The following is a 57,671-nucleotide window of genomic DNA, read 5'->3' on the forward strand; positions in this document are numbered from 1 at the left end:
AAACGAGAGGTCATCGGACACGAAGAGATCTTCCTCCAACTCCACGACCACCTCCCACCAGAGATGATCTACGAAAGAGAACTCCTCATCTGTAGACTGTAACCAGGATGGTTACAGACTGACCTGCTCTCACGCCTCCGAAGGCGCGATCGCGCGGGTCGACTCACGCCGCACAAGCCGCGGCTCGACCAGCTCCTCGTGCGTCAGCTCTTCGCGGCCTTCGATATGCCCCAGCAGGTGCGCGGCGGCCATCGCGCCCAGCTCTTCGAGCGGCTGCATGAACGTGGTGAGCGTCGGGCTGATGTAGCCCGCGCTGGCGATGTCGTCGAAGCCGATCACCGAGATATCCTCCGGCGTGCGCAGACCCTCGTCGCGGATCGCGCGCATGGCGCCGATGGCCGTCACGTCGTTGAAGGTGATCAGGCCGGTGAAGCGCACGCCTTTGCCCAGCAGCTCCTTCGCGCACAGATAGCCCTCCTGCGGCGCCGAGATCTCGGTCGGCGAGTTGCCGGAGTGCAGCTCGCCGATGATGCGTTCGTCGAGCGTCAGCCCGCGTTCGCGCGCGGCGGTCTGGATGCCGCGCCACCGCTCGGTCGCGGCGCGGCGCCAGGGCGGTCCCTTGATGACCGCCAGGCGGCGATGGCCGAGTTCGTACAGGTGTTCGACCGCCATCGCGCCGCCGCGAAAGTTGTCGATCGCGAAGCGCGGCACGCCGTCCACCTTGGCATGGTTGCCGATGGCGATCCAGGGCCGTCCGGGCTGCGCCGGGAAGGTCGTGTTGATCGAAAGAAAGCCCTCCGCCGCGCGTTCGAGAAAGCGCCGCGGATACTCGCGGATCAGCGTCTTGTCGTCGTGATGGCTGGCCGTGAAGTAGAGATACTTCTCCTTCGTCAGCGTGGAATCGATGCCCGCCAGGATCGTCGCGGCATACAGTTCGCGGATCTCCGGCAGGATGACCGCGATCGTGTAACTCCGCTTCGAGCTGAGATATTTCGCGTAAAAATCCGGGCGGTAATCGAACTTCGCCGCCGCCTCGATGATCCGCTGGCGAGTCGCCTCCGGAATCAGGCGACCGCGTGGGGTATCATTCATCACGAGCGAGACCGTGCTCGGCGAAAGCTGCAGATACTGCGCGAGCGTCCTCTGCGTGATCGGCTGGTGCTTGATCGGCTGCACAGGCTCCTGCGTGCTGCCCTTCGTCGTTGACAAGATGCCTCCCCCCACACGCTCGCTGACAAGACTCGATGACCTACAAAGAAGCATATACGGCGCGGGGGTCTGAAGTCGCTGGACCCGACGGCGTCCGGATCGGCAGGATCGTCGCGCAGAGCACGGCGCTGGTCTTTCTCGGCTATCTCGGCACGGGGCTGGAGGCGGCGGTCGTGCCCAGCTTCGTCCACCGCGAGCTCGGCCTGAGCACCACGCTGGCCGGCGCCGCGCTCGGCGCGCAGGCCCTGGCGACGCTCGTCAACCGCGCCTTCGCCGGCCGTGTCACCGACCGCTTCGGCGCGCGCGCGACCATCGTGCGCGGACTGCTGCTGATGCTGGCCAGCGGCGTGCTCTTCACCGGCGCGGCGGTCTCGCTCGCGCATCCCCTGCTCGACTTCGCGATCCTGATGCTCAGCCGCCTGATGCTCGGCTGCGCGATCAGTTGGGTCTCGGCCGCCGGCGCGGTCTGGGGCATCGGCCGCGCGGGAGAGGCCAACGCCTCGCGCGTGCTGGTCTGGAGCGGAGTCGCCGCCAACGCCGCGCTGGCCCTCGGCGCGCCCGCCGGGCTCTGGATCGGCGCGCACTGGAGCGTCATGACGCTCGGCCCCACCATCGTCGCCCTCTACGCGGCCAGCATCGGCTACGCGCTCACGCTGGCCGAGGTCGAACGCGTCGGCGCCGAACCCCTGCGCATCTCCGCCGTGCTGCGCCGGGTCGCGCCCTTCGGTTCGATCCTCGCCCTCTGCGCCACGGGATACGGCGTCTTCTCGGCCTTCGTCACGCTCTTCTTCCAGCAGCAGGGCTGGGCCTCCGCCGCCTGGCCGCTGGGTCTCTACGGCGCGGCGTTCATCGCGACGCGCATCCTGCTCGGCCGCTGGATCGACCGCTACAGCGTCTTCCAGGTCGGACTCGCCTCGGTCGGGCTCGAACTGGCCGCGCTGGCGCTGCTGGCGGTCTCCCGCTCGGCAGGCTTCGCGCTCGCCTCCGCCTGCCTGATGGGCATGGGCTTCTCGCTCATCTTCCCCGCCCTCTGCGTGCGTACGATCCAGGCCGTGCAGCCGCGCGACCGCGCCTCGGCGATCAGCGTCTTCACCGGCTTTCTGGAGTTCGCCCTCGCGGTCGCGGCCCCGCTGACCGGTCTGCTGATCGCGCGCGAAGGCTACCGCGCGGGCTTCTGGGCGGCGTTCCTGGCCGTCTGCCTCGGCTTCGCCGGATTGCTGGCCCTCCGGCGAGAGGATTCGCTGAAAAAGGCCCAGGGCTGAAGCGAGCTTCCGCTTCGGTGGACGGCGAATAACCGTTTTGTTAAGGGCATGGCTTCAGCCATGCCGCTTCGGACCGCCACGAACCCGGCTTCAGCCGCTGGGGTACGGTCTTCGCTTGAACCAGCACAAAGCGGACCTCAGCGGCTGAAGCCGCCTTACCGCATCGGCGAGACGGCACAGTTGAAGCCGTGCCCTTGACGAACCCTTCTCCAAAGGACGAAATTTTTCCACTTGACAGCGACCCCCGGCGCGAGGCAATGTATGTTGGCTGATCTAGTCAACCGGTTGACTGAAGCGAAAATCAACTTTTCGCACCCCCGGCCACCCAGACGGCGCCAATTTCCGCACGCCCCGAAGGACATGCCATGAATCCGCTTCGCCGTTCCCTCCGCACCCCATCCGCACTTCTGGCCGGCGCCTCCGCCCTTGCCCTCACGCTGCTCAGCGGATGCGGCATCGGCACGCCGAGCACCGGCGCCGCGAGCGCATCCGCCATCCCGCAGGGCTCCAGCAACATGGGCGGCATCCTGCACGGCGGCCCGAATCCCGTCGCCGGAGCCACCATCACCCTCTACACCACGACCAGCGCCGGCTATGGCGCGACAGCCACCTCCGTCGCCACCACCACCACCGGCAGCGACGGCTCCTTCAACCTCACCCTCCCCACCTCCACCATCGCCTGTCCCACCGGCGAGTACGCGTACATCACCGCCGCCGGCGGCACGACCGGCTCCTCCGCCGTCAACAACGCCTCGCTCATGATGGCGCCCATCGGCCTCTGCGATGCGAACTACACCTCCACCGGCGCCGCCGGAGCCTACGCGAACGTCTACACGGGCTCCCCCATCTGGCTCGACGAGCTTACGACCGCCGTCTCCGCCTACGCGCTCGGCAACTTCATGACCGTGACCAACGCGGGCGTCGTCAACATCGGCGCGCCGGCCAACAACCACGGCAAAGCCTCCGCCTCCACACCCGCCGCCGCGGGTCTCGCGCACGCCTTCCAGAACGCGCTGAACATCGTCAACATCCACACCGGCCAGCCCTACGGCAACCTCGGCGGCAGCCTCAACACCACCGCTGGCATCATCCCGGCGGACGAGATCTTTCTCCTCGGCAACATCCTGCAGGCCTGCGTGAACAGCGCCGGCAACACCGCCGCCAGCACCGCCACCAGCAACGACGGCAACGCCTGCGGACAGCTCTTCAGCTTCACCGTACCGCCGCTCTCGGGCGCGGCCGTGCCGGTCAACACCATGCAGGCCATGCTCGATCTCGCGAAGTATCCCGCGCCCGCGCTGAACACCTGGAACACCGCCTGCACCGCCGCCGGCGGCGGAACCACCACCGCCACCAGCTGCCTCTTCAACCTCGCCACCGGCATCGGTTCGTATCCGAACTCGCTGACCGCGGCGCCGGTCGACTGGAGCCTCGCCATCGTCTTCCCCGCGGGCACGGGCAAGAACACCACCTCCACCGCGCCGGTCTGCACGGGCACGGGAACCTCCTCCTGCCCCGGCCTCACCTATCCCGCATACGTCGCGCTCGACTACGCCGACAACGTCTACGTGTTGAACTGGACCGGTTCGACCACCACCCAGACCAACATCGTCGGCCTCGGCTTCGACGGCACGCCCATCTTCGCCTCGCCCGCCGATACGACCGACATTCTCATCAAGACCATCGCCACCGACACCGCCGGCCACGTTATCGCCGCCAACAACGACGCGAACGCCAACACCGCCACCGACGTCGTGAAGGTCTACAGCGCGACGACCGGCGCGACGCTCGCCACGCTGACCACCTCCAACGGTCTCGGCTCGATGCCGCAGTCGATCATCGCCGATCCGCTCAACAACCTCTACATCGCCTCCAGCCTCACGGCGATCAACATTCGCAAGGCGACCTACGGAGGCACCTCGGCGGCGCCCACCTACGCGGTCGCCTCGCTCACCACCACCGCGCCGACGGGCGGCGTCCTGCAGCTTGGCTGGGACTCGAAGCTGGACCTGTACCTCGAGACCAGCACGCCGAACGCCTACCTGCTGCCGAACACCGGCACCTTCGCCGCGCCCACCTACGCGGCGAACGGCATCACCGCCTCGAGCGGCGGCGTCACCGGCTCGACCGGCAGCAACTACGGCATTGCGGTTGCAAGCACCGGCAATGCCTACACCGTCACCTCCGCCGGGCTGACGCCGATCACCAAGACAGTCGGTTCGTCGACCACGATCGCGTCGGGCTCGCCCATCCCCCTGCCGTACATCCTCACCAGCGGCGGAACCACCGGCCCCTTCGACCGCTACGCGTCGATGGACGGTCTCAACGAGGTCGTGACGCCGGACGGCGCCAACGGCACCGCTCCCTCGGGCGTGGTCATCTACGACACGGTCAACAACATCTCGCTCGGCATTCTGAGGGGTTGCTACGTCATCAGCCGGGCCTGCGGAACCACCTCCGCCGGACAGGTCCCGATGTACTCCGCCCGTTCGGCGGCGATCGACTCCGCCGGCGACGTCTGGGTAGCCTCGGGCGCAAGCGCGACGTTGACCGAGCTGATCGGCGCCGCCGCGCCCACATGGCCCGGCCTGTCGATGGCCCTCTCCGGCCGTCCCCAGTAACGCAGTCATTCTTTCTCCAGGCCGGCAGGCACGTCCTGCCGGCGCCCTTTCCCCCTCACTGTGCGCCCACCGCGCTGAAGGACTCCCCATGCTCGATCGCCGTAAATTTGTATCGTCTGCCGCACTTGCCTCAGCTTCCACGTTGCTTGCGCCCCGGCTCTTCGCCCAGGGTCAGGCCACGCCTCCGAGCTTCGTCGTTCATCCCGAGACGCTGTTCCAGATTCCCGCCGACTTCACCGGCCTCAGCTACGAGTCCTCGCAGCTCACCCACCCCAGCTTCTTCAGCGCGAAGAATACCCCGCTCGTCGGCCTCTTCCGCACCCTCGGCGAGACCGGCGTCCTGCGCATCGGCGGCAACCTCAGCGAGTTCACCACCTGGTCGAACACCGACCCCGACGTGGCGGACGACGGCGGCGTCGAAGGCCCCGACCCCGGCATCCGCGACGCGCATCGCTTCATCATCTCGCCGCGCTCGATCGAGAACCTCAACCAGTTCCTGCTCGCGACCAACTGGAAGCTGATCTACGGACTGAACCTCGCGGGCGGCACGGCGGAGGCCGCGGCGGACGAGGCCGCCTGCGTCATGCGCATCTGCGGGCCGCGCGTCGTCGCGCTCCAGTTCGGCAACGAGCCCGACCTCTTCAAGCACAACGGCGACCCCAAGGACCACTGGACCTACGCCGAGTTCATCGCCAGATGGAACGACTTCCAAAAGGCCGTTCATGCGAAGGTTCCAAACGCGCCGCTCGCCGGACCCGACACCTCGTTCAAGCCCGAGTGGGTCGGCAACTTCGCCGCCGACACCAAGGGCCGCACCTGCCTGCTGACCGCGCACTACTACGCCGAGGGCCCGCCGACCAACCCCGACATGACCCTCGACCGCCTGCTGACCGACAAGACCAAGTTCGACGCGAACATCCAGAAGGCCGCCGCGCTGGCCCAGAAGGCCGGCATGCCCTATCGCATGTCCGAGGGCAATAGCTGCTACAACGCCGGCAAGAAGGGCGTCAGCGACACCTTCGGCTCGGCGCTCTGGGCCGGCGACTTCTCCGCCAAGGTGGCGGCCGTGGGCGCGACCGGCATCAACCTGCACGGCGGCGGCAACGGCTTCTACACGCCCATCGCCGGATCGCCGAAGGACGGCTTCGTCGCCCGGCCGGACTTCTACGGCATGCTGATCGCCAGGCCGCTGCAGGGCGCGAAGATGCTCGCCGCCGACCTCGACGCACAGGGCCAGAACCTGACCGCCTACGCGGTCGAACAGCACGGCAAGGTCACCGTCCTCGCCTTCAACAAATCCGACCGGCCCGCGACGATCGAGATCGCCCTGCCCGCGACCTACACCGGCAGGGACGCCCACATCCTGCGCCTGACCGCGCCCTCCGTCGAGGCGACCGGCGGCGTAACGCTCGGCGGCGCCGCGGTCGACAAGGACGGCAAGTGGACGCCGAAGTCGAAGGAAACCATCGCACGCCAGAACGGCAAGCTGCTGCTGCCCCTGCCGGCGTATAGTGCGGCGTCAGTACATTTCGCGTAGAACCTTCGTTTGTCATTCCCGCAGGGAATCTGCTTCTGTCGTTGCACTTGTCGTTGTCCGTTCTTGTCTGTCATTCCCGCAGGGAATCTGCTTCTGCTTTTCGTTTCAAGTCTTCGCCGCATCTCAAGAGGTCTTCATGCAGTCTTACACCCAACATCGCCGCTCGTTCTCGCAAGCCCTACGCGCTCTGTCGCTGTGCGTGGCGCTCGCGTCTCCCGCAATGCTTCACGCCCAGGCGCAGAACACCGGCGCCGTGGCGGGCAGCGTCTTCGACAGCGCGCACAACCTCATCGTCGGCGCAGCCGTCACGCTGACCTCCGAGGATCGCGGCAACGTCTACAAGATCGCCAGCAGCGCGCAGGGCGAGTACACCTTCAACGACGTGCCCGTCGGCACGTACACGCTTGAGGTCACCGCGCCCGGCTTCTCGACCTTCGTCTCGCACCACGTCGTCATCGACTCCGACACGCGCCTGCGCATCGATTCGACGCTTGCGACCGGCGCCGTCGACACCCAGGTCGTGGTCAGCGCGGATCAGGCGGCGGTCGATACCCAGAGCGCGACCGTCGGCCAGGTCATCGACAACGAGCTGGTCGAGAACCTGCCCATCGACGGCAACAACGTCGTCGCGCTGGCCGCCCTGCTGCCCGGCGTCACCGACGTCAGCGCCCCCACCACCTTCACCGACGAGAACGGCGGCGCGACCTTCTCCGCCAACGGCGCGCGCGGCAACTCCAACCTCTTCCTCTTCGACGGCCTGCTCTGGAACAACCTCTATCTCAACACCGGGATCAACTACCCCAACCACGCCGCGCTCAACCAGGTGAGCGTGCAGTTGAACAACTACTCCGCGCAGTATGGGCGCAGCGCCGGCAGCATCTTCAACGTGGTCTCGAAGTCCGGCGGCAACACGACCCACGGCGAGATCTTCTTCCACTATCACGACGCCACCCTGACCGACGCCACCAACTACTTCACCCACAACGTCACCCCGCAGCAGACCGCGCAGTATGGCGGCGCGGTCAACGGCGCCATCTTCCGCGACAAGCTCTTCTACGCCGCCGAGTTCCAGGGACTGACCGGCTACAGCGGCGTCACCGCCAACGCCGAGACGCTCTCCGCCGCCGAGGAAGGTCTCAACCCCGACGGCACGCCCTACATGTGCACCAACCCCGCGCTCGCCGGCAAGCAGTGCGCCAGCTTCGCCGCCGACGCGCAACCCGGCGTCTCCTCCTCGAAGCTCATCATCAACCCCATCGGCGCATCGCCGATTCCGGCCTCCTTCGGCGTCAACATCGCCGTCGCCAAGTCGCAGATTCAGTCCACCTGGAACGCTCTCGGCAACAGCTCCACCAGCCCCTGCATCAACACGCTCACCACCCTCGGCGCGGGCTTCCTCGTCAACGCGGAGATCCCCGCCGAGTGCTTCGACCCCACCGTGCAGGCCATCATCCACAAGGGCTACATCCCCGCGCCGACCGTCTACCTCGGCGGCTCGCAGCTTCCCTACTCCAGCCCCGCCGCCACCCGGCCGCAGCGCGAGTACGGCGGCTTCCTCCGCCTCGATTACAACATCACGCCGCGCCAGACCCTCGCCGCGCGCTTCTACCGCACCGAAAACTCCGACTCCACCGCCAACGGCGGCGGCGACGCCAACGTCGGCGTGCCCACCTACGAGGTCGACTACAACCGCGCCTTCATCACCGCCGGTTCGCTCAGCCACACCTTCATCCTCACCCAGAACCTCGTCAACGTCGCCACCATCGGTTACAAGCGTTACGACTACGGCGTCGTGCCCTCGGATAACACCACGCTCGCCACGCTCGGCTCGCAGTTCCAGTACCCCGGCTACCAGTCGCTGCCGACCATCTCCGTCAGCACGCGCTTCACCCTCGGCAACTCCTCCGACGCCTTCACCCGCTCCATCGGCGAGAACGAAGAGCTGGTCGACAACCTCTCGCTCGCCAAGGGCCGCCACAACTTTCAGTTCGGCGTGGACTATCTGCGCGAGCAGTATCTGAACGTCCGGACCAACGTCGGCAGCTTCAGCTTCCTCGGCAATCCCGGCTTCACCGATGCGCAGGCCTCGGACTTCATCATGGGACTCGTCTACCAGGAGAGCTTCGGCAACACCCAGCGCATCTCCGCCAGGCAGAACGCCGTCTACGCCTACGCGCAGGATCAGTGGCGCGCGACCGCCAGGATGAACGTGACCTATGGCGTCCGCTACGAGCTGCCGCAGCCCTGGTACCAGCCCGACGGACAGGCCGCGACCTTCGTACGCGGCTACCAGTCCATCGTCATCCCCAACGCACCCGCCGGCCTCGCCTTCGTCGGCGACCCCGGCATTCCGAAGTCGCTCATCAAGCCCGACTACAGCAACATCTCGCCGCGCATCGGCATCTCCTACGACCTCTTCGGCAACGGCAAGACCGCCATCCGCGCCGGCTTCGGCACCTTCTACGACGCCATCCCCGCGACCATCGTCGGCTTGACCCAGCCCTATACCTATCGCGCCAACTACACCCTGCCCGCCGGCAGCCTCACCAATCCGCTGCTCGGCTTCCCGTCCATCCCGCAGAACTTCACCGGCAAGGGCACGGCGCAGTTCACCCAGCCCTACTCGGTCATCGCCCCCGACTCCAACTTCCGCAACTCCTACACCCTGGCGGTCAACCTCGGCTTCCAGCAGCGCATCACCAGCGGAAGCATATTGGAGATGAACTACATCGGCCGCTTCTCGCGCCACCAGCTCATCGCCGTCGACCAGAACCCCGCCATCGTCGACTGCTCGGGCGCCTACTTCCAGGCCAACCCGACGCTCTACTGCGGCTCCTTCGTCGCGCAGGGAAACCCCGCTTCGAACTACGCAGGCCGCGTGAAGTATCTCGGTTACAACTACGGCGGCGGCGGCATCGTCGATCTCGAATCCGCCGCCACCGCCAACTACAACGCGCTCCAGATCACCTACCGTCAGCGCGCCTTCAGGAACCTGACCCTGCTCGGCAACTACACCTACTCCCGCGCGATCGACGAGCAAAGCTCGCTCAGCACCTCCAGCTCCGTCTCCGAGCCGCAGAACATCGCCATCAACTACGGCGTCTCCGATCAGAACGCGACGCAGATCTTCAACATGGGCTGGCGCCTCGGCCTCGGAAAATTCCGCAACGCCAACAGCCTCGTCAAGAACGTCTTCAACGACTGGGCCTTCAACGGCATCTACAACGCACGCACCGGCCACCCGGTCAACGTCACCTTCGGCGGCGACGAGCTGGGCACCGACGAGCCCGGCCAGCGCGCCTACCTCATCCCCGGCATGAACCCCTTCCTGCCTTCGAACCGCCATCGCACCCAGAAGATCGCGCAGTGGTTCAACTCCGCGGCCTTCCAGAAGCCGGCGCCCTTCACCGCGACCAACATCGGCCGCAACTTCATCATCGGCCCGGCCTACATCAACACGCAGTTCTCGCTGACCAAGGAGCTTCGCTTCCACAAGCTCGGCGAAAGCACACGCGCCCAGTTCCGCGCCGAAGCCTTCAACGTCTTCAACACCGTCAACCTCGGCCAGCCCCGCGCCAACTACAGCGCCAGCCTCGCCCAGTCGCTCACCTTCGGCTCGATCAACTCGGTCGGCACGAACGGCAACCGCCGCATTCAGTTCGGCGTCATCATCTACTTCTAACTTCGTCGTCCTTTGCTGGGAACCACCTGAAACGCACGTCATCCTGAGCGAAGCGAAGGACCTGCGTTTTGCTTTTGCCGTTGCTTGTTCTTGCTGGAAGCACCCGCTCCACCGTTCTTCCGTAGAGGTTCTTATGCCGACCATCCCGCCCCGCCGCAGCTTCCACCAACACGCCGTCCGTATCGCCCTTGCCCTCGCGGCTCTCGCCGCACCGCTGGTCCGCGCGCAGTCCGTGCCCGTGCCCTTTGCCGGCACGCTCGCCGGCGGCGGCACGGTCTGCTCGGCCAGCCTGCCCGTCTTCGCCGTCAACGGCAACGGCGCGAAGTACGGCGACGGCTGCCCCGCCACGCAGGCCACGCTGAACGTGCCCGTCGCCGCCGCGTCCGACTCGCTCGGCAACGTCTTCATCGCCGACCAGACCTACCAGCTCGTGCGCGTGGTCTACAACGGAGGCGCCGCCCTCGCCGCCGCCATCACCGCGTCCAACGTGCAGAACGCCGGACTCGTGCCCGTGAAGGGCAACATCTACACCATCGCCGGCGGCATCGTCGCCACGCCCACCGAGACGACCAAGTACTGCAATCAGGCCGCCTCCGGCACGATCGGACTCGACACCGAACTCGACGGCTGCCCCGGCTCCGAGTCCGAACAAGGCCCGCGCGGACTCGCCACCGACGCCGACGGCAACCTCTTCATCGCCAGCGTCTCCCCCGTCTCGCAGATCCGCGTCTTCTACGTCGGCGGCGCCGCCGCGGCCAGGCTCATCACCACCGAGAACCCCACCGTCACCACGCCGCAGCCCGGCTACGTCTACAACATCGCCGGCGGCAACGCCTCGTCCTACACGCTCGACGGTTCATTGGCCGTCAAGGCCACGATGAACACGCCGCGCGGCATCGCCATCGACGCCTCCGAAAACATCTACTTCGCCGACCAGCTCAACAACGTCGTCCGCCGCGTCGACGGCACGACCGGCATCATCACCACCGTCGCCGGACACTGCGTCGTCAGCAGCACAAGCTGCACCGCCACCGCCACCTCGGGCGACGGCTCCCCGGCCGCCAGCACCGCCGTCAACATCTACTCGCCCTACGGCGTCGCGCTCGACCAATACGGCAACCTCTTCATCGCCGAGGCCGGTTCGGCCTCGCTCGCCGGACGCATCCGCGTCGTCTACGCCGGCGGCACGCTGCCCGGCCTTGCCTCGCCCACCGTCGGCGACATCTACACCTACGCCGGCGGCGGCACAGGCTCCACGCCCGCCCTGCAGGCTGTCTTTCAGGAGGTCTTCGGCGTCACCGTCGACCCCTCCGGCTACCTCTACGTCACCGACTACCGCAGCGGCTCCACCGGCTCGAACCATCTCTGGAAGGTCGACCCCACCAACGGCAACATCGCCATCATCGCAGGCTCAGGCGGCGCCGCCCTCACCGCCGGCGCGCACTGCAACGGCGGAACCACTGGCCCCACCGCGTCCAACACCAAGGGCGACGGCTGCCCCGCCACCCAGGCCTTCCTGCAGAACCCGCAGGAGCAGCTCGCCTTCGACCCGCACGGCAACTTCTACATCGCCGACCGCGTGAACAACGTCGTCCGCTCCTTCACCTACAACAACACCTTCCCCGCCACCCCCACCGGCACAAGCATCACCCAGCAGCTCGCCTTCCTCTATCCCATCTCGACCCCCACCACCGAGACCTTCGTCACCGAGGGCGCCGCCTCGCCCGACTACGCCGACGGCGGCAGCTCCACCTGCTCCCTCGGCACGCCACTGACCACCGCCGCAACCTGCGTCGTCAACGTGACGTTCAAGCCCTCGCAGGCCGGCCAGCGCTCCGGCGCCATCACCGTCACGGGCGCTGCCGGAACCGTCGCTGTCGAAGCCCTCACCGGCGTCGGCACATCCCCGGTCCTCACCATCGCGCCGCCCGCATCGACCACGCTCGGCTCGGCCATCCAGCCGCTCGGCGTCTCGACCGATGAGGCGGGCAACGTCTACGTCTCGAACGGCAAGGCCGGCCAGGTGCTCAAGACCACCATCGCCGGCGGCGCCGGAACCGCCGTACTCACCGGCCTCGGCAGCCCGCGCCAGTCCACCACCGACAACTTCGGCAATCTCTACGTCGCCGACGCGACCAACAACAAGATCGCCGAGCTCACCGCCGCCGGCGCGACCGCCAGCCTCGGCACGGGACTTAGCGCGCCCCAGGGCGTCGTCGCCGACCTCTACGGCAACCTCTACGTCGCCGACACCGGCAACAACCGCCTGCTCTACCTCTCGCCCGCCACCGGCAGCCAGCGCGTCGTGCCCGTCTCCGGCTTCACCCTCAGCGGGCCCACCTGCCTCGCGCTCGACGCCTCCGGCGACCTCTACATCGTCGACACCAACGGCACGCGCCTGATCGAGGTCCCCGTCGGCAGCGCGCCCGTCGCCATCACCCTGCCCACCGGCGCCACGCCCTCGGCCGTCGCCGCCGACCCAGGCGGCAACCTCTACCTTGCCGACACTACCAGCAAGAGCATCCTCTTCGTCCCCGCCGGAACCTCCACCGCGACCACCTTCGCCAGCGGCTTCACCACGCCCGTCGCCCTGGCCGTCGGCTCGAACGGCAACGTCTTCGTCGCCGACTCGTCCGCGACCAGCGCCACCGGCTATAACGCAGCGCTGAACGCCAGCACCTTCACCACCACGAACATCTCGCTCACCAGCCTGCCCATCACGTTGACCCTCACCAACGCAGGCAACACCGCCGCCGCGCTCGGCACGCCCGCCTTCACCGAGACCGGCTCCGCCGCGGCCTTCCCCACCTCGGGCTCTGCAACCTGCACCGCCGGCGGCGCCCTCGCGACCGGCGCCAACTGCACCCAGACCTTCGTCTTCAAACCCACCGTACCCGGCGCACAGACCGCGCAGGTCGTCTTCACCCCCACCGCCGGCCAGCCCGTCACCGCGAACCTCAGCGGCACGGCGACCAACCTCATCCTCACCAGCCTGACCCTGACCCCCGCCAACAGCACTGTCAGCTACGGCCAGCCCGTCACCTACACCGCCACCCTCACCGCCACCAACGCAGGCAGCTCCACGCCAACCGGAACCATCTCCTTCGTCGTCGACGGCGCCACCGTTTCGACCGTCAACGTGACGGCCACGCCCTACACCTACAAGCTGAACGCCGCCGCCGGAACCCACTCCGTCGCGGTCGTCTATAGCGGCGATGCGGCCTTCGCGGGCAGCAACACCACCACGCTCGTCACCGTCAACAAGGCGTCCACCACCACCACCGTCACCTTCGCGCAGAACGCCAGCGGCGTCGCCCTGACCGCCATCGTCACCCCCACGACCACCGGTCCCAGCGCCTTCACCGGTTACGTCACCTTCAGCGTCGACGGCGTGGCCGGCTCGCAGATCGCCGTCGGCACAGGCACGGTCACCACCACGCAGGTGCTCTCCGACGGAACCCACACCTACAGCGCCAGCTACACCGGCGATGCGAACTACGCCGCCAGCAGCAGCGCCACGCAGAGCGTCACCGTCGCGCGAGCGGCCACCGCCCTCACCCTCGCCATCACCCCCGTCTCGAACGCCGGAGTCGGCGGCCTGCAGCTCACCGCAACCCTCACCTCCGCCGCCGCCGGCACGCCCACCGGAACCATCACCTTCACCAACGGCGCGGCCACCGTCGGCACGGTGAACCTCTCGACCGCCGTCAAGGGCGTCGTCACCTTCACCACCACCTCGACCACCTACACCAACTACACGTTCACGGCGGCCTACTCGGGCGACGGACTCTTCAGCTCCTCCTCGGCCACCGCCACCGAGGGCGCGGACTTCGTCGCCGTCGCCCCGGCCGCCGGCCTCGCCGTACCGCAGGGCGCGCAGGCCGTCCTCGCGATCGCCATCACGCCCATCAACGGCTACTCCGGCACGCTGACCGCGACCTGCTCGAACCTGCCCACCAACACCATCTGCCGCTTCCAGCCGCTGCCCCTGACCGTCGCCGCCGGCGTCGCCTCCACCTCGTCGGTCCAGGTCTTCGCCGGCGTCAACCCCAGCGTAGCCAGCCTCGAACCGGCGCACCCGGACACGCGACGCACCTGGCTCGCGCTGCTCCTCTTCGCCCCGCTGGGCTGCTGCTTCACCCGCACCGGACGCCGCCGCCTGCCGCAGCTCTTCGCCCTGATCGCAGCCGCGTTCGTGCTGACCGCGCTCTCCGGCTGCGGCAACAAGACCCCAGCCAACAGCCCCACCACCTACCTCGCGCCCGTGGGCACGACGACCTTCACCGTGACCTACACCGATACGAACAACCTCGTGCGCTCCGTGGCCGTCCCGCTCACCATCACCCAGCAGTAAAGGCTGCGCGATTCTCGTCTGCTCCTGGCGCTCGCCCCGCCCAAATGCTTGTCATCCTGAGCGCAGCGAAGGACCTGCTTCTCGCTTTTGCCGTGCCTGTTCCTGCCTGTCTCCAGCACGCGCTGCAAGCACAGGCAACGACAAAAGCAGATCCTTCGCTCCGCTCAGGATGACAAACACACGCTTTCCGCTTCACCCGAAAGGCCCGCCATGCGATTGAACCCCCGCTGCCTCCCGATCCCGGCACTGTTCTTCACCTGCCTTCTACCGCTGGCCGCGCAGACCCCCGCTCAGCCCGCCAGCGCCACCAGCCTGCTCTTCCCCACCAACCCCGCGCCCGCCTACAACGGCACGAAGGAGTTCTCGATCGACATCAAGTCGACGAAGATGAACAAGGTCGACGGCAAGGACGTCTGGGCGCCCCAGCAGGTCAACCGCACGCGCGTCATGGAGCAGCTCGCAGGCTTCACCCCGAAGATCCTCCCGACCGACAAGTGGGGCGGCCGCCTCGACCGCACCGAGTCCGCGACCGGCTTCTTCTATACCAAAAAAGTCGACGGCCGCTGGTGGGTCATCGATCCCGCCGGCCACGAGTACTTCAACATCGCCCTCGTCGAGCTCGCCCCCAGCCACTCCCCCAACGGCAAAGCCGCCATGGAAAAACTCTACGGCGACAAAGCCACATGGATGAAGAAGACCCACGCCCTGCTGCTCCAGAACGGCTTCAACAGCGCCGGCGCCTGGAGCGACGTGGACGCCATCCGCGCCTCCACCCTCCAGCCCAACCACCCGCTCTCCTACACCGTCATCCTCAACTTCATGGCCGACTACGGCAAGAAACGCGGCGGCCTGCACGACACCCCCGGCCACGCCGGCTTCCCCAACGACACCATCTTCGTCTTCGACCCCGGCTTCCAGAAGTACGTCGAAGAGGCCGCCAAACAGGTGCGCCAGTACGCCGCCGACCCCAACCTCTTCGGCTACTTCTCCGACAACGAGCTGCCGCTCAGCCGCAAGAACCTCGACGGCTACCTGAACCTGCCGCACAACGAACCCGGCTACATCGCCGCGAAGAAGTGGTTGGACGAGCACAAGGGCACGGCCTCGCCCGACGAGCTGAACAAGCAGTTCCTCGCCTACGAGGCCGATCTGTACTACTCCATCGTCTCCTCCGCCCTGCGCAAAAACGATCCGAACCACATGTTCCTCGGCTCGCGCAACACCGGCGAGGCGCGCAACGACGAAGAGGTCTTCCGCGCCCTCGGCAAGTACTCCGACTGCATCTCGATCAACTACTACAACTCGTGGACGCCCGACTCCTCGCTGCTCGCCAACTGGGAAAGATGGTCCGGCAAGCCCCAGATCATCACCGAGTGGTACACCAAGGCCGCCGACTCCGGCATGCCCAACACCACCGGCGCCGGCTGGCTCGTCGCGACCCAGGCCGAACGCGGCGAGTTCTACCAGAACTTCGTCCTCGGCCTGATCGCCTCGAAGTCCATCGTCGGCTGGCAGTGGTTCAAATACCAGGACAACGACCCCAACGACCCGCACGCCGAGCTCTCGAACAAGGACGCGAACAAGGGCGTCGTCAACATCCAGTTCAAAAACTACGGCCCGCTGCTCGAACGCATGCGCCAGCTCAACCCCAACGCCTACGCGCTGGCGGATTACTTCGATAAGGCCGCGAAGCCGTAGACGTCATGCCCCGCCCAGGATGCCTGTCCTCCTGAGCGCAAGAACATTTGTCATCCTGCGCAACAACATTTGTCATCCTGAGCGCAGCGAAGGATCTGCTTTTCGTTTTTTGCCATTGCCTGTTCTTGCCCGACCGCGCCACCGACCCCGACCCCAACCCCGAAGGCAAACCATGATCCTCCGCCGCTGCCTCTCCGCCTCGATCCTCGCGCTCGCACTCGCCGTCTCCGGCTGCGCCGCCAATCCTTCCTCCAGTACGCTCAACCTGCCCGGCGACACCCTGAGCCTCTACCTCGACGGCGCCATCGTACCGGTCGTACCCGGCGGCGCCCCCAGCACGGTTGTCTGCTCGTCCCTGCGATCCACTGGCAGCACCGCGCCCATCACCCTCTCGGTCACCGGAGTCCCCGCGGGCATGACCGCGACCTTCACCCAGCCGCCCGCCAACGGCAACTTCGGCACGCTCCTGCTCACCGCCGTCAACACCGCCGCGCCCGGAACCTTCCCCCTCACCGTCACCGCGACCGACGGCACAGCCACCTCCACCGCGAAACTCACCGCGACCATCATTCCCACCGACGCCATCACCCTCGCCGCCGCGACCCCCGCCATCACCGTCCGGCAGGACGGCACGCCCGGCAGCACCGCCGTCACCGTCTCGCGCTCCGTCGGCTACACGAACCCCATCACCATCACCGCGACCGGCATGCCCACCGGCCTCACCCCGACCTACACCCAGCCCGCCGCCGGAACCACCGGCACGGTCACCTTCACCACCGCCTCCACCCCCGCCGCGCCCGGCACGTACAACATCACCCTCACCGCCAGCGACGGCGCCGCCACCGCGACCACCACCGTCGCCGTCACCGTCGGCGTCGTCCTCACCGTCGCGAACGCGAACGACACCACCCTCGGCATCTCCGGACAGTTGCGCGAGTTCATGAGCACCGGCTTCCAGCCCTCCACCTACAACAACGGCTTCTTCAAGAGCTTCGCCAGCACCACCGACCTCGCCGCGCTCAACCCCCTGCACATCCGCCTGCAGCCCGTCTTCGGCGCCATCCCCTGGGTCGCCAACTCCCTGCCCGCCGCCGCCTCCGACTGGAGCTTCACCGGCTTGGACCAGACCGTCCAGCCCGTCCTCGCCGTCGGCGACAAGAGCCCCATCTTCCAGATCGCCAAGGCGCCGCTCTTCCTCGACGACGCCAGCGGACACTTCATCGACAACCCCACCAACCTCGCGCTCCTCACCACCTACGCCCAGAATCTCGTCCGCTACTACAACACCGGCGGCTTCAACGTCGGCAGCACGCACTTCCAGTCCGCCAGCTCGCAGCACATCACCTGGTGGGCCATCTTCAACGAGCCCAACCTCAACAACCTCACCGCCACGCAGTACATCCAGCTCTACAACACGCTCGTACCCGCCATGCTGGCCGTCGATCCCACGCTGAAGTTCGTCGGCCTCGAGCTGTCGGACTACGTCAGCTCGACCGGCGTCGGCCAGGCCGCATCCTTCCTGCCGCAGATGGTGCTGCCCGCCAACGCCGGCGGCATCAACGCCCCCATGAACGCCATCGCCACGCACTTCTACGGAACCTGCGTCCAAAGCGCCACCGACGCCTCGCTCTTCACCGGCGCCGCCAAGTTGGTCAGCGAGGTCAAATACATCGAGGCGCAGCTCGCCACGCGCTCCGACCTCGCCGGAACCCCCGTCTGGGTCACCGAGAACAACGTCAACTCCGACTACGCCCTCACCACCGGCTTCAGCAGTTGCACGCCTACCATCCAGTACGTGCTGGACCCGCGCGGCACCAGCACCTTCTTCACCGCCTACCGCCCGCTGCTCTTCTCGCAGCTCGGCAAGGCCGGCGCCCAGTCCCTCTACCACTTCCTCTACGAAGGCTCGCAGGCCTACGGCGAGGTCAACAGCGGCAGCGCGGCCAAGACCCTCGCCTACTGGACCGACTACTGGCTCGCCCACACCTTCCCCTGGGATGGCGTCTCCGCCGGCGCGCTGCTCTACAAGACCAGCACCACCGAAGCCACGCCCACCGTCGACATCCTCGCCGTCCACAACCTCGACAACAGCGTCTCGCTCATGGTCACCAACTACGCCGCCGCCAGCACCGCCGACGACAACGGCGCCGGCAATACCCGCACCGTCTTCGTCAACCTCACCGCGCTCGGAACCTTCTCCTCCGCGACCGAGGTCGACCTCAACGGCGCAACCTCGCCCACCGCCGGACCCACCGCGGCCACCATCACCCCAGGCTCGACCCTGAGCCTCACCTTCAACGGCTACGGCTCCAGCATGTTCCTCCTGAAACCATAAGAAATCGAGAGCTTAAAGCCCTTCAGCTTTAAGCTCTCGATCAACGCACCTCCAGCGGATATTCGCTTCGCCCAGAAAGCCTGTCATCCTGAGCGAAGCGAAGCACCTGCGTTAGCAGCGGATTACCTTTAGGGAACCTCTGATTAAGATAGGTCCGGGCTTTAGCCCGGACAATAAGCCCCGCAGAGTCAGTGGGGCTTTAGCCCCTGGGATATGGTTGCGGACTTAATCAGAGCACCTTTAGGTGTCAAGCGCTAACCCGCGATGCCTGTCATCCTGAACGAAGTGAAGGACCTGCGTTAGCTCTTGTCGTTGTTGGTCTTCCCGCCGTCACCCTTCCACCGGCTCCATATCCACCGCGACCTTCAGCGCATGGCCCCCGCCGCCGAGGATCAACCCTCGCACCGGGCTCACATCGCCGTAGTCCCGTCCCCACGCCAGCGTCACATGCCCATCCGACGGCGCCACATCGTTCGTCGGGTCCATATCCAGCCAGCCCGCGCCCCGGCAATACGCCGACACCCAAGCATGCGACGCATCCGCCCCCACCAGCCGCGGCTTGCCCGGCGGCGGATACGTCCGCAGATACCCGCTCACATACCGCGCCGCCACCCCGATCGACCGCAGGCACGCCGTCTGCACATGCGCGAAGTCCTGGCACACCCCACGCCGCTTCTTGAAGACCTCCTCCGTCGAGGTCCGCACCGTCGTCACCTTCGAATCGAACTTGAAGTCCGTATGGATGCGATGCGTCAGGTCCAGCAGCGCCTCGCGCATCGTCCGCCCCGGCGTGAACGACGCCAGCGCATACGCCGCATACTCCGGCCGCATCTTGATGCGCGGCGACTCGAATTGAAACTGGTAGGCCTCCAGCCCCTCGGGCGTGTGATCGTCCGCCAGCGCCGCCGTCGACATCTCCCACGGCAGCGAGTCGCGCCCATTACAAGCCGACCCGCAACCCCGCACGATCTCGCTCTTCGCCTCGACGACCAGCTCTTTGTGCGGCTCCTGCACGGTGAAGTAGGCCAGCAGATTGCCGAAGTAGTCCACCCGCTCGGACAAGGTCACCGGCGCCGGCTCGATCCGCAGGCTGTAGCTCAGCAGCTCGTTGTCCACAAACGAGCGCGGCTTCAGACACACCACGTGATTCCCCACCGAGACGGGATACGCATACTCATACGTCGTGCGATGGCTGACCTTGTAGTTCACAAATCCCCAATCCCTGCTGAAAAGCTCGCCTTGATCTTCTTTCCTTCGTCCTGGAAGCCTGTCATCCGGAACGTAGCGAAGGACGTTTCATCGTTCCATTGGTCTGCTTCCTGGACGACCACAAATGCTCGTCATCCTGAACGTAGTGAAGGACCCCCGCATTTCGTTCGTCGATCGGACCTGATCGAAGCGGTAACCGTCAAGACCCCCGCATTTCGCCTTCCCCGCTCCTGTCCAAGCTCCTCACTGCCCCATCCGGCTAGGCAGCGTCCTCGCATGACTGAAATACCGGCTCGAAAGATTGTTCGACCACGCCGGCAACATCCCCTCCAACTCCCCCAGAAACTTATCCAGCGGACGCAGATCGTTCTGCGCCCGGCCCTGTTTCACGCCGGAAGCAGGATACCGCATCGCCTGCAGGTCGATCCCCCTCAGCCGCGTCACCACGTCGAGCATCGCCGCCAGCTCCGCCTCGCCATGCCGCGGCAGCTTGCCGTAGAGGTCCGCCAGATGCTCCAGTTGAAAGTCCAGCGAGCGCGGATTCGTCTCATCCGCCAGCAGCACATCCAGCACCGCCAGCGGCTGCAGCGTCGTGTAATACCGCGTCCGGTACGTCACCGAAGAGTCCGCGACCTCCAGCAGCGCTTCGAGATACGACCAGTTCTCGACCGCCAGCGGATGCGTGATCACCCGCAGTTGCCGCGTGTTGTAGACCGCGCGTTCCAGCCGCCGTCCGAAACTCATGAACAGCCAGCCCGACCCGCGATTGATATTCTCCCGCTCCATGCCCGAGAACGCCGACAGCAGCTCCAGGCAGTCCGTCAGCATCGCCGCATAGTCGGGATCGGGGTCCTTCGGATCGACATCCATCGCCGTACGCAACTGCCCGATCAGCAGCATCATGTCCGCCGAGAGCCGCTCCCGCACGCTCCCGCCGATTCGCGAGATCTCGTGCAGCGTGCTCGGCAGACTGTCCGGACGCTTCCTGTCCGTCAGCATCGACACAAACTCGCGCTCGAACGAGCGATACGTCACCGCCGCCCGCCGCCTCGGCAGCTTGCTGTGCCGGGTCGCCAGGCAGCCATGCAGCAGCGTCAGGCTGCCCAGCTCCGACGCCTCGCCATGACTCACGCGCGGCGCCATCGAACGCAGAATCCGCGCGATATTCTCCGCCCGCTCCACATACCGGCCCAGCCAGAACGTGTTGTCCGCCACGCTCGACGGCACCACGCGCGACACCCGCCGCAGCTCCAGCGGCTCGTTGCGCGGACGCAGCATGCTGAACGTATCCACCGGCGTGTCCGAGAGCACCCACGCGTCCTTGCTGTGGCCGCCGCGCTGCATCGAGACCACCGACCCCGTCGCCTCCGCCACCCGCACCAGCCCGCCCGGAATCGCGCACCACCCGGTCGGCGTGTTCAGCACATACGTCCGCAGCACCACCGCCCGCGAGTTCAGCCCCTCGTTCTCCCACACCGGCGCCGTCGATAGCGCCACCTGCTCCTGCGCGACATACTCATGCGGCTTCGCGCGCATCCGCTCGATCAGCGCCTCGCGCTCCTTCTCCGGCAACTGCGACGCGAAGACCGGCTCCATGCCGCCCGCCGGAAACGCCGGCTTCACCACCACCGACTCCAGATGCCCCATCACCCAGTCCAACGCCTTCGGCTGCCCGCACCACCACGTCGCGACCGACTTCAGCTTCAGCCCCTCGCCCAGCAGATGCCGCGCCAGCCCCGGCAGAAACGGCATGATCGCCGCCGACTCGATCAGCCCACTCCCCAGCGCATTCGCCACCGCCACATTGCCCGCCACGATCGCGTCCACCAGCCCCGGAACCCCCAGCAGCGAGTCCCCGCGCAGCTCCAGCGGATCGCAGAAGTTGTCGTCCACGCGCCGCAGAATCACGTCGACCTCTTCCAGCCCGCCCACGGTTTTGAGAAAGACCCGCCGGTCGCGCACCGTCATGTCCGATCCTTCGACCAGCGTAAACCCCAGATACTTCGCCAGATACGAGTGCTCGAAGTACGTCTCGTTATGCGGCCCCGGCGTCATCAGCACGATGCGCGGATTCGGCTTCTCCGGCCCCGCCATCGCGATCAGCGCATCCCGCTGCGCGCGAAAGAACGGCGCCAGCCGCAGCACATTCGAGTTGCGAAACAGCTCCGGATGCAGGTCCGACACGATCGTCCGGTTCTCCAGCGCGTAACCCGAACCCGACGGCGCCTGCGTCCGGTCGGCCAGCACCCACCACTGCCCGTCCGGCGACCGCGCCAGGTCCACCGCCAGCATATGCAGGTGGCTGTGCGGCGGCACTTTAACCCCCACCATCGGCCGCAGAAACGCCGGGTTGCCATACAGCAGCGCCGCCGGAAAGTGCCCATCCTTCAACAGCGTCTGCTCGCCGTACAGGTCTTCGAGGATCAGGCTCAGCAGCTCCGCCCGCTGCACCACCCCGGCCTCGATCGTCTTCCACTCCTCCGCCGGAATCAGCAGCGGCACGATATCCGTCTGCCACGGCCGGTTCACGCCCTGCGGATCGCCGTAGATGTTGTACGTGATGCCGTTCTCGCGGATGCGCCGCTCCGCCCGCGCCCAGCGATGCTTCAGCTCCTCCGGTCCGATCGCGCGCAGCGACTCCATCAACTGCGCCCAGTGCGGACGCGGCGCCACCCCATCCGCCGAGGACTCCTCGTACGTCGCGCCATACCGCAGCGGCGACTGGTAGAGATCGTTCGTCACGCCCGCACATCCCCTTCAGCGACAGGCCAGCGCATATCGAGCGTCATCGGAAAGACCGGATTCGTCTCCGCCGCCGGCGCCTTCGCCGCCTCGCTGGGCGCGTCCGAGACCTGGAACCGCTCCATCCGCCGCGCCTTCGCCTCTGCCGCATCCGCCGGCCGCGTCGTGTGGAAGCTGCCGTCCGGCGGCCCGGCGTAGTACGTACATCGGCCAATCGCGCGCTCGCTTAATGTATCGATGATCTCAAAGGCCAAAGGGGTGTGAACCGGAATCGTCGGATGCAGCGACGCCGAAAGTTTGCGCGCCCGATACCGTATCCCCGCCACCAACTCCCCGCCGACGCCCGTAGCCGTCAGCGGCACGCGCCGTCCGTTGCAGCTCACCACGTACCGGCCCGCATCCGTCGCGCCCGTCAGCTTCACCTGCATCCGTTCGAGCGACGAGTCCACCGACCGCCCCGTCCGGCCCGAAAACGTCTCCTCCGCCAGCACATTCCACGGCTCCAGAGCCTGACGCAGTTCGAGCGTCACCCCCTCGGCCGACACCTCGCCGATACGCGGGAAACGAAACTCCAGATGCGTCCTGAACCACTCGTTCTCGAACGCATAGCCCGCATCGCGCAGATACTCCAGCACTTCGAAGAAGTCCTGCTCGACGAAGTGCGGCAGCATGAACCGGTCGTGCAGCGACGTCCCCCACCGCACCAGACCCTTGCCGAACGGCGCGCGCCAGAAGACCGTCACCAGCGCCCGCACCAGCAGCATCTCCGCCAGCCCCATCCGGTAGTGCGGCGCCATCTCGAACGCGCGCAGCTCCAGCAGACCCAGCGGCAACCCCTGCCCATACGGCGGCCACATCTTGTCGATGCAGAACTCCGCCCGGTGCGTATTGCCCGTGATGTCGACCAGCAGGTTGCGGAAGAGCCCGTCCAGAATCATCGGCTCGATCTCATGCCGGTCGAGCTGCTGAAACGCGACCTCCAGCTCGTACAGCGCGTCCCCGCGCGCCTCGTCCACCCTTGGATACTGGCTCGTCGGTCCGACGTACATCCCTGAAAATAAATACGATAGCGACGGATGATTCTGCCAGAACGCCACCATGCTCCGCAGCAGATCGGGCCGGCGCAGCAGCGGCGAATCCGCCGGGCTGCTCGCGCCGATGACGATATGGCTGCCCCCGCCCGTCGCCAGATGGCTGCCGTCATAGGCGAACTTGCCCGCGATCAGCCGGTTCTTCTCGGCCTCCTCGGCCAGGATCGCGTTCAACTCCTCCAGCTCATCCCAGTCCGCGGTCGGCGGCAGATTGACCTCCAGCACGCCGGGATCGGGCGTCAGACTGAAGGCCCGCATGCGCAGATCGTGCGGCGCGGTATACCCTTCCACCCACACCGGCATCGCCAGATGCGCGCACGTATCTTCAATCGCTGCAATCAGATCGAGGTAGTCCGCCAGCACCGACGTATACGGCACGAACACATGCATCCGTCCCTCGCGCGCCTCGACGCACAGCGACGGACGCACCAGCTCCGGCGCATCCTCGGGCTTCGCGGCCAGCGGCGGCAGCGGATCGGGCGCGGCCTCGACCGCGAACAGCTCCGGCCGCCGCGCGGGTCCGGCAGGCAGCGCGACCAGCCCGTCCGCGCCCTGCTCGTAGGTCAGAATATCCGGCGCGACCCACGGCATGATCCCGGTATCTATCCGGTAGCCGATCGGCGAATCGCCCGGCAGAAGCTGCATCGTCTCCGACCGCGGAAACCAGAGCTGGCTCGACCACGCCAGCCTGCCCCCGGGCTGACGCCGCCGCAGCGGCAGCACATACCCCGCCGCAACCTCCGCCCCGGGATTGAACGCCGGCAGAATATCCGCCGAACTGACCTGCAGCCGCCGCGCCAGCGCCCCCACGAACCGCTCGGCATCGCCCAGCCCATACTCCGTCGTCTGCTCTTCGGTCGCGACCAGGTCGCCATTCTCCCACACCGGCACGCCGTCCAGCCGCGAGACACAGTGGAACGCCCACCTGGGCAGCGGCTCGCCGGGATACCACTTGCCCTGCCCGAAGTGCAGCATCCCGCCCGGCGCCGTCTTCTCCCGCAGGCAGCGAATCAACGCCAGCCCGCGCGTCCGCTTCTCCGGCCCCAGCGCCTCGATGTTCCACTGCGGCGTCTCGGCCGCGTCGATCCCGACATAGGTCGGCTCGCCGCCCATCGTCAGCCGCACGTCCTGCGCCACCAGATCCTTGTCGATCTGGTGCGCCACCGCCCGCAACGCCGCCCACGCCTCATCGCTGTACGGCCGAGTCAGACTCGGCGCCTCGCCCACCCGGGTCTCCGTCATCGTGTCACCGCCATCGTATGCTCCATCCTTACCTCCGCCGGTTCCACCGTCCCGCCGATCGGCGCCGCCTGCGACGCCGACGGCGTACACACCAGCGGTATATGCCCCTCCGCCGTCAGCAACCCCGAGGTCGGGTCCAACCCGATCCACCCCGCGCCCGGCAGGTAGACCTCCACCCACGCATGCAGATCGGCCGAGTCCACCTTCGGCCCATCCGGCGCATCGTTCGCCACTTGAATCAGATACCCCGACACGAACCGCGCCGCAATCCCCAGCCGCCGAAACACCTGCACCAGCAGCCACGACGAATCCCGGCACGACCCCGTTCCCAGCGCCAGCGTCTCCTCGCACCTCTGAACCCCATGCTCCAGCCGCGTCGTGTAGCCCACGCGGTCGCGCACCGCGCGGTTCGACGCCAGCAGAAAGCTGACCGTATCGGTCGTCTCCCGCGAGAGCCCGGCGACGAACTCCGCCAGCAGCGGCCCCGCCGGCTCAGTCGCCAGATAAAGCCCCAGCAGCTCCGCCGCCTCGCCGTCATAGACGAAAGGAAACTGCGCATACGCCGGCTCGACAAAGAAATCAAAGGGGTTATACGGCGTCAGATCCGCCTCCAGCCGCACCTCCACCACAAACTCCGCCGTCTTCGAGGGCAGAATCACACGCGCCAGCCGGTTGCCCAGCGGGTCGAACTGCCAGTGCAGCAGACGGTCGGCGGGCCGCACCTCCAGCGCGTAGCTCAGGATCGGCGTGCGCCCGCCCGGCGCCGGGCAGAGCTGAATCTTCTGCGGTCCGAACGCGACAGCCCTCTCATACTGGTAGCTGGTGGTGTGCTGCAGTGCGACGCGATTACCCATTGAACCTCAAGTTCCGAGACAATTCCGAGACAATTCCAAGACCCTCGGTTTCAAACCTTCCACAGCATGAGATGTCGTTTCCCGGCGACCGAAGCCGCGAAGATGGGCGAGAGAAGTGGCAAAGTTCTTCTTATCGTAACGAATCCCACGCCATTCCACACAAAACCACCCAACACCTGGCCGATATCTGCATCCAACGCCACAGGTAGTGTGAAATGCGTCAGATTTGCCTTTGCTCTTACGACCGGGTGGAAGCATGGGGCTTCAGCCTCATCACCCGGATCGACCGTACGACAGGGCTTTAGCCCTGGGGCCCTCCGCACCGCACGCCACAATCCCCTGAAACACAGCTCTAGGAGTCCCATGCTGATCCAGTCCGAGTACGATATCCAGTTCTACCTTCCCGCCCCCACCGCCATGGTGGCGCTGCTGCACCTGCACCCCACGCTTGACTCGTTCCTGCGCGGAACCGACGACCTGCACGTCGAAAGCCACCCCACCCACGGCTTCGGCCCCAACCCCGGCCAGAACAACGGCGCCGTCACCGTGCCCACGACCGAGTACATCGACAGCTTCGGCAACCGCTGCTCCCGCTTCGTCGCACCCGCCGGACACCTCCGGCTCTCGGGCGTCAACGTCCTCAACGCCGATCCCAACCCCGACCAGATCCACCACCACGCCCGCCAGCACCCCATCGAGGAGCTGCCCTCCGACGTCCTCCAGTTCCTGCTCCCCAGCCGTTACTGCCAGGTCGACCAGTTCGGCGGCATCGCGCAGGATCTCTTCGCCAACACCGTCTCCGGCTGGGACCGCGCCACCGCCATCCGCGACTGGGTCCACGACCACGTCACCTTCAACTACAACGCCGCGCGCCCCACCAAGACCTCCATGGACGTCTTCACCGAGCGCATCGGCGTCTGCCGCGACTTCCAGCACCTCGCCATCACGCTTTCGCGCTGCATGAACATTCCCGCCCGCTACGTCACCGGCTACATCGGCGACATCCGCCGCCCATACAGCGGCGCGGGCGACTTCAGCGCCTGGTACCAGGTCTACCTCAACGGCCAGTGGATCAACCTCGACGCCCGCCACAACTACCCCCGGCAGGGGCGCCTGCTGATGGCCGTCGGCCGCGACGCCGCCGACGTCGCCATCACAACCAGCTTCGGCACCGCCAACCTCACACGCTTCTACGTGGAGTCGAACGAGATCGACGCCGCCGGCAACCGGGTCCCACTCCCGGTCGCCGGCCAGCCGCTGGACTACCCGCCCATCGAACGCAACACCCCCACCCAGTCGAACTACCGCGGCGCCAGCCCCACCCAGACGCAGTCGGCCGTGTCGTAAGCCGCACGTCCTCGTTTGCCCTGAACTCCTTTCGCAAATATGTACTTGACTCCATAATGCCGTTTGAAGCATTCTGGGATCCATGGCATGGGCTGTCGAATTCCATGAGGAGTACTTCGCGGAGTTGCAGAACGAAGCGAAACCGATTCGAGTGGCCGTCATCGCCGCAACGAGACTTCTGCAGCAGTTTGGACCTCTCCTGCACCGGCCCTATGTCGATACGCTCAAGGGCTCTGCCTATCCGAATATGAAGGAGTTTCGAACCACTCTTCCGGATGGCGAGTGGCGCATCGCCTTCGCGTTCGATCCACAACGCCGGGGAATCATGCTGACCGGGGCAACGAAGTCGGGCGTTGGACAGGACAAATTTTACGAACGGCTGATTCACATTGCGGACCGTCGCTATGCGGATCACCTCACCGGGAAGAAGACGAAATAACGGAGCGTGGATGGCTGTCTCTCTCGAATACGTGATGTCGACTCTCTCCCCCGAGGAGCGTGCAGAGGTCGAAGCACGCGCCCAGGAGCTCATCGAAGAAGAGCTGACCCTGCGCGATCTTCGCGCCGTTCAGCACCTTACGCAGCAGCGGGTCGCTGAACTCCTCGGCATCGAGCAGGACAGCGTCTCCCGCATGGAGCGCCGCGCCGATATGCTGCTCTCCACCATGAGCAGCTACGTCGAAGCCATGGGCGGACGCCTGCGCCTCGTCGCCGAGTTCCCCAACCGCAGGCCCTACACCGTCAAGCTCGGCGACCTGACCGAACGGCAGGAAAAGCCATCCCGGCGCAGGAAGCCGGCGACCGCCTCCGCCCCGGCCGTTGCGGCTCGAAAGAAGACGAAGTTGGCCTGAAGGCCATCACACCGGCTTCTCCGGCCACTGGTGCCGCGGATACCGCCGCATCATCTCGTTGCGCACCTTCGGATAGAGCCGCTCCCAGAACCCCGCCAGGTCGGTCGTCGTCTGCACCGCGCGCTGATTCGGCGCCAGCAGATGGCACACCACCGGCGTGCGGTCGCGGCCGATGCGCGGCGCCTCCTTCGTGCCGAAGAAGTCCTGCAGCCGCGATGCGATCCACGGCGGCTTGCCGTGGTCGTAGTGCACCTTCATCGGGCGTCCCTGCTTCAGCTTCACCTGCACCGGCGCCAGCTCGTTTAGCAGCCGCCCGTCCATCCGCGCCTCGAGCCCCGGCAGAAAACCCTTCGCCGCCTCCCGCAGCCCCTTGAACCCCTGCAGCCCCAGGCAAAGCTCCCGCAGCGCCCCTTCCAGATCCGGCGCCGGCAGACCCGCGAACGCCACGCGCGCCGTAAAGTGTTCGAGCGCCTCCGCGTCGACGAAGCGCTCGATCCCCGCCTCCAGCGCCTTCTTCGCCAGCAGCGCGGCGGCATCGGCGCCGCTGGCCGGCCCCCGCGACTCCTCGATTGCGAGCTTGTCGTACACCAGCGAGCTCACCCGCTCCACGCGCTCGCCCGCCGCATGCCAGACGACCTCGGCCTGTTCGACCACGCGGTCCGGGAAGAGGTCGAGCAGCCACTCCGGCTCGATCTTCGCCGTCATCCGAATCATCGGCAGCCCCTGCTGCGGACGATCCTCCGCATCCACCGCGACCATGAACTCATACACCGGCCGCGCGCCCGCCACCTCGGCCGACACCCCCGTCGCGAGCATCACCTGATTGCCCGCCCGCCGCCGCGCCACGCGATCCGGAAAGCCGGCCAGCACCGACAGCAGCAGCGCGGCATCCTCATGCGTCTCCTGCCGCGCCGTCCGCGCGATCCGCCGCAACTGCTCGAACTGCTGCTTCGTCCGCGCGTCCATCGGCTCATCGAGCGCCGCCAGCAGATCGTTCTTCTCCGCCCGCGCGCCCGAGCCCAGCAACGCCGCCGCCCGGCATCCATCCTCGCCCACGCCGCGCGCCACCGACTCCACCAGAATCCGCGCCAGACGCGGCGGCAACGGATACCGCGCCAGCTTTTCGGCCATCGCGCCGGCCGCGCCCAGCCGGTCCAGGAGCGCCTCCGCATTCGCCAGCGCTTCGGCAGGCGGCGCATCCAGCCACTCGATCTCGCCCGGCGCAATCCCCATCACCCGCAGCGACAGGCAAAGCTGCGACAGGTCCGCGCGCGCGATCTCCGGCAGATCGTGCTCCGCGCGCCGCATGTAGTCCTCCTCGGGATACAGCCGCAACACCCGTCCCGGCCCCGTCCGCCCCGCGCGCCCAGCCCGCTGCTGCGCCGACGCCCGGCTCACCCGCCCAACCTCCAGCGTCGGCAGCCCCGTCCACGGCGAGTGCGTCGCAATCCGCGCCAACCCGCCGTCGATCACCGCCGTCACGCCCTCCACCGTCACCGAACTCTCGGCCACATTCGTCGCCAGAATCAGCTTCCGTTCCGTAGAAGGCGCCACCGCCCGGTCCTGCTCCGCCGGCGTCAGATCGCCATGCAGCGGCAGCACCGCGAACCCCGCCGCCCGCGCCACGCCCTCGACCTCGCGCGCCGTACGCCGTATCTCAGCCAGACCCGGCAGAAAGGTCAGCACATGCCCCGCATGACCCTCCTTCACCAGCAGCTCCATCGCCTTGCGCACCTGCACCGGCAGCGCGTCCGCCGTGTACGGCGCATATTGAACCGCCAGCGGAAACGCCCGGCCCTCCGACCGCAGCACCGGGCATCCGCCCAGATACCGCGCAATCGGCCCCGCATCGAGCGTCGCCGACATCACCACGATCTTCAGCTCCGGCCGCGTCTTCTGCAGACGCTTCAGCAGCGCGAGCGCCAGATCGCTATCGAGATGCCGCTCGTGGAACTCGTCCAGCACCACCGCATCCACGCCTTTGAGCGCCGGGTCCGAGAGCAGCCGCCGGCTCAGGATGCCCTCGGTCACGAAGCGCAGCCGCGTCTTCGGCCCGGAGACCTCCTCGAACCGCACCTGGTACCCAACCGTCTCGCCGGCCTCCTCGTTCCTCTCCCACGCGACGCGACGCGCCGCCATGCGAGCCGCGATCCTGCGCGGCTCCAGCACCACCACCTCGCCCGCCACGAGCTCCAGCAAAGCCGCCGGCACACGCGTCGTCTTGCCCGCGCCCGGCGCAGCCTCGATCACCAGATTCGGCACGTCCCGCAAGGATGCGAGCATCGCCGGAAGGATCGCATCCACCGGCAGTATGGGTTTACGGTTCAACGTGTCTGTTTCTTCAGACCTGGCTTCATGACGCCTGGGCTCGTGAAGAATTGCGAGATACTCTTCCCCGCGTCGGCCATCTCCGCGATCTGCTCAGCGTCCAGCGGTACGTTATTTTCAGGATCGATCGGCATATCTTCTTCTTTTCGCATAGGTGGACTGACAGCAAACAAAAGCAAATCCTCTTCGAGGATGACAAACAAGAGAAACAAGAGCAAGAACGACAACACAAGAACACCACGAATCGTATAGATCGCCCAGATCGAATCCGTGTTCAATCCGTTCTGATCGGTGTCAAGCCTTCGCCTTGACGCCGCGGCTAATCCGCCTTCCCATACCCACCCAGATAAGCCTTCTGCAACACCCCGAACGCAGCCTTCTTCTGGCCCTGATCGCTGATCAGCCCCTTGCGGTTGAAGTAGTCCTGCATCCCCGGCAACTGCCGATACGGCGCGCGAAAGTCCATCAGGATCCACGGGCTCAGCCCGCGCACCTGCGGTATCTTCGCCAGCATCGGCAGTTGGTGTTGATAGATCGCGGCCTCATACTCTTCGGTCCAGCGGTCGGTCGCCGCGCCATGCAGCCCCGCCTTGCCCTCGCCGCCGAACTCGCTCACGATCACCGGCTTGTCGTACTTGATCGTCCAGTGCATCGTGTCCGCGGTCTCCGGCTTGCCCTCGTACCAGCCGATGTACTCGTTCATCCCCACCACGTCCAGCGCCGCGCCCAGCGGGTCGTCGACGACCTTTTCATGTTCGCCCACGCCACGCACCAGCAGCGCCGCCGTCACCAGCCGCTCTCGATCCAGCAGACGAACCTCCGCCGCGAGCGCGGTCAGAAACTGCGTCCGCGCCGGCGTGCTCGGCGTCTCGTTCGCAATCGACCACAGGCCGATCGAGGCCTTGTTGCGGTCGCGCGCAATCTCCTCGTGCAACTGCTGCTTCGCCTTCGCGAGCACGGCCGGGTTGTCGAACGCGATCGCCCAGTACGTCGGAATCTCCGACCACACCAGCAGGCCCATGCGGTCGGCCGCGCGCGTCATCTTCTCGTCATGCGGATAGTGCGCCAGCCGCACATAGTTCGCGCCCAGCTCCTGCGCCCAGCCCAGCAGCGTGTCGACGTCCTTCTCCGAGTTCACGCGCCCCGTACGCAACGGCGCCTCGGCATGGATGCAGATGCCGCGCAGAAAGATCGGCTTGCCGTTCAGCAGAATCTCCGTCCCGCGCGTCTCGATGGTCTTGAAGCCCATCTCCTCGTGGATCGCGTCCTTGCCCGCCATCAGGTCGACCTTGTACAGCTTCGGCGCGCCCGGCGCCCACAGCTCCAGCCCCCGCGGCGCAAACGACACCGCCGCCCGCCCATCCGCGCCGACGGTCGCGGTCGCGCCGGCCTTCAACTCCGGCAGCGAGACCGACACCCTCTCGCCCGCCTTCGCGCCGACGACCTGCACCCAGCCCTCAATCTTCGTCCGCGTCGCCCGATCCACATGCAGGTCGTAGCCCGCGATGTAGCTCTCCGGAACCTCCACCAGCGCGACCGACCGCGTCAGCCCGCCGTAGTTCCACCAGTCCGTCTCGAGCGTCGGCACGCCATCCGGCAGACGCTGATTGTTCACCGCCGCGACGATCGAGTTCGCGCCCGCCTTCAACTGCGCCGTCACCTCGCAGTCGAAGGTCGTGAATCCGCCCTCATGCTGGCAGACCTTCTCGCCGTTCACCCAGAACCACGACTTATAGTTCGCCGAGCCGACATGCAGAAAGACCCGCTTGCCCGCCACCGGCGTCCACTCCACATCCCGCTGATACCACAGCGCGCCCTCGTAGAAGAAGAGCGAGTCGCGCTGCGTGTTCCAATCGCCCGGCACATGCAGCGTCGGCGACTTGGCGAAGTCATACTCGAAGAGCCGGTTGTCGCCCACCCCGCCCCACCGCTGATCCTTGAACCAGCCGTCCTTCTTGATCTCATGATGGAAGCTGTAGAGCCCCGCGAAGTAAGGGTCGACGATCGAACGCCACTCGCCATCGAGCGAGGTCTGAGGCCGCCGGTCCGCGCCTTCGAGCACGGTCGTGTTCTCGGTGAACGGTGCATCGGCCGCATGCACGGTAGCGTCCACCTCACCCGCCCCCGCAGGCCGCTGCGCCCGCGCACTCATCCCGCACAGCAACATCGCCGCAACACTCAACGCCTTCTTCCAACTCAAGCCCATGATTCTCCTCTGACGTCTGGGTGCCCCATCCTTTCGGCTTCATCGAAAGGGTGGGACGTAAACCGTCTGAACATCTACGTCCCACCCAGGCATCTTACCCGAGCCTCTACACCGTCAGCTTCAACACCCGGTTCAACCGCTGCACAAACGAAGCCGGATCGCTCAGCGCGACACCCTCCATCAGCAGCGCCTGGTCGAACAGCAGCCACGCCGCGTCGTCGGCGACCGTGTCCTCCGGACGAGCCAGCAGCTTTTTCACAATCTCGTGGTCGGGATTGATCTCAAGCGTCGGCTTCGGCAGCGGAATATCCTTCTGCCCCATCGCACGCAGCATCTGCTGCATCTGCAGCGACGGCTCTTCCTCATCGGACACGATGCACGAAGGGCTGTCCGCAAGCCGCGAAGACACGCGCACATCCTTCACCTTGTCGCCCAGCGTCAGCTTGATCCGCGCCAGCAGCGGCGCAAGCGCCTCCGTGTTCTCCGGCTCGCTCTCGTCCTTCAGGTCCTCGCTGGTCGAGGCCTTGTTGACCGACTTCAGGTCCGTGCCGTCGAACGACTCCACCTGCGAGAAGACGATCTCGTCGATGTCGTCGTCGAGGATCAGCACCTCGATGTCCTTCTTCTTGTAAATCTCCAGCAACGGCGAGGTCCGCAGCAGATTCTCCGGCCCGCCCGTGATGTAGTAGATGCTCTTCTGCCCGTCCTTCATGCGGCCCTTCACCTCCGCAAGACCGGTCAGCCCGTCCACCTTCGTGGACTTGAAACGCACCAGCTCCAGCAGCGTCTCGCGGTTCGCGTAGTCGCCGTGAATCCCTTCCTTCAGCGGCCGGTTGTACTCCTTCACGAACTCCAGATACTTCTCCGGCTCCTTCGTCGCGATGCCCTTCAGCTCCGAAAGAATCTTCTTCACGCTCGCCGTGCGGATGCTGGTCAGCACGCGGTTCTGCTGCAGAATCTCGCGGCTCACATTCAACGGCAGGTCTTCCGAGTCGATGATGCCGCGCACGAAGCGCAGATACTGCGGCAGCAGGTCTTTGGAATCGTCCAGAATGAAGACGCGCTTCACATACAGCTTCACGCCCGTCTTGTACTCGGCCTGGTACAGATCGAGCGGCGCCTTCGCCGGTATATAAAACAGCGTCGTATAGTCCAGCGTGCCCTCGGCCCGCGTGTGGAACCAGAAGAGCGGGTCCTGCGGATCGCCCGAGATCGACTTGTACAGCTCCTTGTAGTCCTCGTCCGTCAGCTCCGACTTCGACCGCCGCCACAGCGCGCTGGCCGCATTCACCTGCTCGGTCACGCGCGTCTTCTCGGACTTCTTCTCCTCGGCGTTCCACTCGCTCTTGTCGTACGTCAGGAAGATCGGGAACGCGATGTGGTTCGAATACTTCTTCACCACCTCCTGCAGCCGCCAGCTATTGGCATACTGCGAGCCCTCTTCGTTGAAGTGCAGCAGCACGGTCGTGCCCGCCTCCGCACGCTCCGCCGGCGAGATCTCGAAGCCCGTCTTACCGTCCGAAACCCACTTCCACGCAGCCTCTTCACCCGCCTTGCGCGAGATCACCTCGATCTTGTCCGCCACCATGAACGCGCTATAGAAGCCCACGCCGAACTGCCCGATCAGGTTCGAATCCTTCTTCTGGTCGCCCGAAAGCTGCGACAGAAACTTCTTCGTCCCCGACCGCGCGATAGTGCCCAGATGCGAGACCAGATCCTCCTCGTTCATGCCGATGCCGGTATCGGCGATCGAGAGCGTCTTCGCCTCCTCGTCCAGCACCAGATCGATGCGCGGGTTGAACGCCAGCGTCTTGAACGCATCGTCGGTCAGCGTCAGGTGACGCAGCTTGTCGAGCGCGTCCGACGAGTTCGAGATCAGCTCGCGGAGAAAGATCTCCGGATGCGAGTAAAGCGAGTGGATGATGAGCTGCAAAAGCTGACTGACTTCCGTTTGAAATTCAAGTTTCGACATAGTTCCTATTCTCTCCAAAAGGATGCCCCCGTGCCGGTCAATCCGGTACAGGGTTAGCCCGGTTGGCTATCCATAGCCTACCGCGAAGGCGGTCTTCTTTTCCTCTCCCGGCCCATACCGCCCGGGTGCCCCATCCTTTGCAGTCGCATCGCAAAGGGTGGGACGTAAAATCTCCGATCCGGATGTCCTACGTCCCACCCTTCGCAAAAGCGCGAAGAATGGGGCGCCCAGGCTTTGTTGTAACCCCGGCTAAGAAACCGCCGCGCTCTCCCGCATCCCCTTCATCAGATCCACCACCGTCCCAAACAGCTTATTCCGCGTCTCCAGCCTCACCCCGGCCCGTGTCACATACCGCACCACGATATCCACGCCAGCCCCCGCCGGCCGCATATCCACCGCGGGAGTCGCGCTGAACTGCGGCAACCCTTCCTCATGCGTCACGCGCTTCCACTCCGCCTCCGCCATCGTCGCATCGGCGGCCGTCGCCTCCACCGTCGCCACGCGAATCTTCTCGATCAGCGCCGAAGCATCCACATCCGCCGGGATGCTCACCTTGATCTCGTCCCACATCCACTGCCCCGCGGTCGAGAAGTTGAAGTACTTCCCGCGAATCGCATACCCGTTCAGAAACGACACGCGCCGGCCCGTCGGATGCCCGTTCGCCGTCCAGTTGCCCGTCTCCAGCAGCCACGTGCGGAAGAGACCCAGCTCCACCACCTCACCGCCCACGCCGTCAATCTCCACCCAGTCGCCCACGCGAATGCCATTGCGTCCCATCAGCACGAACCAACCGCAGAACGCCAGAATGAAGTCCTGAAACACCACCGTCAGCCCAGCCGTCGCAAGCCCCAGGATCGTCGGCATCTGCTCCGGCGAGCCAAACACCACCAGCAACACCAGCAGCAGCCCCACCAACTGCGTCCCCAGGTTCAGAATCGTACGCAGCGTCTGCTTCTGCCGACGCTCCGTCGACATACGGTCCAGCGCCAGCAGCAGCAGCCACCCCACCACCATCGTCCCCAGCGCAATCGACGCAATCGACGCCACCGACTGCAGCATCAGGTGCAGCACGATGCGATGCTGCCGCCGCACCTGCTTCGTCCACTTCAGATACAGCGCCGCGAGCTGCTGTTGCGCGCCCAACCGGTCGTAGACGATGCTCAGAATATTCCGCTGGCTCGCCATGTACTGCAGCTGCTTCACCTGCTCGGCGCCCGTCTCGCCCTTCAACTTCGCCGCCGCCGCGCTGGCCTCGGTCGCCTTCGCCTCGGCCTCCATGCGGTCGTGATCGCCCGTCAGCGCGGCCACGTCGGCCTGCGCCAGACCCTCCGCCTGCGCCAGCAGCCGCAGCCGCGTACGCTGCTTGCGCCAGGCCGCAATCTGCCCGGCCAGCGTCCTGTACGTGTCCGCCACCTCGACCGCCGTCTGATCCACGCCGCCGCCGGCCTGCGTCGCCTCGTACTTCTTCATCGCCGCCTGCCGCGCCGACAGCTCCTGCTGAATCTTGACCCGCTGATCCCCGCTCTCGCGCGCCAGGTCTTCGAGCGAGTCCGCCAGCTCGTTCTGGTCGAGTCCCAACTGCGCCTTCGCCACATCGAGATCGTCGCCCTCCTGCGGCGCCGCATCGCCAGCCGCGGGCGCGGCGGCAACCTTCGGCGTCAGCGCCGTCACCTTCGCCTGATCGTCCTTCACCGTCTGCTGCAGCTCGTTCACACGTTGCTGCAGACGCAGCGCCTCGCCCTTCAACGGACGCGTCTCCGCGCTCGCCTGCCGCAGCGACTGCGAAAACGCCTGATCGACCTCATGATCCGCCAGCCGCTCCGCCTCGCGCGCCAGCTCCTTCTCCTCGGCCGAAACCGCCAGACCCGCCAGCGTCTCCGCCGTCTGCCACGGCCGCTGATCGACGATCCCATGCGGAACCGGCTCGCCCGACCAGCCCGTCTGCCCGCCACCCAGAAACGACAGATGCTCCATCACCCCACGCGTCAGGTAGCTGCCCGCCAACCCCACCAGCAGCACCGCCAAAGCCGCCGCAATCGCAATCCTGCGCGCACGATTCATCCGCTCACCCCATCCGCCAGCCCCATAGGCCGGCAAGCTAAGAGTATCGCGGGTAAGCCGGAAGACGAAGCAGCAGAAGGAGTTATCTACCCATATGCAAGCGGTGTGGGTCGAACCCCAGCTCCGGCGCTACGCCCTCACGCGGCCCGTCCTCGTGTTGACCAGCACACGCCAGACCGGCAAGACCTCCACCCTGCGGCGGCTCTTTCCCCACGAGCCGATCTAAAAACGATTCCGATCGGCCAGGCAGTCCACCGCCAACGCTACCGCAGCGACACATCCCAAACCTTACTCAACCGCGAAGACCCCGCCGGCCCCGTCACCGTCAGCACCACCACGTAGTCCCCCGCGCCCTTGTACGCATGCACCGGATGCTGCTCGACCGACGTACTGCCATCCCCAAAATCCCACTTCCACGTCGCCGCGCCCACGGACTCATCCTCAAACGCCACCACCCGCCGACCGACATCCAGCACCTTGAAGCTCCACCTCGCCGCGATCCCCGGCGCCAGCCCCGCCTCCAGCGGCATCAGCCGGAAAGCCCGCAGTTGGCTGGCAATGCCATACATCGTATGCTGCGACGACAGGTTCCAGAACCCGTTGTTCACCGCCGCGCCGTCATAGTCGATCACCGCCCAGCCCAGCCCGATCGTCTTGCCCTCATACAGCTTCGACTCCACCGCCCGCACCGGTCCCTCGCACCCCGCATAGTCGAACGGCGTGATCCAGAACTCCAGCGTGTACCGCCCGCTCTCGCCATGCTTGAAGCTGTACCGCTGCGCATGATTCGCATACGGCAGCTCCTTGATCCACGGCTGACACCCCAGCACCATCGCCCAGTCCTTGCCCTCGGCCGGCGTAAAGATGTGGTAGTTCTGCGCCCCCGTCCCGAACATCGAAGCCCGCGCATCCGCCTCCGGCTGCTTCGCATTCAGACGAAACCGCGGGTTCAACGGCTCGCCTGAAAGATCGCCATCCACCACCACCTCGAACGTATCGTTATGCAGTCCAGGATCGCTGAAGTCCCAGAAGTTGTCATACGCCTCATACAAAAAGTAGAGCCGGTTCAACCCCTTCACCCACCCCACCTTCACATGCACATCCAGGTCCTTCGCATTCGCCGACGCATGCTTCTTCGTATCGTCCCGCAGTTGGCTGGCATCGACCACATAGCTCTCCGGAACCATCGCCCAGTCGCTCGCGTCGCCATCGATCCGCGGTATCCTGTCCGCCGGAAACTGAAACACCTTCAACACCGCATCCGGCTGATCCTGCGCCAGCGCACGCAGCCCAACGAACGGCAGACCAACGAGCAGCAGCAAACAACCCAGAATGCTCGTCATCCTGACCCTGAGCTTTTCGAAGGGGAAGGACCCCCGTATTGGCCTTTGTTGTTGCTCTCGCCGTTGCATCTGCCATTGCCTCTCTTGTCTGTCATCCTCGCGGACGATCTGCTGTTGCCTTTCGGTGGAAGCATGGGGCTTCAGCCCCATGAATGGAGCGGCGGCAAGAAAGGGCTTTAGCCCTGGCCCTTCTTCCATCCATTACAAAACCGAAATCCCATCCCCCAGCTCCTTCCTCGCCCCTTCCCCCTTGAACCGCACCACCTTCACCCCAGTCGACTCCCGAGCCTCCACCGCATTGCCAAAATACTCCGGCCGATGCGCGCCCCAGCTCACCGAGCAATCCTCGATCAGCACCCCATCCGCCCGCTCGATGCTGAACCCGGCGGTGGCATGCGGCACAATCCCAGGCCCAGCCGTCGTCGGCCGATTGTCATAAATCCCGCCCGCATAGCGCGTCGTCTTATCCAGGGTCACATCCACATGCCGGAACGAAACATCCCGCACCCGGCTGCTCGCGCTCCCGCACACCCGCACGCTGTTCTCCGCCACGCCCTTCACCCGTTCGACCGTCACATCGTGCAGCGAACCCAGCTTCGTCTCCGCCTTGCGCGGGATCGCCGTAAACGAGATCGCCTCCCCGCGTCCCCACCACGGATCGGAGTAAAGCCGCGAGACGAACTCGATATCCCTGAACGCAATATGGAAGACGTTCCCCTCATCCCGCAGTTGAATGCAAAGCCCACGCGAGCTCGACTTGATCTTGCAGCGCTCGAACAATACATCGTGGACATCGGAAGTAGTCTCCGTCCCGACCTTCACCCCCGCATCCTGCGTCTCGATCACGCAGTCATGCACATGGATATCCGCCGACGGACCCCAGTCCTTCTCCTGCCGGCTCGTCTTCACTACGATCGCGTCGTCGCCCGAAACGATGTCGCAGTCCTTGATCTCCACCCGCCGGCAGTGGTCCGGATCGATGCCATCGCAGTTCGGCACATCCAGCAGATTCCTCACCTTGATGCGGTCCACCAGCACATCCTCGCAACCCAGCATGTGCAGCCCCCAGTTCGGCGCCTCGGCAAACGTAATGTCCCGCACCTCCAGATCCCGGCAGCCCGTCAGGATGAACATCTTCGGCCGCCACTCCTTCGGCAGCCACCACTCCCCCGCCTTGTCGTACCCGGTCATGAACTCGCGCGCCCGCCCCTGGAACGAGCCCGTCCCCGAGATGCGCAGCCCTCGCGCTTCATGCGCCGTGATGAACGCCTCCGCCGTATAGTCCTCGCGCCGCGTGCTCACGATCAACTGCGCATCGTCCGCCAGGTGGAAGTCGATATCGCCCTTCAGCTCCAGCGTCCCGGCCACATACTTTCTGCCCCCGCGCAGCAGCACCTGCGAACGCCCGCCCGCTGCAGCCGCAGCATCGATCGCCCGCTGAATCGCCGCCGTGTCGAGCGCCACTCCATCCCCCACCGCGCCGAACTTCGTCACATCGAAGACCCTCGCCGGCCCCACCGCCCGCAGCAGCGGATGAAACATCGCGTCGCCCGCCGCCAGCCCCGCCACCCGCAGCAACGTGCGCCGCGTCGGCAACCCCTCACCAAATCCATCCGCCATCGTTCAAGCCCTCGTCGAGGTCATCCTACATGCGCCGCCGCGCCATTGTGAAACCGATTGCCTATTGATACCACCGCGCCGGACGCCCTCGCCCTTTCATTCCTGCGCATACGCGCATCCATCCCCCACCTTCCAAAATCCCCCAAACCGCCCGCAAAATCCCGTCCTCATCCGCTCTGCGCGCCCTCCAAACTCCCTTGTCATCCTCCGACCAACCGTTGTCATCCTTCGCGCAGCGGAGGATCTGCTTTCGCCTTTGCCCTCGTCGATCGATACCCACAAGATACCCGGTAGCTACCGCTAACAAATACCTACCCGGTATCCACCCAGTACCCTCCCTAATCCCGGGGAATCCGCTATGCTGGATGCAACCACACCGGATAGCTACCCGGTAGCCCGCGAACCTGGTAGCTACCTGCTATATATCCGGTAGCTACCGCCTAAAAAGGAGACCGCAAAATGCAGGTTCTCGTCTTCGCCTCCAGCAAGGGAGGCGTCGGAAAAACCACCTCCGCCCTCGCCCTCGCCACCGTCCTCACCCACCACGGCGTCCCCGTCACCCTCATCGACGCCGACCCCAACGCGCCCCTCGCCCTCTGGGCGAAGCGCTTTCCCGACAACGTCCCCGCGAACCTCACCGTCAAGACCGCCTTCCGCACCGATGTCGCCGAGGTCATCGACGCCGCCACCGATCCCTACGTCATCGTCGACCTCGAAGGCAGCCGCAACGAGGAGGTCTCGGTCGCCATCGGGCGCGCCGACCTCGTCCTCATCCCCATGAAAGGAAACCAGTTGGACGCCGACGAGGCGGTCAACGTCATCCGCGTCATCCGCAAGCAGGAGACCATCTTCCGCCGGCCCATCCCGTTTCGCGTCTTCCTCTCGCAGACCTCGCCCGTCATCATGGACCGCGGCATGCGCGACATCTGCGACCAGATGCGCGAGAACAACATCCCCATGCTGAACACGGCCATCGTCGAGCGCTCGGCCTTCAAGTCGCCCTTCCGCCTCGGCGGCACCATCTACGAGCTCTCCGAGCGCGAGGCCAACAACCCCGCCGCCGCCATCGCCAACGCCGAGGCCTTCGCCCAGGAGGTGCGCGACACTCTCATCGCAACCCAAACAAAACAGGAGGTTTCCGCTCGTGGCTGAAACTCCCCGCAACCCCATCAAACTCGACTTCACCAGCGGCCTCGACAACCTTCCGCCACGCCCCCGCGCCGACGCCCACACCACCCAGGCCTCGGTCGACGCAGGCCGGGAACTGGGCTTTACCGGTCGCATCGACGCCTCCGTACCCATTCCGAAATCGATCTTCCACCCTGAAAATGCGCACCTGCTGCAGCCGCTTCCAACCCGCGCCGAGCCGCCCAGGCCTGCTCCTCCCAAGCTCGACGGACGCAGTCTGCGCAGCCGCGGCGCCAACATCCAGATGAACATCAAGGTCACCGCCGAGGAGAAGGACCGCATCCTTCAGGAGGCCGCGCTCGCCATCCAGGACCCCACCCTGCGGATCAAAAACATCGGCGAATTCATCGTGCATGTCGTCGATCTTTACCGCGAACGACGCGGCCCGGGCTCCGAACCCTGGTAGTCCGCTTCCAGCCGGCTGCGGGAATTCGCCCCGCAGCCGGCTGGAAGACCGAACGCCCGCAGCCGGCTGGAAAGATCCAACTAAACCTCTTCTTTTCATTACTTACAGCGCCTTCCCCAAGCCCGCGGACAGGCTTTTCTTCCAGCCCGCTGCGGATACCATGCCTCCATCCGTCCAACTTTGCATCGTCCTCGGTGCGCCCTTGCGTCCATTCCGGCGAAAAGCCCGCAGCCGGTTGGAAAAATTAAGGCGAATTTTCCACATCTCCGCAGTTGGCTGGAAATTTCGCCTCCGCACTCCGCTGGAAAACTCCCGCAGTAGGATGGAAGAGCGTCCGCAGTGGGCTGGTACGGGCTCCGCAGCGCAGTGGAAGCCAGCTCCGCACCGGGTTGGAACCATTCCGCAGCGGGCTGGAAAACTTCCCGCAGTGGGTTGGAAAAGATTGCCGCTTAAACCTAGCGATGACAGCCACTTAGCCATCGCTTAAGGTCTTAAGATGTTTCACTGTTTTGTCCGGTTAGAGGAAGATTACAGACATTACACACCTCCGCGGGGAGAGTCACGGTATGGCCAGGCGCAGCACCAAACCCGAATCCACCCTCATCACGCTGCCTGATGCTGTCGACCTTATCCGGTTCGAGAAGAATCTCCTGCAGATCGGCTTCTTCGGCGCGCACGAGCGGCGCGGCAACAAGATCATGTCCAGCCGCCGCATCGAGCAGTGGGTGAACCGTGAAGGGAAGAAGATCAAGGTCTCGGCCGAGTTCCGCTCGTCGGACGCGCTCGGCCTGCCCAGCACCTCGGACCGCGACAAATACATGGGCTTCATGAAGCTCGCGATGGAGACCAAGCAGCGCACAGGCGCCATCTCGAACCCCATTCGCTTCTCGGGCTACAGCCTGCTCAACATCCTTGGCCAGTGCGATTCGGGCGAGAACTACGAGGCGCTGAACTCCTGGGGCATGCGCATGGCCGACACGACCATTACGTCCGAACAGATCATCTACTCCTCCTCGCGCAAGCGGTACATGAACAAGACGGTGCATGTCTTCCGCAGCTTCACGCGGCTGGGCGCGAGCAATCTGGATAACACCGGAAAGACGGACATGTTCGAGGTCGAGCTGGAGGACTGGCTGCTCGAGAATCTGAACGAGAGCTTCGTCGTGCCGGAAGACTTCAACATGTACCGCAAGCTGGTGCGGCCGACCGCGAAGGGCATCTTCGTCTACCTGTATCTGTGGTTCTTCGCGAGCCAGGGCAAGGAGGTCGAAAAGGACTACGCCGAGCTCTGTGCGCTGCTGAACGTGCGCTGCTACGAGCATGTCTCGAAGATCCGCGAGACGATGGGACTGTCGCTGACCGACCTCGTGAACATCGGTTATCTGAAGTCGTGGGACATCAAGACGATGTCGTCGAAGGCGGGCTACAAACTGGTGCTGACGCCGGGCCGCGCGATGAAAGATGTGCTGACGATGACGCAGCGCAAGCAGCTTGCCGCAGCCGCGCAGGTGGAAACGCCCTTGTCCGAACCGCGCGAGCGCGCCCGTGCGGCGCTGATCGAGCAGGGCGTCAGCCAGGCCAAGGCGACCGAGCTGGCGAAGCGGCTCGACCCGGCCGGCATTCTCGCGCGCGTGGAGTATGTCGCCGCGCAGGTGCAGGCGGACCGGCGGGGAAGCATCAAGAATCCGGCGGGCTATCTGATCACCTTCGTCGAGGGCGAGCAGCCGGTGCCCGCGGGCTTCGTGATGCCGAAGACGAGCGAGCCGGAGCGCGGCCACGACGTTCACCACGATCGCGGCGACTCGCTGGTCGAGATGCAGTTGCAGGAGGAGTACGAGGCGTGGCGCATCGCGCAGGCCGACGCGGCGATCGCGACGCGCTTCGGTGGCGAGGCGCTGACGAAGAAGCTGCGCGAGATTTCCACCCGGCTGCGGAAGGACAAGGCCATGGCCGCGATGCTCGAACGCCTCGCCCCGGACCAGCGCCGGCGCGAGCTGCTGCGGTATCTGCGCAAGGATGTGCTGGCGGAGCTGGTGCTCGAAAGCTATGAGGACTGGCGCGTGACGCATCTGCAGGGCGCGTTGTTTTGACGCAGGTGCTGGTGTGGCGTGTCGTTTGGAACGGTCAGGTTGTTGGCTGGCGATAACGGCGTTTATCGTTACTCATCCGGCCAAACCAATTGTGTCCCCTGCGTCGGTACTCCCTAGAGTTCTGCGGGCCGATGAGGCGATAAACTCTCGATGTGAGAAAGCTCATCATCTTCGCCGGAACAGCTGCATTATTTTCTGCACTCATCGATGTCATTCACGGTCAGCACAACGGCGATGTTCATCGAACGTACATTCACGTCGCCGAACTTGTGCTTTTCCTTCTATTCCTCACCGCTCTCGCATTGCAAGGGCGTAGGCAGGCAATGAGCAGGTTCGATCTCGGCGGTTGGGCAGCGAGTCTGTGCATCTCGCTTGCGTCAATAGTCTTAGGCTTCGCTTTGTTTGGTCTATCGGGCGGTAGCGCTCACGGCGATGGTGGCGCCATCTCCGTGGCTTTCGGAATCTTCGGAATACTTGGAATCGCTGGCGTACCCATCAGCCTTGTCGGCTGGCTGATCGCGCGCTTCAACCGGTAAGGGAGGAGTTCGTCTCGAGCCAGCGCCGAACAAGCAGATACAAATTAGTACCGGGAAGCCGGCTTGTCGGCAATCATCGAATAACGCCAGGCCGAAGGTGCGACTGCAACAGCCATCGCACCGGGCGAACGAAAAGGCAGTTCAGCCTGCTGTCACTGTGCGCCTACGCTTGGGAATGTAGCCTTCGGGCACTTCGTCGCCGGGCTCGGGCGGGTTGTCGCCGCCTTCCTCGAACATCGCGGGCGTCTTGGCGATGGCCTCACGACCGGGCTTCTCTCGTGCCTTGATCCACGCGTCATGCTGTAGGACGGCCAGCCTTTCGGCGACGGCGACATGGATGAACTGGTTGAGCGAAACGCCTTCCTGTTTTGAAAACGCCTCTGCGCCTTGGCGAATGGGACGGCATCAGCCGTAACGAAAATAGTGGAACCTTTATTTTGCGCGATTCGGCTGCCATCGCCTTCTCCCGTTGCTCATTAGACTCGGCGTCATGGGCGCACAGGAAGGCTTTACGGCGTCGTGTGCCCCTCTCGTCGCGCCAGTCGGCATAGCAGCGGCCACCTTTTTGAAAGACGGAGATACCTCCGGTCGAACGCATCTTCAGCGCTGAGATTTTTGAGAGACAGGATCGCCGCAACTCGCATCCATACCATCAGAGTGATGTCACGAAGTGGACACCTGGACTGGGTTTGGCAGCGCTGCGAAGATTTGCTTTGACAAATCCACCAGCAATCGGGCAATCTCATGTGTGTTTCAATAGAGAGTATATTTCCTAATTAGAGGCAGGGCTTCCATGCACGCAGGCGACACTTTGACTTCGGAACAACTACAGACACGCGTTTTCGCTGCGTTGGATAGCTTTCGCATCGAGATTCCCTCGTGGGGCTTTTCGAACACCGGCACGCGTTTCGGCAAGTTTACGCAGGCCGCCGCGGCCACCACGATCGAGGAGAAGTTTGCCGATGCCGCCGAGGTTAACAAGCTCACCGGCGTCGTCCCCACCATGGCGCTGCACGTCCTGTGGGACCTGCCGAACGGCGTCTCCGACGTGCCGAGCATTCAGGCGCTGGTGAAGAAGTACGGCATCCAGTCCGGTTCGATCAATCCGAACCTCTTTCAGGATCAGGAGTACAAGTACGGGTCGATCTGTAATCCGAGCACGGAGATTCGCGGCAACGCACTCGCGCACCTGCTCGATTCGGTCGAGATCGGCCGCGAGCTGGGCGCGAAGGATGTGTCGCTCTGGATCGCCGACGGATCGAACTATCCCGGCACGCAGAGCATGAGCAAGCGCATCGGCTACATGGAAGAGGTGTTGACCTCGACGCACGCCGCGCTCGCGCCCACGCAGCGCATGCTGGTCGAGTACAAGCCCTTCGAGCCGGCCTTCTACCACACGGACATCGCCGACTGGGGCATGGCGCTGGAGCTGGCGCGCCGCGCCGGTCCGCAGGCCAAGGTGCTGGTCGATACCGGCCACCATCTGCAGGGCACGAACATCGAGCAGATCGTCACCTGGCTGCTGCATGTCGGCGGCCTGGGCGGCTTCCACTTCAACGATCGCAAGTATGCGGACGACGATCTCACGCTGGGTTCGATCGATCCTTACCAGGTCTTCCGCATCTTCCACGAGATTCTTTCGAGCGACGCGAAGGGCGTGGACGATATCGCCTTCATGATCGACCAGAGCCACAACCTGAAGGGCAAGCTGGAGGCGATGATTCAGACCGTCGTCACCGCGCAGGAGCTGTATGCGAAGGCCGCGCTGGTCGACCATGCGAAGCTCGCCGAGCTGCAGCAGTCGTGCAGGCTGGTGGAGGCCGAAGAGACCTTCCGCGGCGCCTTCTGGACTGACGTGCGCCCGATCATTCGCGAGTGGCGCGAGGCGCGCGGCCTGCCCGCGTCGCCGCTGGCCGCGCTGGCCGAGGGCGGGTACATGGAGAAGATCACGGCGGAGCGTGGCGCGAAGAACGCGGCCAGCGTTTCGAGCTACGCCTAACCTGTAAGGCAGGATCGATCTATCTAAGGCAGGATCGATCTATCGAGCCTCCCGTGAGCAGCGCACCGTCTTTGCTAAGATGAGGGTGCGTGACGCTCTCGGGAGGTTTTGCATGGAGATGACGCTGACCATCGATGACGATGTGCTTGCTGCCGCCGAAGAGCGCGCCGCGGCGGAGCACCGGAGTGTGGGTGAGGTCATCTCGTCGCTTGCCCGGCAGGCGATCCATACGGATCCTTCGAAGTTGAATATGCGCAATGGCGTTCCGTTGCTGCCCGTCTTGCTGGGGGATGAAGTCATCACCTCGGAGCATGTCTACCGTTTACAGGATGAACTCGTGTGACGCGCTTTCTGACGCCTCCGGTGGTGCTGCAGGTGACGTGTGCCTTTTGCGACCATACCGGTCACGAGTTCTGGCCCGACAGCATCTCTCTCTTCGATCGACGCCGTATCGACCCCACTCGCTTGCTTGGGCCGAAGCAGGTCGCAGACACCTACCTGCTGGCCCTGGCCGTCAGCCGGGGTGGTCAACTCGCGACCTTCGACCGCCGTATCGTGACAGATTCCGTTGTCGATGGAGCGCAGGCGCTTTACCTCATCCCATAATCCGCGAGTTTTTACGTCTGCTGAAAGATTTCTCCCAGCTCCGCAAATTCCATTAGCGAAATCCGTCGAAAATCAGCATAATGGGAAAACGATTTCAACTGGGGTCATAGCCTCATGCCGGTGCGCAAGACAACGAAACGTTTGTACCTGATCCCCGTGCTCTCCAAGGCGCTCGACATCCTCGAGCTGCTGCAGAACGAAAACCAGCCGATGACGCTGGAGTCGATTCACCGCCAGACGAAGATCTCGAAGACCACGGTCTACCGGATTTTGAAGACCTTCGTGCATCGCGGCTATCTGTCGCAATCGCAGGACGGCATGTATCGCCAGGTCTCGCGCGCCAAGAAGCTGCGCTTCGGCTTCGGCGGGCAGAGCGCGGAGATGGCGTTCTCGAACGAGGTGACCGAGAGCCTGAAGCTGGCGGCCGCGGCGGTCGGGGTCGACCTGCTCATCCTCGACAACCACTACGACGCCGCCACCGCGATCCGCAATGCGGAGGAGTTCGTGCAGAACCGCGTCGACCTCATCATCGAGTTTCAGGTCGAGCAGGAGGCCGCGCCGGTCATCGCCGACAAGATCGCCGAGGCGCGCATTCCGCTGATCGCGATCGACATTCCGCACCCGCATGCGACCTTCTTCGGCGTGGACAACTACCGCGTCGGCCTGGAGGCCGGAGAGGCGCTGGCGGCCTATGCGCAGCGCCAGTGGAGCGGCCAGGTGGACTGGATCATCGGGCTCGACCTGCCCGAGGCCGGCACGCTGGTGCAGAGCCGCATGACGGGCGCCTTCGAGGGCGTGCGCGCCGCGCTGCCCGAGCAGCCGGTCGAGACCTTCGTCCGCATCGATGGCCGCGGCATGCGCGACAAGAGCAAGAAGCTGATCTCGGACTTCCTGCTGCGCCATCCCAGGGACAAGCACATCCTCATCGCGGCGGCGACCGACACCAGCGCGCTGGGCGCCGTCGACGCGCTGCGCGAGCAGAAGCGCGAAAAGCACGCCGTCATCGTCGGCCAGGACTGCATCGTCGAGGCGGTGGAGGAGATGCGCCGCGCCAACTCGCCGCTGATCGGCTCGGTCTCGCACGAGGTCAGCAGCTATGGCCCGAGCCTCGTACACCTGGGTCTGTCACTGCTGCGCGGCCAGACCGTGCCGCCGTATAACTACGTCGCGCACCGCATGGTGACGCGCGAGAGCGTGCTGGCGAGTCAGCCGACGACGTAGGGCTTCAACGGCGAGCCTTCGAAGTGGAAGACCTCGCGCAGCCCGGCCCACTTGCCTTCGGCGCCGGGCACGGGCGCCTGCATGGGGTCCATGATGCGCCACCAGCGCTGGGTCTCGGGGTCGGCGGCCATCAACAGCATGTCGGCCTCGTAGTCGTGCCCGTGATACTCGAAGTAGGCGAAGAGCACGGAGTCGCGCAGGAAGATGCTGTAGTTGCGAATGTTGCAGGCCTCGATGGTGTGGAGCACGGATGGCCAGACGGCGGCGTGATAGCGGATGTACTCCGCCTCATACTCCGGCTTCAGTTGAATGATCTGGGCGTAACGCTGCATGGGGTGTCCTGTGTTCGCTGCTGGCTGGGTCGTCGTTCGACGTCTGCAAATCGCTGAAAAGGAAGCCCGGACATTGTGTCTCATGGGCGTTTCAAAAAGCAAACGGGGTTGCGTCGCGGCTTATGCTTTATGAAACGCCCGCTTCCTCTTGACCGCTCCATCGAAACCGTTGTCATCCTGAGCGCAGCGAAGGACCTGCTTTTCTTTGTGGCGACGATCCCTCCATGGAAAGAACGAGCAACGACAAAAGCCAAAGCGGATCCTTCGCTGCACTCAGGATGACAAGCGCTTTGGGGCTGATGCTGGATACTTGGGGCGGATACTGGATATCTCACTGCAACCGCATGAGATACCTGGTACCGAGTGGATACCGTCTATCGTCCGTACGGCGTATCGAGCGAGACCATCGGGCTGACCGGCAGCTTGAACGCCGCGACATCGTCCGGTTTGGCCGGGTCGAAGGGCGGAATGTTCTTGCGCAGGTAGGGCGCCAGCGGTAGCTGCTGGTCGCGGATGTTCTGCACGATGGCGCGCGCCAGCTCATAGCCGCCGTATGCGTTGAAGTGCGTATCGTCTTTGAGTTCCGTCGTTTGGCCGGGGAAGCTGTTGGCGGGGAAGTGGACGAAGGCCTTCAGCGTGCCCTCCGGCCCCATGGCCTCGAAGAGCGTCTTGCTGAGCTCGTTCAGGTCGATCAGCGCGACCTTCTGCTCGGCGGCGATCTCGCGCATCACGGCCGGGTAGTCGCCCAGCGTCTGCACGATCTTGCCCTGCGGATCGAAGACGCGGCGGTTCATCGACGTGACGAGGATGGGTGTGGCTCCCTTGGCGCGGGCCAGGGCGACGTACTTCAGCACCAGCTCCTTGTACATCCCGTGCGCCGGCACCTCGCCCGCGCCGGCCTTCTGGTCGTTATGCGCGAACTGAATGGCGAGGTAGTCGCCCTTCCTGATCGTGGAGAAGATCTTGTCGAAGCGGCGCTCGCCCTGAAAGCTGCGGATGGTCTCGCCGGATTCGGCCTGGTTGGAGATGGCGAGCCCCGGACCGAAGAAGGCGGGCAGCATCTGCCCCCACGCCGCCCACGGCTCCTTGTCCTGGTCGACGACGGTGGAGTCGCCGGCGAGGTAAAGCGTCGGCACATCCTTGACCGGCTTGATCGCGATCGAGCGCACGGAGGGGTTGTCGCCGTTGAACTCCAGCGTCAGCTTGTTGTCCCAGTCCAGGGCGCCGATCTCGCGGGTCTTCAGCTTCACGGTCGCGGCCTGCGGCGGGGCGCCGTCGATCGCGGCCGTCCGGACGTTCACGACGAAGGTCTCGGTCTTCGTCGCGCCGGCGGCGGTGGCGAGCCGGTCGACCATCAGGCGACGCGACTCCGCGCGCACAGTGGTGACGGACGGGGCTGCGCCGCCCAGCTTCAACGTGACTTCGTAGTTGCCATCGGGCAGCCCGACCGAGAAGAAGAACGGCTTGGCGCTGGAGCAGACGCCGCCCGCGAAGCTCGTCGGCGCGTCGACCAGGTCGAAGCCGTAGCGGCCTTCCTTGCCCGCGCCGAAGCGGCTGGCGGCGGTCAACTGCGGTCCGTGAGCGCTCGCGGCGCCGCAGGAGAACTCGGCTGCCTGCGCATGCAGAGGCGCGGAGGAGGCCAGGGCCGCGGCGCCGGACAGGCAGGCGGCGATCAGGATACGGCGTGGAAGTGCGGGCATGGTTATCTCCGGGGCTGGCTTCTTGGCGACGCTGTAAACGTTCTCTCGATGACGCCGGTGCAGACAGCGCCATCTTCGGGATGCTATATTGCTCCCGCAAATTTATATCAGGAATTGTCTCAATAAGGGAACTGCCCAATGGCCAAGCGAGTCTGTGTTTTTTCGTTCGTACTTCTCGCCCTGCTCGGCTGCGGCGGCGGCTCGACCACCACGGGCGGCACGGTCTCCCCGCCGCTGACGCCGTCGGTCAGCCTCAGTGCGTCGTCGCTCGCCTTCACCCAGGCTGTGGGCGCGACGAGCGCGGCGCAGGTCGTGACCGTGACCAATACCGGCACGGCGCCGCTCGTCGTCAGCGGGGTGACGCTTTCGGGCGCGAACGCCTCCAGCTTTGCCGAGACGAATACCTGCTCGAACGTCGCGGCCGGCTCTACCTGCACCGTCTCCGTCACGTTCAGCCCCGCCAGCGCGGGCGCGTTGGCGGCGACGCTGAGCCTTGCGGACAACGCGGCCAACTCGCCCCAGAGCGTGGCTTTGACCGGCACGGGCGCCGCGCCCGCGGTGAGCCTCAGCCCGGCTTCGCTGGCGTTTACACAGGCCGCGGGCGGCACGAGCGCGGCCCAGACCGTCACCCTGACGAACACCGGCACGGCGCCGCTGACCGTCAGCGGGGTGACGCTTTCGGGCGCGAACGCGTCCAGCTTCGCCCAGACGAACACCTGCTCGAACGTCGCGGCGGGCGCGACCTGTGCGGTGTCCGTCACCTTCAAACCCGCCGGCGCGGGGTCGTACACGGCTGCGTTAAGCTTCGCCGACAACGCGGCCAACACGCCCCAGACAGTTGCGCTGACCGGCACGGGAACGGCGCCGCAACTGACGCTGAGCACCACCTCGTTGAACTTCACGCAGGCGGCGGAGTCCGTCAGCGCGGCCCAGACCGTGACCCTGACCAACACGGGCAACGCGGTGCTGAACCTGGGCGCGGCGACCATCACGGGCGCGAACGCATGGAACTTCAACCAGACCACGACCTGCGGAACCACGTTGGCCGCGGGCGCAAATTGTGCAATTTCAGTTACATTCAATCCAAGCCTGGCCGCGCCCTTCAGCGCATCGCTCGGCATCGCGAGCAATGTCGCGACGCAGACGGTGGCGTTGAACGGCACGGGCACCGGCACGCTGACGATCAACACCAGCGTGGCGACCGACTGGAAGATCAGCAGCGGCGCGATCAACCTGGACTTCAACCCCACCACGGGCAGGATCTTCAGCGTCCACTTGGTAGGTTATTCGGATGAGTTAGTCGATACGACCACGACCAACGGCGGTCAGCCCGAGGGTCTTTACTCGGGCAATGTAGGCGGCGGCGCGGGTCCGGTTACGTCGGGTTATACGCAGAACGGAAATATGTATATCGACTTCTGGTCGTCGACCGCCAGCAGTTCGACCAATGCCTTTACCGAGACACAGCATTACATTATTACGGCGAACGATACGGGCTTTCATGGCTACTATGTCGTGAGCCACTCGCCGACCGACATCGCCGGCTCGCTCGGCCAGCAGCAATATATCTTCCGCGTCAATCTATCTCAGTTTACGAATATGTACTTAGTCGACTCGGGCTTGAATAACCTGGGGCCGGTCGCCGTGCCGCTGCCCGCGGCGTCGGTGACGGGGAATACCGATCCCGGACGGCAGGTGCAGAACGCCGTCGTCGATCTGAACGGACTTAGTCTGCCTACGGGTTGGACGCGGCAGTTCGCGACCAAGTACGATTTTTCGAGTTATGAGTATCTCCATAAGGCGCATGGTCTTTATGGAAGTAAGTATGGCTCCTGGGCGGTCTTTCCCCGGCAGGAGAATATGATCGGCGGGCCGAGCAAGCAGGATCTGATCTTTACGGAAAATATCGTCATCGTGGAGTCGCTCTCCAGCCACTATGTGCTGAATATCGGTTGGACGCCGACGCAGGGCGTGGCTTCGAGTAAGTTGTTCGGACCGGCTTACTTCCACTTCAACGCGGTCAGCAGCACGCTGAGCACGCCGGCGGCGATGTATGCCGAGGCTCAGACTTACACGCCGGTCTTCGATTATCTCTACGATAACGACCCGACGCTGATCGCGAACGGCCACGTCGCATCCAATGCGCGCGGCACGGTGGCGCCGACGATTGCGGGCGGAGGCTCCGCGACGACCAACGCCGCGTGGACCGTGCTGGGCGACAATGCGACGAACTATCAGCAGACGACCTATGGACGGCAGTACTGGGTGAATAACAACGCCTCCGGTACGGCGCCACTTACAGGCGTGGTTCCGGGAACTTATCGGCTCTCGCACTATGTGCTGGGTCAGTGGGGCGAGTTACGACTGGATAACGTGAATGTAACCGCCAACCAGACGACGTCGCTGCCATCGCTCAACTTCGTGCCGGAAAACTTTGGGACATATACGCCGATCTGGACGATCGGCACGCCGGATCGTTCGGCGCATGAGTTTCTGCATGGTCACGACTCGGCTGGGAACGATCTGCGGAATTACTACGGCGCTTATAACTTCTGGTCCGACTTTGCGGCGAATAAAGGCGCGCAAATTTATTATGCGACGGCGGTAGGATCGACGCCGGCGACCAACGATCTAAGTCAGTTGAACTATGTGCAGTGGGGCGCGTTCAATCCCGGCTTATACGCCGGCGTTTATAACGCGGCGGACGATACGACGGATGGTTACACCTACATCGTGCCGTCGTATGTCGGCAACCCGGCGACGACGAACACTCCGGGCACGACGATCCACTTCACGACGACGGCGGGCCAGCAGGCGCAGGGGCAGTATGTGGTGCTGTCGGTGGGCATCGCGTCGGCGGAGGCCAGCCTGATCGCAACGCTGAACGGTCATCAACTGATCTGGCACTATACGAATGCGAGCGACGCGATGGTCCGCAGCGGGCTGGCAGGTTTCTACCAGTGGACCGCGCTGCAGTGGGATACGGCGAACCTGAACGCGCCCGGCGCGGACAACGTGCTGACCCTGTCGGTCAGCCAGGCCGACGGCGTGATGCTGGACGCGCTGCGGATGGAGATCACGCCCACCTCCGCCGACCCGGCTGTGACGGGCTGGCACGACTACACGTGGGCTTACGGGAGCAAGAGCACCGTGGCGAACGACGCCGTGCCCAGCAACTAGATTGTCTGAATCACAGCGATGACGGGACCCCCCATCCTTCGCGATGTTGCGAAGGGTGGGATATAGCACGACCGGGCTGGAACGGCTTACGTCCCACCCTTTCGATGAGGCCGAAAGGATGGGGCGCCCGAGCATTCGCCCGATCTAGAACGACCGGACAAACGCCGGCGGCGCCGGAGCCGCAGCCTGTACGGTGGTGGTTGCCGTCGCCAGTCCTGGGGATGAGGCGGTGACGGTGATGGCGCCGGGGCCGGTGGCGCGGAGGATGGCGACGGCGCGGCCTTCGTAGGCGTGGCGGTCGGGTTTCTGGAAGGAGTCGTGGTCGGCGTTGCTGCCGCTGTCGACGGCGACGATGGCGCCGGGGCCGGTGACGGCGAAGTGGATGAGGTTGGTCGCGTCGGGGACCATGGTTCCGGCGTCGTCGGCGACCTCTGCATATATATAGATGACACCGGAGTCATCGGCGGTGGTTTTGGCGTGCTCGGCCGTCAGATGCAGTTTGGTCGCCTTGCCCGCCGTGAGCAGCTCGTCGGTGGCGACGCCCTTGCCGCCGACGTAGCCGACGACCTTCAGCGAGCCGGGTGCGTAGGGAACCTTCCAGCTCAACGGCGTGGCGTCTGGGTGCAGCTTCTGTCTGCCGAGGGACTTGCCGTTCAGGAAGAGCTCGGCCTCCTCGCAGTTCGTGTAGCCCTCGACGGTTTCGACGTGGTCGCCGGGTTTTTCGGGCGTCCAGTCGAGGAAGAGCGACTGCTTGAAGCGGGCGGGCGCTGTCTCGTAGCCGGGGTCGACGCTGGTGCGCTCGGTGGGGGCGACGCGGCGTGCGATGTGGACGTTCGGGGTCGTGCCCCACCAGCTTTCGCGTTCGAAGGCGCGGGCGCGGGGGTAGCCGGTGCGGTCGAGCAGGCCGGAGCCGTTGCCGATCAGCGGCCAGCCGCCGGCCTCGCCCGCCTCACCCAGATAGTCGATGCCGGTCCAGAGAAACTGGCCGGAGTAGGGCGGGTTGTCGCGCAGGGCGATCCATTGGTTGCGGTCGTGGGTGTTCTCCGTGCCGAGGATCTTGCGGGTGGGCTTCTGCGCGTGCGCGGCGAGGATCTCCTGCTCGCGGTAGTTCTGGCCGACGACGTCGAGCAGGTCGGCGAGGCCGTTGTCATAGTCGTGGCTGGCGTTGGGCCGGAAGAGGCCCTGCGTGACCGGGCGGCTGGGATCGTTCTCGTGGAAGACCTGTACCAACGATGTGAGGATTTTATTGGCGAGCGCCGCCTGCGGGGTGTCGTGGATCTCGTTGCCCGCGCTCCACAGGATGATGCTGGGGTGGTTGCGGTCGCGGCGGACGGTGTCGCGCGTGTCGCGCAGCGCCCACTGCTGGAAGAAGAGGTGGTAGTCGAAGGGGTTCTTGCCGACGGTCCACTGATCGAACATCTCGTCCATCACGAGCAGGCCGAGCTTGTCGCAGAGGTCGAGGAAGTCGGGCGAGGGCGGATTGTGCGCGGTGCGGATGGCGTTGACGCCCAGGGCCTTGAGCGCCAGCAGACGATGCTCGTAGACCCCGGCCGGGACGGCGATGCCGACGCCGCCGGCCTCGATGTGCATGGCCGCGCCCTTCAGCTTGAAGTTTTTGCCGTTGAGCCAGAAGCCGGTCGCGGCGTCGAAGTGGAACTCGCGGATGCCGAAGGGAACCTCGTCCGTATCGGCCGCCGCCGCGCCCGTGCGGACGGAGGCGGTGGCGGTGTACATCGCCGGGTGGTCGAGATCCCAGATGGCGGGGTTGGCAACGGGGATGTCGCGTCCGATGGTGACCATGCCCTTGGCGGGGATGTCGCGCGGCGCGCCCCAGTCGCCGGGAATCTTACCGGCTGGCCCGGCGAGGGCGAAGCTGACCTGCACCTTCGTGGCGGGCTTGTCGCTGTCGTTCACGATGGTGGTTTCGACGTGAACGGTCGCGCTTGCGGGCGAGATCTTCGGCGTGGTGACGACGGTGCTCCACGGCTCGATGTGCAGGTCGCCGGTGACGACCAGGCGGACGTGCCGGTAGATACCCGCGCCCTCGTACCAGCGGGAGGCGGGCTGCTGCGCGTTGTCGCAGCGCACGGCAAGGATGTTGTGCGCGCCGGCGCCGAACTGCAGGTGGCCGGTCAGCTCGTAGAAGAAGCTGACGGTTCCGTTCGGGCGCTTGCCCAGGTGCGCGCCGTTGATCCATACGTCGGAGTTGGCCATGACGCCGTCGAAGACGACGTAGACGTGCTTGTGGGCGTCGGCCTCGGTGAGCGCGATGTCCTTGCGATACCAGCCTACGCCGTTGGGGAAGTATCCGCCGCCCTGGCCGGTGGTGTTGGCCTTGTCGACCGGTCCGGCGATGCTCCAGTCGTGCGGCGCGTCGACGGTCTTCCATCCGCTGTCGTTGAAGTCGGGCGCCTCGGCCTTTTTTGCGTCCTCGGCGAGGAACTTCCACTGCGCATCGAGCGAGCGCACCTGCCGCGCGGAATTTTGCGCGGTTGCCGACAGCGCGCAGGCGAACAGGAGGCCCGCGACGAAGCTGCTGACAGGAAAGCGCTTACGCAAAGGCAGCGAGAGGAAGGGCAGGGAAGTGGGCAAGCGAGGTCTCCAGAGGCGGGGATTCGTGGCGCCGGGGCGCACGCCGACGATCATACATTTCTGATAGTTTGGCTGGGAAACATTTCCTGTAATGCATCAAGGAGTCTACGCATGTCCCTCTCCGCCGCCGCGAAGTACAGCTCTGTCGCCCTGTTCTGCCTCACCGCGCTTGCCAATGCGCAGAGTCCGGGACCGGTGAGCGTGAAGAAGGGGATGAACACCTACACGCTGCAGAACGCCTACGTGACCGCCGAGGTCGATCGCGCGACCGGCGACCTGAAGAGCCTGAAGTACAGCGGGGTGGAGATGATGGGCTTCGGCAGTGGCCATCATGCGGGGTACTGGGAGCAGAATCCCTCGGGCGCGGCGCAGTTGACCGACGGCGTCTCGATCGATCCGGCGACCAACAACGGCGCGCGGGCGGAGGTCTATGTGAAGGGCGTCGCGCAGGGCAGGTCGCTCTCGCGGACCTCGAGCGGCGGCATGATCTGCGACCTCGAGATCCGCTACACGTTGGGCAAGGACGACCGCGGCATCTACACGTACGCCATCTTCAAGCATCCGGCGAGCTATCCCGAGACGCAGATCGGCGAGAGCCGCTTCGGCGCCAAGCTGACTAACGTGCTCGACTGGCTTTCGACGAGTTCGAACAACAACCTGCTGATGCCGACCGGCTACGACTGGGACCACGGCCAGCAGATGAACATGAAGGAGGCGCGGCGTCTCACTACCGGGGCCTTTGCTGGAAAGGTCGAGCACAAGTACGACTACTCCGACAACCAGTTCGACAATCCGGCCTTCGGCTGGTCGAGCACGAAGCGGCACGTCGGCATCTACTTCGTGAATCCGTCGCAGGAGTTTCTGAGCGGCGGCCCGACGAAGTACGAGCTGACGGCTCACCTGGACGACGGCGCGGGCGGCGACCCGACGCTGCTCGATTACTGGCGCAGCACGCACTACGGCGGCAGCACGCTGCATCTGGCCGCGGGCGAGGAGTGGAACAAGGTCGTCGGGCCGATCCTGGTCTATGTGAACTCCGCCGCGACCCCGCAGGCGATGTACGCCGACGCCAAGCGCGAGGCGGCGCGCGAGGCCGCGATGTGGCCCTTCGACTGGGTGAAGGGCGTGGACTATCCGCATGACGACGGCCGCACGACCGTCACGGGCAAGCTGACGATTCAGGACGAGAAGCCGGTCGCGCCGGGGCGGATGCTGGTCGGGCTGATCCCGCCGGGCGAGGGCGACGGCTCGTGGCAGACCGACGCCAAGCACTACCAGTTCTGGGTGAAGGCGTCGCCGGATGGAACCTTCTCCATCCCGAACGTGCGGCCGGGCAGCTACGAGGTGTACGCCCTGGCCGATGGCGTCTTCGGCGGTTACAGCAGCGGGGAGAAGGTGGAGGTGACGGCCGGCAAGCCGGTCGCGCTGGGCGAGCTGGCGTGGAAGCCCGTGCGCTACGGCAAACAGCTTTGGGAGATCGGCGTGCCCAATCGCAACGGATCGGAGTTTCTGGGCGGCGATCAGTACAACCGCTGGGGCAACTACCTGCTGTATGCGAAGCTGTTTCCGAACGACCTGACCTATACCGTCGGCAAGAGCGACTACCGCAGGGACTGGTACTACGAGCAGGTGCCGAACTCCTCACACGGCTCGCCCGCGGGCGGCTTCAACGGCGGCGATACGACGTGGACGATCCGGTTCAACGTCGCCGAACCGGCGAAGGGCGTGGCGATCCTGCGCACGGGCCTCGCGGGCGTGGCGGCGCGGCACGTCTTCGTGCTGGTGAACGGCAAACCGGCGGGCGACCTCGCGCCGTTGACCTACAACGCGACGATCAACCGCGACGGCATCCAGGGCACATGGACCGAGCACGACGTGAGCTTTCCCGCGTCGCTGCTGAAGGTGGGCGACAACGAGCTGGCGCTGCGCGTGCCAAGCGGAAACGTTACCTCGGGCGTGATCTACGACTACCTGCGCCTGGAGCTGGACGAGACGGGCAAGCATGCGCCCTCGGCGTCGCCCACGGCCGCGCCCGCGCCGTCGTCCGAACCGGATGCGTCGGACCCGGATGCGAAAGAGCCGCGCTGATCTTACTTTGGTCGGACTGGCGCGTATTTTTCGGGGAAAACGGCGTGTCGACTCCATCTCGGCATGCCGTTGCAAGTGGTTCATAAATTGAGACTTGCCTTGGATTTCGAAGATTCTGCCAATACGAGAACAATTTTTCAGTTGACACCCTGTGTGCGGAGTGGGTACT

The 57,671-nt window shown here is 65.3% G+C and carries 36 protein-coding genes; 21 read left to right on the forward strand and 15 right to left on the reverse strand.

Translation table 11 applies throughout. The features are described from left to right. Nucleotides 1–129 precede the first annotated feature (129 nt). Nucleotides 130–1,209 (reverse strand): LacI family DNA-binding transcriptional regulator, encoded by a 1,080-nt coding sequence (locus CHB87_RS20300; RefSeq protein WP_176441891.1) that lies wholly within the window; start codon nt 1,207–1,209, stop codon nt 130–132. Nucleotides 1,210–1,244: 35 nt separating this feature from the next. On the opposite strand from CHB87_RS20300, the gene CHB87_RS20305 reads away from it, so the two are divergent. The 7 genes from CHB87_RS20305 (at nt 1,245) to CHB87_RS20335 (ending at nt 18,698) form a co-directional block, all read left to right on the forward strand. Next, complete coding sequence (locus CHB87_RS20305) at nt 1,245–2,471, forward strand: MFS transporter (protein WP_089410285.1); 1,227 nt, start codon at nt 1,245–1,247, stop codon at nt 2,469–2,471. Between the two features lie 365 nt (nt 2,472–2,836). After that, nucleotides 2,837–5,092, forward strand: a complete 2,256-nt coding sequence (locus CHB87_RS22390) for a hypothetical protein (RefSeq protein WP_176441892.1) — start codon at nt 2,837–2,839, stop codon at nt 5,090–5,092. Nucleotides 5,093–5,180: 88 nt separating this feature from the next. Further along, nucleotides 5,181–6,629 carry a glycosyl hydrolase family 79 C-terminal domain-containing protein gene (locus tag CHB87_RS20315; RefSeq protein ID WP_142988457.1) on the forward strand — a complete coding sequence of 483 codons (1,449 nt, stop codon included), beginning with the start codon at nt 5,181–5,183 and terminating at the stop codon, nt 6,627–6,629. Between the two features lie 136 nt (nt 6,630–6,765). Beyond that, entirely contained in the window at nt 6,766–10,311 is a 3,546-nt protein-coding gene (locus CHB87_RS20320) for an outer membrane beta-barrel protein (RefSeq protein WP_089410288.1), read from the forward strand. A 133-nt stretch (nt 10,312–10,444) separates the two neighbouring features. Next, a complete protein-coding gene (locus tag CHB87_RS20325; protein ID WP_089410289.1) occupies nt 10,445–14,665 on the forward strand; it encodes an Ig-like domain repeat protein in 4,221 nt (1,406 codons plus the stop codon). A gap of 210 nt (nt 14,666–14,875) precedes the next feature. Beyond that, entirely contained in the window at nt 14,876–16,363 is a 1,488-nt protein-coding gene (locus CHB87_RS20330; RefSeq protein ID WP_142988458.1) for an agarase, read from the forward strand. 172 nt (nt 16,364–16,535) lie between these two features. Further along, complete coding sequence (locus CHB87_RS20335; protein WP_089410291.1) at nt 16,536–18,698, forward strand: hypothetical protein; 2,163 nt, start codon at nt 16,536–16,538, stop codon at nt 18,696–18,698. 330 nt (nt 18,699–19,028) lie between these two features. Here the strand turns inward: CHB87_RS20335 and CHB87_RS20340 are convergent, their stop codons facing one another. From CHB87_RS20340 to CHB87_RS22675, 4 genes are all read right to left on the reverse strand, one after another. Then, nucleotides 19,029–19,907: a transglutaminase family protein gene (locus CHB87_RS20340; protein WP_089410292.1), complete on the reverse strand. Its 879-nt coding sequence runs from the start codon at nt 19,905–19,907 to the stop codon at nt 19,029–19,031. Nucleotides 19,908–20,150: 243 nt separating this feature from the next. Next, complete coding sequence (locus CHB87_RS20345) at nt 20,151–22,649, reverse strand: circularly permuted type 2 ATP-grasp protein (protein ID WP_089410293.1); 2,499 nt, start codon at nt 22,647–22,649, stop codon at nt 20,151–20,153. Next, nucleotides 22,646–24,982, reverse strand: coding sequence for a transglutaminase family protein (locus CHB87_RS20350; RefSeq protein ID WP_245818136.1), 2,337 nt, complete (start codon nt 24,980–24,982; stop codon nt 22,646–22,648). Before CHB87_RS20350 ends, CHB87_RS20345 begins: the two co-directional genes overlap by 4 nt. Continuing rightward, nucleotides 24,979–25,836: a transglutaminase family protein gene (locus CHB87_RS22675; RefSeq protein ID WP_245818138.1), complete on the reverse strand. Its 858-nt coding sequence runs from the start codon at nt 25,834–25,836 to the stop codon at nt 24,979–24,981. Before CHB87_RS22675 ends, CHB87_RS20350 begins: the two co-directional genes overlap by 4 nt. 363 nt (nt 25,837–26,199) lie before the next feature. On the opposite strand from CHB87_RS22675, the gene CHB87_RS20355 reads away from it, so the two are divergent. From CHB87_RS20355 to CHB87_RS20365, 3 genes are all read left to right on the forward strand, one after another. Next, a complete protein-coding gene (locus CHB87_RS20355) occupies nt 26,200–27,183 on the forward strand; it encodes a transglutaminase-like domain-containing protein (RefSeq protein WP_089410294.1) in 984 nt (327 codons plus the stop codon). Nucleotides 27,184–27,307: 124 nt separating this feature from the next. Then, nucleotides 27,308–27,622 (forward strand): type II toxin-antitoxin system RelE/ParE family toxin, encoded by a 315-nt coding sequence (locus tag CHB87_RS20360; RefSeq protein WP_217897083.1) that lies wholly within the window; start codon nt 27,308–27,310, stop codon nt 27,620–27,622. Nucleotides 27,623–27,632: 10 nt separating this feature from the next. Then, the gene (locus tag CHB87_RS20365) at nt 27,633–28,034 is read left to right on the forward strand and encodes a helix-turn-helix domain-containing protein (RefSeq protein WP_089410296.1); all 402 of its coding nucleotides are present in this window, start codon (nt 27,633–27,635) and stop codon (nt 28,032–28,034) included. A gap of 6 nt (nt 28,035–28,040) precedes the next feature. Here the strand turns inward: CHB87_RS20365 and hrpB are convergent, their stop codons facing one another. From hrpB to CHB87_RS20390, 5 genes are all read right to left on the reverse strand, one after another. Then, nucleotides 28,041–30,362 (reverse strand): ATP-dependent helicase HrpB, encoded by a 2,322-nt coding sequence (gene hrpB, locus CHB87_RS20370; protein ID WP_281252374.1) that lies wholly within the window; start codon nt 30,360–30,362, stop codon nt 28,041–28,043. Continuing rightward, the gene (locus tag CHB87_RS20375) at nt 30,359–30,640 is read right to left on the reverse strand and encodes a hypothetical protein (RefSeq protein WP_089410297.1); all 282 of its coding nucleotides are present in this window, start codon (nt 30,638–30,640) and stop codon (nt 30,359–30,361) included. Before CHB87_RS20375 ends, hrpB begins: the two co-directional genes overlap by 4 nt. Before the next feature lie 41 nt (nt 30,641–30,681). Next, a complete protein-coding gene (locus CHB87_RS20380; RefSeq protein WP_089410298.1) occupies nt 30,682–32,568 on the reverse strand; it encodes a glycoside hydrolase family 2 protein in 1,887 nt (628 codons plus the stop codon). A 106-nt stretch (nt 32,569–32,674) separates the two neighbouring features. Next, a complete protein-coding gene (gene htpG, locus CHB87_RS20385) occupies nt 32,675–34,540 on the reverse strand; it encodes a molecular chaperone HtpG (RefSeq protein WP_089410299.1) in 1,866 nt (621 codons plus the stop codon). A 249-nt stretch (nt 34,541–34,789) separates the two neighbouring features. Next, entirely contained in the window at nt 34,790–36,601 is a 1,812-nt protein-coding gene (locus CHB87_RS20390) for a mechanosensitive ion channel domain-containing protein (protein ID WP_089410300.1), read from the reverse strand. 94 nt (nt 36,602–36,695) lie between these two features. On the opposite strand from CHB87_RS20390, the gene CHB87_RS22795 reads away from it, so the two are divergent. Further along, nucleotides 36,696–36,827: a hypothetical protein gene (locus tag CHB87_RS22795; RefSeq protein WP_281252375.1), complete on the forward strand. Its 132-nt coding sequence runs from the start codon at nt 36,696–36,698 to the stop codon at nt 36,825–36,827. A 37-nt stretch (nt 36,828–36,864) separates the two neighbouring features. Here CHB87_RS22795 and CHB87_RS20395 read toward each other — a convergent pair whose 3' ends face one another. Beyond that, on the reverse strand, nt 36,865–37,944 hold the full coding sequence (locus CHB87_RS20395) for a PKD domain-containing protein (RefSeq protein ID WP_089410301.1): 1,080 nt from the start codon (nt 37,942–37,944) through the stop codon (nt 36,865–36,867). 201 nt (nt 37,945–38,145) lie between these two features. After that, nucleotides 38,146–39,564: a glycoside hydrolase family 28 protein gene (locus tag CHB87_RS20400; RefSeq protein ID WP_176441893.1), complete on the reverse strand. Its 1,419-nt coding sequence runs from the start codon at nt 39,562–39,564 to the stop codon at nt 38,146–38,148. Between the two features lie 459 nt (nt 39,565–40,023). Here CHB87_RS20400 and CHB87_RS20405 point away from each other — a divergent pair, with 459 nt between their 5' ends. The 8 genes from CHB87_RS20405 (at nt 40,024) to CHB87_RS20440 (ending at nt 47,610) form a co-directional block, all read left to right on the forward strand. Continuing rightward, nucleotides 40,024–40,716, forward strand: a complete 693-nt coding sequence (locus CHB87_RS20405; RefSeq protein WP_089410302.1) for a ParA family protein — start codon at nt 40,024–40,026, stop codon at nt 40,714–40,716. After that, the gene (locus CHB87_RS20410) at nt 40,709–41,158 is read left to right on the forward strand and encodes a hypothetical protein (RefSeq protein WP_089410303.1); all 450 of its coding nucleotides are present in this window, start codon (nt 40,709–40,711) and stop codon (nt 41,156–41,158) included. Before CHB87_RS20405 ends, CHB87_RS20410 begins: the two co-directional genes overlap by 8 nt. A 566-nt stretch (nt 41,159–41,724) precedes the next feature. After that, entirely contained in the window at nt 41,725–43,248 is a 1,524-nt protein-coding gene (locus tag CHB87_RS20415) for a replication initiator protein A (protein WP_089410304.1), read from the forward strand. Between the two features lie 152 nt (nt 43,249–43,400). Next, a complete protein-coding gene (locus CHB87_RS20420; RefSeq protein WP_089410305.1) occupies nt 43,401–43,784 on the forward strand; it encodes a hypothetical protein in 384 nt (127 codons plus the stop codon). Between the two features lie 793 nt (nt 43,785–44,577). Then, nucleotides 44,578–45,783, forward strand: a complete 1,206-nt coding sequence (locus tag CHB87_RS20425) for a sugar isomerase (RefSeq protein WP_089410306.1) — start codon at nt 44,578–44,580, stop codon at nt 45,781–45,783. 112 nt (nt 45,784–45,895) lie between these two features. Next, nucleotides 45,896–46,126, forward strand: coding sequence for a hypothetical protein (locus CHB87_RS20430; RefSeq protein WP_089410307.1), 231 nt, complete (start codon nt 45,896–45,898; stop codon nt 46,124–46,126). Continuing rightward, nucleotides 46,123–46,389: a PIN domain-containing protein gene (locus CHB87_RS20435; protein ID WP_089410308.1), complete on the forward strand. Its 267-nt coding sequence runs from the start codon at nt 46,123–46,125 to the stop codon at nt 46,387–46,389. The genes CHB87_RS20430 and CHB87_RS20435 overlap by 4 nt, the downstream gene beginning before the upstream one ends. Nucleotides 46,390–46,530: 141 nt before the next feature. Beyond that, complete coding sequence (locus CHB87_RS20440) at nt 46,531–47,610, forward strand: substrate-binding domain-containing protein (protein WP_342743593.1); 1,080 nt, start codon at nt 46,531–46,533, stop codon at nt 47,608–47,610. Here the strand turns inward: CHB87_RS20440 and CHB87_RS20445 are convergent. Further along, nucleotides 47,595–47,942: an L-rhamnose mutarotase gene (locus CHB87_RS20445; RefSeq protein ID WP_089410310.1), complete on the reverse strand. Its 348-nt coding sequence runs from the start codon at nt 47,940–47,942 to the stop codon at nt 47,595–47,597. The genes CHB87_RS20440 and CHB87_RS20445 overlap by 16 nt on opposite strands. A gap of 374 nt (nt 47,943–48,316) precedes the next feature. Continuing rightward, nucleotides 48,317–49,642: a rhamnogalacturonan acetylesterase gene (locus CHB87_RS20450; protein WP_089410311.1), complete on the reverse strand. Its 1,326-nt coding sequence runs from the start codon at nt 49,640–49,642 to the stop codon at nt 48,317–48,319. A gap of 138 nt (nt 49,643–49,780) precedes the next feature. On the opposite strand from CHB87_RS20450, the gene CHB87_RS20455 reads away from it, so the two are divergent. Further along, the gene (locus CHB87_RS20455; RefSeq protein WP_089410312.1) at nt 49,781–52,822 is read left to right on the forward strand and encodes a choice-of-anchor D domain-containing protein; all 3,042 of its coding nucleotides are present in this window, start codon (nt 49,781–49,783) and stop codon (nt 52,820–52,822) included. A gap of 144 nt (nt 52,823–52,966) precedes the next feature. Here CHB87_RS20455 and CHB87_RS20460 read toward each other — a convergent pair whose 3' ends face one another. Next, nucleotides 52,967–55,414, reverse strand: coding sequence for a glycoside hydrolase family 2 TIM barrel-domain containing protein (locus CHB87_RS20460; RefSeq protein ID WP_245818140.1), 2,448 nt, complete (start codon nt 55,412–55,414; stop codon nt 52,967–52,969). A 111-nt stretch (nt 55,415–55,525) separates the two neighbouring features. Between CHB87_RS20460 and CHB87_RS20465 the strand changes: the two genes are divergently transcribed. Continuing rightward, nucleotides 55,526–57,502, forward strand: a complete 1,977-nt coding sequence (locus CHB87_RS20465) for a polysaccharide lyase family protein (protein ID WP_089410314.1) — start codon at nt 55,526–55,528, stop codon at nt 57,500–57,502. Nucleotides 57,503–57,671: the final 169 nt, after the last annotated feature.

Source organism: Granulicella rosea, assembly GCF_900188085.1.
GTDB classification, from domain to species: domain Bacteria; phylum Acidobacteriota; class Terriglobia; order Terriglobales; family Acidobacteriaceae; genus Edaphobacter; species Edaphobacter rosea.

Bases quoted from the DNA above. Each gene is read 5' to 3' on its own strand.
- CHB87_RS20305 (WP_089410285.1), top strand. From the start codon at position 1,245: ATGACCTACAAAGAAGCATATACGGCGCGGGGGTCTGAAGTCGCTGGA.
- CHB87_RS22390 (WP_176441892.1), top strand. From the start codon at position 2,837: ATGAATCCGCTTCGCCGTTCCCTCCGCACCCCATCCGCACTTCTGGCC.
- CHB87_RS20315 (WP_142988457.1), top strand. From the start codon at position 5,181: ATGCTCGATCGCCGTAAATTTGTATCGTCTGCCGCACTTGCCTCAGCT.
- CHB87_RS20320 (WP_089410288.1), top strand. From the start codon at position 6,766: ATGCAGTCTTACACCCAACATCGCCGCTCGTTCTCGCAAGCCCTACGC.
- CHB87_RS20325 (WP_089410289.1), top strand. From the start codon at position 10,445: ATGCCGACCATCCCGCCCCGCCGCAGCTTCCACCAACACGCCGTCCGT.
- CHB87_RS20330 (WP_142988458.1), top strand. From the start codon at position 14,876: ATGCGATTGAACCCCCGCTGCCTCCCGATCCCGGCACTGTTCTTCACC.
- CHB87_RS20335 (WP_089410291.1), top strand. From the start codon at position 16,536: ATGATCCTCCGCCGCTGCCTCTCCGCCTCGATCCTCGCGCTCGCACTC.
- CHB87_RS20350 (WP_245818136.1), bottom strand. From the start codon at position 24,982: ATGACGGAGACCCGGGTGGGCGAGGCGCCGAGTCTGACTCGGCCGTAC.
- CHB87_RS22675 (WP_245818138.1), bottom strand. From the start codon at position 25,836: ATGGGTAATCGCGTCGCACTGCAGCACACCACCAGCTACCAGTATGAG.
- CHB87_RS20355 (WP_089410294.1), top strand. From the start codon at position 26,200: ATGCTGATCCAGTCCGAGTACGATATCCAGTTCTACCTTCCCGCCCCC.
- CHB87_RS20365 (WP_089410296.1), top strand. From the start codon at position 27,633: ATGGCTGTCTCTCTCGAATACGTGATGTCGACTCTCTCCCCCGAGGAG.
- CHB87_RS20380 (WP_089410298.1), bottom strand. From the start codon at position 32,568: ATGGGCTTGAGTTGGAAGAAGGCGTTGAGTGTTGCGGCGATGTTGCTG.
- htpG (WP_089410299.1), bottom strand. From the start codon at position 34,540: ATGTCGAAACTTGAATTTCAAACGGAAGTCAGTCAGCTTTTGCAGCTC.
- CHB87_RS20390 (WP_089410300.1), bottom strand. From the start codon at position 36,601: ATGAATCGTGCGCGCAGGATTGCGATTGCGGCGGCTTTGGCGGTGCTG.
- CHB87_RS22795 (WP_281252375.1), top strand. From the start codon at position 36,696: ATGCAAGCGGTGTGGGTCGAACCCCAGCTCCGGCGCTACGCCCTCACG.
- CHB87_RS20395 (WP_089410301.1), bottom strand. From the start codon at position 37,944: ATGACGAGCATTCTGGGTTGTTTGCTGCTGCTCGTTGGTCTGCCGTTC.
- CHB87_RS20400 (WP_176441893.1), bottom strand. From the start codon at position 39,564: ATGGCGGATGGATTTGGTGAGGGGTTGCCGACGCGGCGCACGTTGCTG.
- CHB87_RS20405 (WP_089410302.1), top strand. From the start codon at position 40,024: ATGCAGGTTCTCGTCTTCGCCTCCAGCAAGGGAGGCGTCGGAAAAACC.
- CHB87_RS20415 (WP_089410304.1), top strand. From the start codon at position 41,725: ATGGCCAGGCGCAGCACCAAACCCGAATCCACCCTCATCACGCTGCCT.
- CHB87_RS20425 (WP_089410306.1), top strand. From the start codon at position 44,578: ATGCACGCAGGCGACACTTTGACTTCGGAACAACTACAGACACGCGTT.
- CHB87_RS20430 (WP_089410307.1), top strand. From the start codon at position 45,896: ATGGAGATGACGCTGACCATCGATGACGATGTGCTTGCTGCCGCCGAA.
- CHB87_RS20445 (WP_089410310.1), bottom strand. From the start codon at position 47,942: ATGCAGCGTTACGCCCAGATCATTCAACTGAAGCCGGAGTATGAGGCG.
- CHB87_RS20450 (WP_089410311.1), bottom strand. From the start codon at position 49,642: ATGCCCGCACTTCCACGCCGTATCCTGATCGCCGCCTGCCTGTCCGGC.
- CHB87_RS20455 (WP_089410312.1), top strand. From the start codon at position 49,781: ATGGCCAAGCGAGTCTGTGTTTTTTCGTTCGTACTTCTCGCCCTGCTC.
- CHB87_RS20465 (WP_089410314.1), top strand. From the start codon at position 55,526: ATGTCCCTCTCCGCCGCCGCGAAGTACAGCTCTGTCGCCCTGTTCTGC.